Consider the following 53847-nt stretch of genomic DNA (forward strand, 5'->3'; position numbering starts at 1 on the left):
TTTAATCTTTCCGACCCGGTCACTTCGTGATGTTGTTCACGTTGTTCCCTGTCGATGGAGCGGCATTATAGGGAGTTGGATTTTAATGGCAAGCGAATAAATACAGTTTTATTTCGTTTGCCGTTTTTTTGTCCAGAAGCCGTTATTTCTGCCCTTTTGCTATAAAGGAAGGCAATGCAGCAAGGCTTTCCAGTACCGCATCCGCAGCACTTTCACTTTCCGGGGTTACGGGTTTGCCGGTACGAACTAAAATCTTATGCCCCACTCCTGCAGCAGCAGCTGCCTGCATATCTTCCAGTTTGTCGCCCACCATATAAGAAGAGGCCATATCAATGCCTAGTTCTTCTTTGGCTGTCAAAAACATCCCAGGTTGCGGCTTACGGCAATCACAGGCTTGTGTAAACTCTTTAACCAAGCCTTCAGGATGATGCGGACAAAAATAGATACCGTCGAGATCCACGCCACGATCGGCAAGCGACCAGTCCATCCACTCGGTCAGAGTCAGAAACTGATCTTCAGTAAATTTGCCGCGTGCTATACCGGACTGATTGGTGACCAGCACCAGTAAAAAGCCCATCTCTTTTAATTTAAGACAAGCATCGATTACACCGTCGATAAACTGGAAGTTATCGATTTCATGTACATAACCATGATCGACATTCAAAGTGCCATCACGGTCGAGAAAGATTGCTGAAACAGGTTGTGCCACGAATTTGCTCCTGATGGCTGATTAACGGCGCCAGTATCGCATGTTTTCAATGCTTGTGAGAATGCTAACCTGGTTGACTTAGACGTCTAGACGCCTTAGCATCCACGACATGCTACGGGGAAGACCTCCGCAGAATTAAATTCACCACGTCACGGCAAAAAGACAGAATAAAAAATAATATGATTAAACTTTCTAACATCACCAAGATTTTCCTGCAGGGTTCGCGCCAGATCGTCGCGCTCTCTGACGTGAGTCTTCACGTCCCTGCCGGACAAATTTATGGCGTAATCGGTTCTTCCGGCGCGGGGAAAAGTACCTTAATACGCTGCGTCAATTTGCTGGAGCGCCCGACTAAAGGCCAGGTGTTGGTCGATGGTCAGGATCTGATGTCCTTCTCAGAGAAAGCGCTGACCCGCGCACGCCGCCAGATTGGCATGATTTTCCAGCACTTTAACCTGCTGTCGTCACGCACCGTTTTTGGCAACGTTGCCCTGCCACTCGAACTCGACAATCTTTCTTCAGCCGATATTAAGAAACGAGTTTCCGAGCTGCTGAGCCTGGTCGGGCTGGAAGATAAGCATGATGCCTACCCGGCGAATCTTTCCGGTGGACAAAAACAACGCGTAGCCATTGCCCGTGCGCTGGCCAGTAATCCAAAAGTATTGCTGTGTGATGAAGCTACCAGTGCACTGGATCCAGCTACCACCCGCGCAATCCTGGAATTACTAAAAGATATCAACCGTCGTCTGGGTCTCACGATTCTGCTGATCACCCATGAGATGGACGTCGTAAAACGCATTTGCGATCAAGTTGCTGTGATCAGCGATGGCAAACTGATTGAGCAGGATAAAGTAAGCGAGATGTTCTCACATCCTAAGACTCCGCTTGCACAGCAATTTATTCAGTCAACGTTGCACCTGGATATTCCGGAAGATTACGCCGTGCGTCTGGTACCCCAGCCTGAAACGGGTCGCGTTCCTTTACTGCGCCTGGAATTTACCGGTCAGTCCGTTGATGCCCCGCTGCTTTCCGAAGCAGTCCGTCGCTTTGACATCAACAATAATATTATCAGTGCTCAGATGGATTATGCCGGCGGTGTAAAGTTCGGGATTATGCTGACAGAAATGCACGGTTCAGAAGAAAATACTCAGGCGGCAATTCAGTTCCTGCATGAGAATCAGGTGAAAGTAGAGGTGCTGGGTTATGTCTGAGGCAATGATGTGGTTAATGGGCCGCGGAATCTGGGAAACGGTCATCATGACGCTAACCTCTGGCTTCTTTGGTTTTGTGTTAGGTTTGCCTTTCGGCGTACTGCTGTACGTCACCCGTCCGGGTCAGATTGCAGAGAATAAAAATATCTATCGCGTGATGTCGGCGCTGGTTAACATTTTCCGTTCCATTCCTTTTATTATCTTGCTGGTATGGATGATTCCCTTCACGCGTATGATTGTCGGCACCTCAATCGGTTTGCAGGCAGCGATTGTCCCGCTGACTGTGGGTGCTGCGCCGTTTATTGCCCGCATGGTTGAGAATGCCCTGCTGGAAATTCCAAGCGGTCTGGTGGAAGCCGCCCGCGCAATGGGTGCAACACCGATGCAGATCATCCGAAAAATCTTATTGCCGGAAGCTCTGCCAGGTCTGGTCAATGCTGCCACCATCACGCTGATCACTCTTGTAGGCTATTCTGCTATGGGTGGCGCTGTCGGTGCCGGTGGTTTGGGACAAATCGGTTATCAGTACGGTTATATCGGTTACGACGCAACTGTCATGAATACTGTATTAGTCCTGCTAGTGGTTTTGGTGTATTTAATTCAATTTTGTGGCGACCGCATCGTAAAAGCAGTCACACATAAATAACGAAACAACAGCTGTAATAGCTACCTGTGAATGATTTATATCCGTTTATTGAGGAAAGGACATGTCTAACAAATTCAAATCCATTGCAGTTGTCGGCGCGCTTCTGGGATCGCTGGCTTTAGTGGGCTGCGGGCCAAAAGAACAAGATCCAAATCACATCAAAGTGGGTGTGATCGTAGGCTCTGAACAGCAGGTCGCTGAAGTTGCACAGAAAGTAGCTAAAGAGAAATACGGTCTTGATGTTGAGCTGGTGACTTTCAATGATTATGTATTGCCTAACGAAGCACTGAGCAAAGGTGACATCGATGTTAACGCCTTCCAGCATAAACCTTATCTTGATCAGCAGATCAAAGATCGCGGTTACAAACTGGTCCCGGTGGGTAACACGTTCGTTTACCCAATCGCCGGTTACTCTAAGAAAATCAAATCTATTGATGAGCTGAAAGATGGCGACCAGGTTGCGCTGCCAAACGACCCGACTAACCTAGGCCGTTCTCTGCTGCTGCTGCAAAAACAAGGTCTGATCAAACTGAAAGACGGTGTTGGTCTGTTACCGACAGTTCTGGATGTGACTGAGAACCCTAAAAATCTGAAACTGGTCGAACTCGAAGCACCACAACTGCCACGTTCACTGGATGATGCGAAAATCGCTCTGGCCGTAATCAACACCACTTACGCCAGCCAGATCAACCTGACGCCAGAGAAAGACGGTATCTTCGTAGAAGATAAAGAATCTCCATACGTGAACCTGATCGTTGCACGTGAAGATAACAAAGATGCTGAAAACGTGAAGAAATTCGTTCAGGCTTACCAGTCTGATGAAGTGAACGCTGCAGCGAATAAAATCTTCAACGGTGGCGCAGTGAAAGGTTGGTAATTGCCCGAAATCAGGAACCCTACATTTTTCCTGAGTATTCGTTTCTAAGATAGTAGACTCGCAAATACATCTTTTCATAAATAAATAACAAGGCGGGCTTATGCCCGCCTTGTTATTTTCTCAATACCTTGGTTCAATAACGCCACATTCTTTCCTGTAAACATATTAAAAAGCAGAGGATATACCATGCGTGCTTTACCTCTCTGTTTGTCGGCACTTTTGCTGGCGGGTTGTTCCCTGACTCAACACACACAGCCAACCCCCCCTGCGCCTGTTGTAAAAGAAGAACCAAAACCTGTCAAACCAAAGCCGGCACCAGTACGCCCCGCTCCTGTAAAGCTCTATAAAGATGCAGAAGCTTTAGTCGGAACTCCATTCCGTGATCTGGGCGAAGTCTCCGGCGAATCTTGCCAGAGCGCTCAAAATGATGCGCCACCGAGTCTGGCTACTGCACGGAAAAGAATGCTGACCCGTGCATCCTATATGAAGGCCAATGCCGTATTGTTACATCAGTGCCAGATTATCAGCGGCGTACCAGGCTGCTTCCAGCAGGCGATTTGTCAGGGTTCCGCCCTGAACGTCACGTTTAAATGACCTCATTTTCTTTTGAGCAAATAGGGATCATTCACTCGCCCTATAAAGAGAAGTTTGCTGTTCCGCGCCAGCCCGGATTGATCCAGGATGGTGGCGGCGAATTACATCTGCATCCGCCTTATAACCAGCCCGAAGCTGTTCGCGGGCTGGAAGACTTCAGCCATTTATGGGTGATGTTTATTTTCCATCAGACGATGGAAAGCGGCTGGCGTCCGACAGTTCGCCCACCACGTTTGGGCGGGAATGTGCGTACCGGTGTATTTGCCACCCGTTCAACCTTCCGGCCTAATCCGCTCGGGATGTCTCTGGTTGAACTGAAAGGGATTCGCTGTCAGGGTCAGAATGTCATTCTGCAGCTTGGCAGTCTGGATTTAGTGGATGGCACACCTGTTGTGGACATTAAGCCGTATCTTCCCTTTGCGGAAAGCCATCCTGATGCACACGCCGGTTTTGCTCAGCACGCACCTGATGCCGATATGCCGGTAGAATTTTTACCACAGGCTGAACAGCAGCTGGCTGAGCATGCGAGGCAATACCCGCATCTGCGCCGCTTCATCACGCAGGTTTTAGGACAGGATCCCCGTCCGGCTTATCGCAAAGGTGAAGCCACAGCGCGCGATTATGCCGTTCGTTTACTCGAGTTTAATGTCCGCTGGCGGGTCACAGGCTCTGTGAATCAGGTATTGTCCCTCGACAAAGACTAAATTTCCTCTGCCTCTCTTTTGACAATAGCAACTCGCTGGTAAACTAAGCCACTTTTCACGTTTTGGCTGCCCATGGCAGCCCGATTGCAATTTGCAGTGCTAACGGAACCAACACATCATGCGTACTACTCAATATCTGCTCTCTACACTGAAAGAGACGCCAGCCGACGCGGAAGTTATCAGCCACCAGCTGATGCTGCGCGCAGGGATGATCCGTAAACTGGCCTCAGGCCTGTATACCTGGCTGCCGACCGGCTTACGTGTTCTCAAGAAAGTTGAAAACATCGTACGCGAAGAAATGAACAACGCGAACGCCATTGAAGTGTCGATGCCGGTAGTCCAGCCCGCTGATTTGTGGCAGGAGAGCGGACGTTGGGAGCAATATGGTCCGGAATTGTTACGTTTCGTTGATCGTGGCGAGCGCCCGTTCGTACTGGGTCCAACCCATGAAGAAGTGATCACTGACCTGATCCGTAATGAAGTCAGCTCATACAAGCAGCTGCCACTGAATTTCTTCCAGATCCAAACTAAATTCCGTGACGAAGTTCGCCCGCGTTTTGGTGTAATGCGTTCCCGTGAATTCCTGATGAAAGATGCCTACTCATTCCATACGACGCAGGAATCTTTGCAGGAAACTTATGACGCGATGTACGCGGCCTACAGTCAGATTTTCAACCGTATGGGTCTGGATTTCCGTGCCGTGCTGGCGGATACCGGTTCTATCGGCGGCAGCGCCTCTCACGAATTCCAGGTGCTGGCACAGAGCGGTGAAGATGATGTCGTATTCTCTGATTCTTCGGATTTCGCCGCTAACATCGAATTCGCAGAAGCACTGGCACCCGCAACGCCACGTGCTGCAGCAACAGAAGAAATGCGGATTGTCGAAACGCCGGACGCAAAAACTATCGCTGAACTGACAGAACAGTTCCAGGTTCCGGTTGAGAAAACGGTGAAAACTCTGATGGTTCATGCAACAGCGGAAAGCGGTCATAAACTGGTTGGTTTGCTGGTTCGTGGTGATCATGAGCTGAACGAAATCAAAGCCGAGAAGCTGTCACAAGTTGCTGCACCACTAACATTTGCAACGGAAGCGGAGATTCGTGAAATCGTCGCGGCTGGCCCGGGTTCACTCGGTCCGGTTAATCTGCCAATGCCAATCGTCGCGGATCGTACTGTTGCTGCAATGAGCGATTTCAGCGCAGGCGCTAACATCGACGGTAAACACTATTTCGGAATTAACTGGGATCGCGATGCTGCGCTGCCAGAAGTAGCCGATATCCGTAATGTGGTAGCCGGTGATCCAAGCCCTGATGGTCAGGGAACGCTGGTCATTAAACGCGGTATCGAAGTCGGTCATATCTTCCAGCTGGGAACCAAATATTCCGAAGCGATGAATGCTACCGTTCAGGGCGAAGATGGCCGTAACCAGTTGATGACCATGGGTTGTTACGGTATTGGTGTGACTCGTGTGGTCGCTGCGGCGATTGAACAAAACCACGATGACCGCGGTATTATCTGGCCGGATGCTATCGCGCCGTTCCAGGTCGCTATCCTGCCAATGAACATGCACAAATCTTTCCGTGTGAAAGATGCGGCAGAAGCGCTGTATAAAGAACTGCGTTCACACGGTATCGATGTGATCCTCGACGATCGTAAAGAACGTCCGGGCGTCATGTTCGCGGACATGGAACTGATCGGTGTGCCGCATCAGGTGGTGATTGGTGATCGTAATCTGGATGCTGAAGAGCTGGAATACAAAAACCGTCGCACTGGCGAAAAACAGATGATCAAACAAAGCGATATCGTGGAATATCTGCTGAGCCAGATCCCGCGTTAAGATCCGCTGATGATCATTTGTCCATAAAAATGCCCGCGTAATGCGGGCATTTTTATTTGTGCTATTCCGCCTGAGCCTAATCGCTTTTACGGGCAGGACTTCGTTGCATCAAACCGTACGTTTTTATCTGCAACCACAGCCTTTCGCACCTGCCCTTCTTCCATTGACGGCTCTGTCATGAAATGCCCGTCCATAGAAAGGAAGACCAGCTGATTGGGGGTTTTACGCGAGGCAAGATACCCTTCTTCCAGCGATTTATTTGCCGACATCGGGAATATGTTGCCTGTCGCACAATCTTTAAAGGAAGCAGCATCGGCGCTGTATTGCATCATTCCGCTCAGTGCCATTGGCGTTTTCGGCAAATTCTGCTGCACCGGCGTCAACGTATAGTTGAATGTGGACGTAATCGGCTCACCGCTTTGATCCAACATTTCCAGATTTTCATCTTTCGGATGGAAATAACGTTTCTCGCCCTGGCTGTCCGTCAGCACCAGTTTATCCGCAGTGCGGGCCCAGCGTCCGTAGCTGGCAAACACCTGATCGCCCTCTTTGCCGCCCTGATATTCCTCCTGAAGGATGTAAGTCCCATCCTGATCCAGGAATAATGACGTCTTCAGGCCACTGCAATCTGCGCACGGCAACACGCCACTGTAACTCTGCTGCATAGCCTGCAACGGTTTTTCATGATTAAAGGCGGCGGTATGGCAACCGAAGAGTGACAGCGCCCCGAGCGCCAGCACTGCACTAATGATGATTTTTTTCACAGTTTCTCCCCTACTGCTTTTCTACAGTGCCGAGATAAAAATTGTCCTGCAGCACGAAGTTAGGGCTAACGTATTTTGCCCCGTAATGCTTTTGTCGCACCCTTGCGAACTTTACTTTCAACCCGACGAATTTTAGACCCACGAGTCGGCTTCGTCGCGCGGCGCGGTTTTTCTACTACCATCGCCTGTGAAATCAGTGCCCCCAACCGGGCCAGAGCGGCTTCTCGATTCATCTCCTGACTCCGGTATTCCTGGGCTTTGATAATGACCCAGCCGTCGGCAGTAACAGAATGATGATTAAAAGCCAGTAACCGCTCTTTGTAATATTCTGGCAAACTCGACGCTTTAATATCAAAGCGTAAATGGATAGCCGTTGATGTTTTATTGACGTTTTGACCGCCGTTGCCCTGAGCGCGGATCGCCGTTAATTCGATTTCGCTGTCAGGTATTTCCAGTTTTCCTGAAAGGATTAGCACGCTGATTACCTGGCTTCTTTTATGACAGACTCTTTCCATTCAGAAAAATGAATTTCCAAATTACTCTGAGCATCAGAAAGCCAAATAGTTCCGTCCTGCAATGTGGCCTGTAAGTTCATGGTACGGCTGCCAAAAGCAGTCAATTGATTCAGCAACTCATCTTCTAAATAACGGATACGCAGGTTCTCAAAACCTCTGACTTTCCCCTCGATTTGCGACCACCAGACTTTCGCAGCACGCTCACCATACGCATAAAGGACCACCTCACGCGATTGGTTACAGGCTTTTTTCAGACGCTTCTCATCAGGTAGTCCTAATTCGACCCATAATTCGATGCCGTTATGGTCGTTTTTACGCCAGATTTCCGGCTCATCTTCGGCGCTTAATCCGCGGGTAAAAGTCAGTCGTTCGTCGGCATGGTAAATCCATGCCAGCAGACGCAGCATCATGCGTTGTTCTGTTTCGGAAGGATGCTGTGCCAGAGTCAGGCTGGCGTCATGAAAGAAATTACGATCCATATCAGCGATATTGACCGCTGCTTTATAAATGGTTGCTTTTAACGCCATGGTAAACCCCTTGATAATAGACGCACAGTGTACTTGAAAGCATCCTGCTGCGGCCAGTTTTCCCCCGATGGTCATCCGCAATAAAGGCTTTACGCAAACGATTTACCTTTACAGGCCTGCTAATAACTCACACTCTCCTGTGCTATAGTCGTTAAATACTGAGAGCTTATCTTTCTGCGCTTTCCTCAGAGGGATACGCTTTTTAGGGAGAACTTATGCAACAATACTGTGAGTTGGTACGCCGTAGATATTCTGAAATTGCCAGCGGTGATCTCGGATATGTGCCCGATGCGTTGGGCTGTGTATTGAAAGCATTGGACGAAGTCGCAGCAAATGCTGAACTTCCGTCTTCCGTTAGGGACCAGGCGGCCTACGCCGCCGCTAACTTATTGGTGAGCGATTATGTCGATGAATGATGAGTACCAACCCATCAATTGTGATGACTACGATAATCTCGAGCTCGCCTGCCAGCATCACCTGGTTTTGACGCTGAAGATGCGTAGCGGAGAAGTCGTTGAGGCTAAAGCCAACGATTTGTTAATGCGTAAGAAAGTGGAATATCTGGTGGTTGAGGCGAACGGCGAACAACGAGATCTGCGTCTGGATCACATTGAAAGCTTTAGCCATCCGGAAATTGGCACCGTTGTCGTCAGTGCCGAATAGCGACAACCGACGTCAGTTACCTAACGGGCAATCTCAGGATTGCCCGTTTGCATTTCTGAGGCAATATCATTTCAACGACGTCAGACTGGCGTAATACGCTGCCAAATCACTGATATCCTGATCGGATAATGACGCACTAAAAGCCTGCATCACACCCGCCTGCCCGCCACTTCTCTCACCCTTCTTGTAAGCATGCAGTGAAAGCGCCAGATAATCTGCATTTTGCCCTGCCAGATTAGGATAAATCGAATTAATGGCTTTACCCGTTGCGCCGTGACATGCCGAGCAGCTGGCTGATTTAGACTGCCCGTCAGCCACATTTCCCCCCGCCAGAGCAGGCAAATTGATCAGCATCGATGCCACTATCCCTGCCAGTGTTCTTCCCATTACTTGCATCACAACTCCCCGGGCAAATAACATCCGCCTCAAATAAACCGTTCTTTCCGTTTATTACGCAGCCGACCAGATGATCCGCCATTGCGCTTCATTATTTTCAGCCCGGGACTGGCGCGTAATAAACCAACCCGGGGCTGCCATCAATTGATCATTGTAATAAACCAAAGGGATACGACCTCGTTCCCATGGCGGCACACCTAACTCAGACCACAATTTTTTCGCCTGGCGCGCACGATCCCGCCCGACTTTTTCGATATATCCCTGCACCTGAAAACGCACAGTGATCTTTTCGCCAGCACGTGGCTGGCGGATCAAACAGTCAGCCCCCTGCGCGATGAGAACATGATCGGCAATCAGACAGCCCAGACCGTCAGGTAGCGTTAATTTTTCAGCCGGATCCCAGCAGAGGATTTGATCTTTAAGCGACCGGCGTTCTGGCAATACATACAAACGCCCACGGAAACGCCGGACTACCATTTTCCCCAGCACTAACTGCGCCTGGGCATCTTCGCGGCTCAAAGCTACCTCATCCCATATTCTCTGCAGTTGTTCACGCGAAGGCATTCTTGCGCCACGCAATGCCAGCCAGCGACGTAATAGCGCAGAGCGTCTGACGGCTGAAAACGCCTTCAGCCTCTCAACCGACAGACTGCCCTGCTCATCGGTCAATGAAGTGAGAGACTCACTGAGCAACTCATCCAGCAGCGTCTCCTGTTCTGCGCAAAGTGATGCGCTGCGGGCTGTGGCTTGCGCAAAGTGCGGCCAGCGCTGGTAAAGTGCGGGAAAAATATCCAGTCGCAGAAAATTGCGATCAAAGCGGGCATCCCGGTTACTGTCATCTTCAATCCAGCAGAGCTTTAACTGCTTCGCGTATTCTTCAAGCTGCTCACGGCTGAGCTCCAGAAAAGGCCGTAACAAGCGATAACCGTGTGTTGAACTGTCCCCGCTCATCGCCGAGAGACCGGCAGGTCCGCTTCCACGTTTAAGCGCCAGCATGAAAGTTTCACATTGGTCATTCAGGTGTTGTGCTGTCAGTAACACTTCACCAGCAGTCAGACTTTCAGCAAATGCCTGATAACGTGCCGTTCGTGCCGCCGCTTCAATCCCACCTTCCTGCGCATCTACCTGCACTTTAGCGACGGAGAAAGGAATATCTCGCTGCTGACAAAACGTCTGGCAGTGTGCGACCCAGTCATCTGCAAACTGGCTTAGTCCATGGTGGATATGCAATGCACGCAGTTCGATATCCGGCAACGCTTTGTCGCGTAACTCAGCCAGTCCGGCCAGCAGTACGGAAGAATCCAGTCCGCCGCTGAACGCAACGCAAAGTCTTCGTGCATCACCGATTTTATTGAGCAGATGTTTTGAAAGAAATGTCACGGTCAGTTTTGAACTCATAGGATAATCAGGATTCGTACAGTTCCAGCGGCAAGCCATCCGGATCGTTGAAGAAAGTAAATTTTTTGCCGGTGTAAGGATCAATTCTTACCGGTTCGCAGACAATGCCGGCTTCAGTGAGGGCGGAAATGGACTGTGCGATATCTTCAACGCTGAACGCCAGATGGCGTAATCCGCACGCCTCAGGACGACTTGGCCGGGCTGGCGGTTGCGGAAAGCTGAATAATTCAATGGTGTAATGACCATTAAGCGCCAGGTCAGCTTTCCAGGAATCGCGTTCCTCACGGTAAAACTCCCCCAGTAACGTGAACCCGAGAATGTCACAGTAGAAGTGTTTGCTGGCCTGATAATCAGAGCCAATGATGGCGATATGGTGGATCTGGCGGAGATTAAGCATAGTCATGTCCTGTTGATTTCTGACCTGCACGTTACTCAGGGCGGCCAAACACGTCAATAAAAAGCCCTCTTAAAGAGGGCAGTTTGCTAACCCGCTTCCGGAAGTTTTAAGACCTTCACCAGATAGCGCCCGTCTTCTGTGAGCCGCGTTCCATGAATATCAGTTTCAAAACCAGGGTAACGCTCGCCTATTGAACAAAGCATAATCAGGAAATCGAGCACAGCCCGACTTTCTTCCGTGATCATCTCGCCCGGCATCACCACAGGTACACCCGGCGGATAAGGCAGGATCATGTTGGCTGACACTTTGCCGACCAGTTCATCAATGTCGCATTCATCAATATGTCCGCGTACCTGATGCTGGAACATTTCGTACGGCGTCATTTTCATTTCCGGCAGCACATCAAATGCTTCCAACATTAAACGCGGCAGGTCGTGACGAACGATCAGTTTGTGGATCCCCTGCGCCAGATCCTGAATCCGCATATTGCGATAAAAATCAGGATCTTCCGCATACAGATCAGGCAGCATATTCTTGACCCGCAAATTGAGATCATAACTGCGCTTAAAATCAGTCAGGCCGCGCATCAGACTCATGGATTTGGTTTTATCAATGCCGATACTGAACAGGAAAAGCAGATTGTACGGGCCGGTTTTTTCTACCACCACACCGCGCTCATCGAGGAATTTCGCCACTAACGCCGCCGGGATCCCCTGTTCTTCCAGCTTACCCGTTTCATCCATTCCGGGTGTCAGGATCGTCACTTTGATCGGATCAAGATACATATGATCGGTATCGGCGTTGGCAAAACCGTGCCAGTTTTGATCGGGATTCAGCGGCCAGCACTCGGCTTCATCAATATATTCAGGCTGCCAGATATCAAAGAACCAGCCCTCGGTTTCTTCCCGCAACCGCTGTATCTCCTTACGGAAATGCAGCGCGCGTTCAACCGAGCGGTTAATGAGACGCCGTCCGGGGTTACCGCGCAACATCGCCGCGGCAGTTTCTGCAGAAGCCACAATGCCGTAATTTGGCGATGTTGTGGTGTGCATCATATAGGCTTCATTAAAGGTACTTTCGTTGTAATCACCCTTAATGTGAATCATCGATGCCTGTGAGAAAGCTGCCAGTAGTTTGTGCGTTGATTGCGTTTCGTAAATGACTTTTCCGGGAATGCGCTCGCCGCTCATTCCGCTTTTACCGTCATAAATCGGATGGAAATTAGTGTATGGCACCCATGCAGAATCGAAATGAATCGACGGAACATCCAGTGTGTTTTTGATGTAATCCGTGTTGTACAGCAAGCCGTCGTAAGTCGAGTTAGTGATCACTGCGTGCACTGGCCAGGTGGCATTCTCTGTCTGTGCAATTTTCTCTTCGATGCTTTCGCGGGTGAATTCATGCTTAGGAATCCCGCCAAGAATGCCATACGCGTTGCGATTGGGACGCAAATAGACCGGCACAATATTGGTCATCATCATCAGATGGGCGAGCGATTTATGACAGTTGCGGTCAATCAGCACCGTACTCCCTGCCGGTGCCGCATACATTCCGACAATTTTATTGGCCGTCGAGGTGCCATTAGTGACGATATAACTTTGCTCGGCGCCGAAAGTACGGGCGATATATTCCTCCGCCTCTAGATGCGGACCAGTGTGATCCAACAGGGAACCAAGTTCTGTCACAGAAATCGACACATCGGCTTTCAACGTTTTGGCCCCGAAAAAATCATAGAACAACGTCCCTACCGGGCTTTTTAAAAACGCCGTACCGGCCATATGCCCCGGCGTACAGAAAGTGTACTTTCCTTCTTCTACGTAGGTGAACAACGCTTTAGTCAGCGGCGGTGTAATGGTATCGATGTATTCATCGGTGTACTGGCGGATGCGTTTGGCAATATCCTCCGCCGCACTCAGTGCGTATTCAAAGAAATAGAGCACCATGCGCATTTCATTAACGTCGACGTCCAGCGTCGAATGCGTATTGATGAAAGCGTAAAGCGGCAGATATTCATTCAGCTCATTAATGGCTGTACACAGCTCTTCGCTATGCTGATCCCAGTCGAAAATAGCGCCGCAAATGCGGGCATTATTTTCGATGAGTTTGAGCAGATCCGCGCGATCGCGCGGATAAATGACCTGAAATCCGAGAAGCGTCAGCGCGCTATCCAGTTCACGGATCGGCTCGTCTTTGTAGTAAGCCCCTTCCGGGCGCATGATAGCGATAATATTCATCTGACAAATCCTTCTGTTATTTATTTTCTAAGGTATTTATAGAAACACGGTTAGTGCCTGCTGGGTACCCTTTACCGTTGAGTTTAAAGTGAAATGGGGAAATTTAAGAATGCTGGAAAGATGGATAGATAAAAACGGACAATAAAAAAGGCCACGCAATGCGTGGCCTTTCGAAAATCACGTTCAGGATCAGCAGTAGCCGTAAGTCATCAGACGCTGATAACGACGGTTACGCAGCTCTTCCGTACTCAGCACATCCAGATCGCTCAGATCAGCTTCAAGTTGTGCACGCAGAGAAGCAGCCATCGCTTCTACGTTACGGTGAGCGCCACCCAAAGGCTCAGGGATCACAGAGTCGATCAGTTTCAGCTCTTTCAGACGCGGTGCAATGATGCCCATCGCTTCCGCGGCCAGAGGGGCTTTATCCGCACTCTTCCACAGAATTGATGCACAACCTTCCGGCGAAATAACCGAATAGGTGCTGTATTGCAGCATATTAACTTTATCACCCACACCAATCGCCAGTGCACCACCTGAACCACCTTCACCGATAACGGTGCAGATAACCGGGACATTCAGACGGGACATTTCGCGCAGGTTACGGGCGATCGCTTCAGACTGACCACGTTCTTCAGCGCCCACGCCCGGATAAGCGCCCGGTGTGTCGATGAAGGTGATGATTGGCAGTTTGAAACGCTCAGCCATTTCCATCAGACGTAGCGCTTTGCGATACCCTTCCGGGGCGGGCATGCCGAAGTTACGACGAATTTTCTCTTTCGTTTCACGGCCTTTCTGATGACCAATGATCATCACGGCACGTTCGCCCAAACGAGCAATACCGCCAACGATAGCTTTATCGTCTGCGAATGCACGATCACCCGCCAGTTCATCAAAATCGGTAAAGATATGTTTGATGTAATCAAGCGTATAAGGACGACGAGGATGGCGTGCCAGTTGGGCAATTTGCCAGGCACCCAGATCAGAGAAAATCTTACGGGTCAGTTCAACGCTTTTCTCGCGCAAGCGTGCAACTTCTTCGTCCAGATTAATATCTAATTTTTCGTCTTGACGGCTGACTGCAGTCAGCGAGTCAATTTTCGCTTCCAGTTCCGCAATCGGCTGTTCAAAATCAAGAAAATTCAGACTCATAGCATTCCTATTTTAGTCAAATTCCAGTTCCACCTGCTCAGTACCGACCAGGCCTCGCAAATCCAGCAACAGTTTGTCCGTTGGCGTAACACGCCATGACGCCCCGAATCGTAGCCGGGCTCTTGCGTTTTCTCGTTGGTAATACAGATGCACTGGTATCGTCCCCGATCGATGTGGTTCCAACGATTGGCGGAGACGGTTCAAAAGCTGGTCATCAATTTGCCTGTCAGTCAGCGAGATAGCAAGACCGCGAGCATATTTTTCCCGTGCTTCACTGATGTCCATTACATCGCGGGCCATCATTTTAAGCCCGCCACTGAAGTCATCAAAGCTGACCTGTCCTGTGGCGATAAGGATACGGTCTTTTTCCAATAAATGCTGGAATTTTTCCAACGCTTCGGTGAACAACATCACTTCCAGACGACCGGAACGGTCATCAAGTGTACAGATCCCAATGCGGTTACCCCGCTTGGTGACCATGACACGCGCAGCGAGGACCAGCCCCACTGCGACGGTCATTTTGCCCCGTTCCGTCGGATGCATATCTTTTAAACGCTGGCCGCCGCCATAACGTTCAATTTCTTTCAAATATTGTGTGATCGGATGGCCGGTCAGATACAAGCCGAGCGTCTCACGTTCGCCATCCAGAACAGTTTGTTCCGGCCATGGCATCACATTCGCGTAAGATTTCTCAACCTGCTCAGGTGCTTCTGCAAGCACACCAAACATATCAACCTGACCAATCGCCTCGGCTTTGGCATGTTGATCAGCGGCTTTCAATGCGTCGCTTAGGGAACTCATCAACGCGGCACGGTGTGGTCCCAGGCGGTCAAACGCCCCGGACATGATCAGCTTCTCGAGAATACGTTTGTTCAGTTTTTTGACGTCAGCACGCGCGCAGAGATCAAACAGTTCTTTGAAATAGCCGCCTTCGTTACGCGCTTCAATAATGGCTTCAATCGGACCTTCACCCACGCCTTTAATCGCGCCGATGCCGTAAACAATTTCGCCTTCATCATTCACGTGGAAATGATACAGACCGCTGTTGATATCAGGCGGTAAAATCTTCAGCCCCATACGCCAGCATTCATCCACCAGCCCGACCACTTTCTCGGTATTATCCATATCAGCCGTCATTACCGCCGCCATGAACTCCGCAGGATAGTGCGCTTTCAGCCACAGCGTCTGATACGAGACCAAAGCGTAAGCCGCCGAGTGAGATTTGTTAAAACCGTAACCGGCAAATTTCTCTACCAGGTCAAAGATTTTAATCGCCAGTTCGCCGTCAATACCCCGAGATTTGGCCCCCTCTTCAAAACCACCGCGCTGCTTGGCCATCTCCACCGGGTTTTTCTTACCCATTGCACGGCGGAGCATGTCTGCACCACCCAGCGAGTAACCGGCCAGAACCTGCGCAATCTGCATAACCTGTTCCTGATACAGGATGATGCCGTATGTCGGCTCCAGCACAGGTTTCAGGGATTCATGCTGCCACTGGATATCCGGATAAGAAATCTCTTCACGACCATGTTTACGGTCAATAAAGTTATCCACCATGCCGGACTGCAATGGCCCAGGGCGGAACAGCGCGACCAGTGCGATCATATCTTCGAAGCTGTCGGGCTTCAGACGTTTGATCAAATCTTTCATGCCGCGGGATTCAAGCTGGAATACCGCCGTGGTTTCCGAGCGTTGCAGCATGTCGAAGCTTTTTTTATCATCCAGCGGGATGGCCGCAATATCCAGCGGTGCCTCACCGGCTTTCGCGCGGCGGGCGTTGATCATCTCCAGCGCCCAATCGATGATGGTCAGCGTACGCAGACCGAGGAAGTCGAACTTCACCAGACCCGCGTATTCCACGTCATTTTTATCGAACTGCGTGACCGGGTGATTACCTTCTGCGTCACAATAAAGCGGCGCGAAATCAGTGATTTTGGTCGGCGCAATCACCACCCCACCGGCATGTTTACCGGCATTACGGGTTACACCTTCCAGCTGACGCGCCATATCGATCAGCGACTTAACTTCTTCGTCAGCCTCGTAAATCTCTGGCAACTGCGGCTCAGCGGCAAATGCTTTTTCAAGCGTCATCCCCGGATCAGGAGGCACCAGTTTGGAAATGCGGTCAACGAAACCGTAAGGATGGCCCAGAACACGCCCCACATCGCGGATCACCGCTTTGGCCGCCATGGTACCGAAGGTGATGATCTGCGAGACCGCTTCGCGGCCATACATTTCTGAAACGTGATCGATAACCCGGTCGCGTTTTTCCATGCAGAAGTCGACGTCAAAGTCGGGCATGGAAACACGTTCAGGGTTAAGGAAACGTTCGAACAGCAGGTCAAACTCGAGCGGATCCAGATCGGTGATTTTCAGGGCATACGCCACCAGAGAACCCGCACCGGAACCACGCCCCGGCCCGACAGGCACGCTGTTATCTTTCGACCACTGGATGAATTCCATTACGATCAGGAAGTAACCGGGGAAACCCATCTGGTTGATAACTTTAAGTTCGATGTCCAGACGCTCGTCATATTCAGGGCGTCTTTGTGCACGAACTTCCGGATCCGGGAATAAAAACTCAAGGCGCTCTTCCAGCCCGATTTTTGATTTTTCGACCAGAAAATCTTCAGTGGTCATGTCACCGGTAGGGAACTGCGGTAGAAAATATTCGCCCAGACGGATGGTGACATTACAGCGTTTGGCGATTTCCACGCTGTTTTGCAGAGCTTCAGGCAAATCCTCGAACAGCTCGCACATTTCATCTTCACTGCGCATATATTGCTGTGAAGTGTAATTGCGCGGACGTTTAGGATCATCCAGTGTAAAGCCATCGTGGATCGCAACACGAATCTCATGGGCATCAAAGTCGGCCGGCACCATAAAGCGCACGTCGTTGGTTGCCACCACCGGCAAACCGCGTTCTGTCGCCAGTGCGACCGCCGCATGCAGATAGTTTTCTTCTTCTGCCCGACCGGTACGGATCAATTCGAGATAATAGCGATCAGGGAAATACTGCTGGTAGAAATCCAGGCACTGACTGACTTGCAAATCATTTCCGCGGGTCAGAAACTTACCGACATCACCCATTCTCGCGCCGGAAAGCAGGATCAAACCTTCATTGAGTTCTGCCAGCCATTCGAGGTCGACGATCGGCCCGGCTGCGCCGTAACCGCGCTGATATGCTCTGGAAATCAATAATGTCAGGTTCTGGTAACCCTGATTATTCATCGCCAGAACAGTCAGTTGGGCCAGTTCATCACCCAGAATTTCGCTTTGGACATTCAGGTCTGCACCGATAATCGGTTTTACACCTGCGCCATGTGCCGCACCGTAAAATTTAACCAGTCCGCACAAGTTAGTGAAATCGGTAATCGCCAGAGCAGGCATGCCGAGTGACGCTGCGCATTTCACCAGCGGACCGACCTTCGCAAGCCCATCCACCATGGAATAGTCGCTATGTACACGCAGATGAATAAAACGAGGTTCGGCCATATCCAGAGTCCAGAAATGAGTGAATTAAAGGTTTGTGTGCCCGTCTTTTTTAGCAATAAAAACGGGCAGGAACAAATGACGCGTTATGCCAGTCCGAGCGCGCGTTTCACCGGTGAAAAACTTCGACGGTGGTGTGTAGTGGCTCCAAGACGGGCAAGACTTTCAAGATGCACCGGCGTCGGATAGCCTTTGTGCTTCGCAAAACCATATTCAGGGAACTGAAGATCCAGTTCAACCATTTCGCGGTCGCGGGTGACTTTAGCCAAAATTGAGGCTGCGCTAATTTCAGCGACTTTGCTGTCCCCTTTCACTATCGCCTGTGAAGCCATCGGAAGTTTAGGGCAGCGATTGCCGTCAATCAGCACCATATCAGGCGTAATACACAAACCGGCAACGGCTCTTTGCATTGCCAGCATGGTGGCATGCAAAATATTCAGTTCATCAATTTCATGTGGTTCAGCGCGCCCGAGACTCCAGGCCAGCGCTTTCTCTTTGATTTCGATGTATAACGCCTCACGGCGCTTTTCAGAGAGTTTCTTGGAATCTGCCAGCCCGGCAATCGGGTTAGCAGGATCAAGAATCACAGCAGCGGTGACGACTGCCCCCACTAAAGGACCACGCCCCACTTCATCCACGCCTGCAATACAGACAGCTTGTGGATAGATAAATACATCACTCATCGCTTTGCCAGCTCCATGACAGCCTGAGCAGCCTGTTCGTCTGCGTCACGGCGGATACTTTCATGCAGTTCCAGGAACGTCTCACGCAGTTCCCGGCTTTTCTCACCACCAGCCAATAAAGGCAGCAACGCAGCAGAAAGTTTGTCAGGTACACATTCGGTTTGCAGTAATTCGGTGACAATTTCCCGCCGTGCCAGCAGATTTGGCAATGAAACATACGGCGTTTTCACCAGACGTTCCGCCAGCCAGAAAGTGAAAGGCTTCATACGATAACCCACAACCATCGGGCATTTTGCCAGCATACATTCCAGCGCTGCCGTTCCCGATGCCAGTAAAGCGGCATCACTGGCGATCATCGCTTCCCGACCTTTCCCATCGAGCAAATGCGCAGGAAGATCAGGGGCTATTTCAGCCTTGATCCGTTCAAACTGCTCGCGACGTTTGGCATTCACCAGGGGCACAACGACATGTAAATCAGGATAAGTCTGTCGTAGCTGCAAAGCTGTTTTCAGAAAATCCGCGCTGAGCATTTCCACTTCAGCGTGACGACTTCCCGGCAGCAAAGCAAGGCAATGCACATCTTCAGGAATACCGAGTGACAAACGTGCAGCCTGTTTATCAGGATGCAGCGGCATCGCATCGGCCATCGTATGACCAATGAAACGACAGGGAACATTGAATTTGTCATAAAACGCTTTTTCGAAAGGCAGGAATGCCAAAACCAGATCCGTTGCCTTGCCGATTTTGAAAACACGTTTTTGACGCCAGGCCCAGACAGACGGGCTGACATAGTGAATAGTACGCAGACCGCGCTGCTTCAAACGACCTTCAAGCGTGATGTTGAAGTCAGGAGCATCAATGCCCACGAACACATCAGGCTTCAGTTCGCTAAAACGACGGGTCAGATCTTTGCGGATTTTCAACAAGCGTGGCAGCCGTTCAAGAACTTCCACCACGCCCATTACCGCCAGTTCTTCCATCTCGTACCAGGCTTCGCATCCTTCCGCCTGCATCAGCGGACCCGCGACACCCACAAAACGGGCATCAGGATGATGCTTCTTCAAGGCTCGAATCAGCCCGGCGCCAAGAATGTCACCGGACGTTTCACCGGCCACCAGGCCAATTGTCAGAACAGGCTTTTGCATTGTTTTCCGTAGCGCAGATCAGCGAATAATACCGCGCGTTGAGCGGTCAAAGAAATCACTGAAAGGTTTAGCTTTCGGGAATTCAGCCGCGATAGCAGCGATTTCCGGTTGTGCTTCTTCCAGCGTTTTACCGCTGCGGTACAGTAACTTATAAGCATTGCGAATAGCGTGCAGATCGGCTTTTTCGAAACCACGTCGCTTAAGCCCTTCGATATTGATGCCGAAAGGTGTCGCATGGTTACCTTGCGCAATGACAAACGGAGGAACATCCTGAGCAACCCCGGAACATCCACCCACCATCACATGCGCACCGATAATACAGAACTGATGCACTGCCGTCATGCCGCCAATGATCGCGAAATCATCAACCTCAACGTGACCACCGAGGGTCGCGTTGTTCGCCAGAATACAGCGATTCCCAATGACACAATCGTGGGCAATATGTGCGTTAACCATCAACAGGTTATCACTACCCACTTTTGTCAGACCACCGCCCTGAACGGTACCACGATGAATGGTAACGCTCTCACGAATATTGTTGCGATCGCCGACCTCAACGCGTGTTGGTTCACCGGCATATTTCAGATCCTGGTTAATTTCACCAATGGAAACGAACTGAAAGATGCGGTTATCGCGACCAATTTTGGTCACGCCATTAAGAACTACGTGTGATTTAAGCTCGGTGCCTTCACCAATTTCTACCTGGGAACCCACGTAGCAGAAAGGACCGATATGAACTCTGGCACCGATAACAGCACCGTCTTCAACAATAGCGCTTGGATGAATAAAGGCGGTTTTATCAATCATGTATTAAGACTCCCGGCGGCGGGCGCACATCATTGATGCCTCGCAAGCGATCTCGCCATCGACTTTCGCGACACCTTTGAAACGAGCAACGCCACGACGCTCTTTAATGAATTCAACTTCCAGAACCATCTGGTCACCCGGCAGGACCGGACGTTTAAAGCGTGCATCGTCGATTGCTGCAAAATAATACAATTCGCCAGGTTCCAGTTTTCCAACGCTTTTAAATGCCAGAATGCCGGTGGCCTGAGCCATTGCTTCCAGAATCAAAACGCCCGGGAAAATCGGTTTACCCGGGAAATGGCCCTGGAAGAACGGTTCGTTAAAAGAAACGTTTTTCACAGCGCGCAAAAATTTCCCTTTCTCAAAATCCAACACGCGATCAACCAGCAAGAACGGGTAACGGTGTGGCAGTAAATCCAGTATCTCTTCAATATGCAGAGTATGAGTGTCAGTAGTCAAAATACTCTTCCTGTCTATAAAAACTGATGGCATCAATAACACGGCCTGCCAGACCCCAAAAGAAGGTCATCAGGCAGGCCGCAAATAGGAACGTATGTCGCAGGTTCACTCAACGAAGGGAACACAAAGCAGCACCGTAGGTGGTAATTAATCTTTTTCGATTTTACGCTCGACAGCTTTGAGGCGTTTATTCATCTCGTCGATATTCATTACCAATGCAGCCGTCTTACGCCAAACTTTATTCGGTTGTAACGGGATACCGGAGGAGTATACCCCAGGTTCAGTGATTGGTCGCATTACCATTCCCATTCCCGTCACTACGGCCTGATCACAGATTTCCATGTGACCATTGATAACACTGGCTCCGCCGATCTGGCAGTAGCGTCCAATTTTCAGACTACCGGCCATAATAACACCGCCAGCGACCGCCGTATTGTCTCCAATCACGACGTTGTGTGCAATCTGACATTGGTTATCAATGATGACGCCATTGCTAATGATAGTGTCATCCAGTGCGCCACGGTCAATAGTGGTACAGGCACCGATTTCAACACGGTCACCGATAATGACAGTACCTAACTGTGGGATTTTAACCCAATTACCACGATCATTGGCATAACCAAAACCATCAGCGCCGATCACAGTACCTGACTGAATCAAGCACTGCTCGCCGATTTCAACGCGGTGATAAATAGAAACATTGGCCCACAACCGTGTGCCAGCGCCTATTTTTGCCTCTTTACCGATAAAACAGCCTGCACCGATGACAACATTGTCACCCAATACAACGCCTGATTCGATGACTGCATTTGCGCCAACCGAGACATTCTTACCTAATGTTGCACTGTCTGAAATCACCGCACTCGCCGCGATATCCACTGCCGGTGCTGGCGTGGTATCCAGCAATTGCGCCATCCGCGCATACGTCAGGTAAGGGTTTTTAACCACTAATGCCGCTGTAGGGCAAAATGGCAGATCCGCTTCGGTCAACACTACGGCGCCTGCATTGCAGGAAGCCAACTGTTCACGGTAACGGCTGTTTGATAAAAACGTGATTTGCTCAGAGTGTGCGGAATGCATTGAAGCAACGCCGGTGATGGCAATTTCGCCATCACCGTGCAATTGTGCATCCAACTGCTGTGCGAGATCAGCCAGTCGAATTGAAGACATGTTTATTTAACCTGTTTCAGCACATCAGCAGTAATGTCTTTGCTATTGTCAGCATATGCAATGGCATTAGCATCGATAACAACGTCATAACCTTCTTTACTTGCTACAGTTTTCACAGCGTCCTGAATACGGCTCAGGATTTTGTTGCGCTCTTCGCCCTGACGACGACGGTTGTCCTGGTCGAATTGCTGCGCTTTTGCAGAGAATGCTTCACGCTGAGCCATTACGTCTTTTTCAAGTTTAGAACGGTCGCTGGCTTTCATTGTAGAGCCATCGCGTTGCAGACGTTGCATTTTGGTTTGCAGATCACGTTCCTGAGATTGCAAATCTGTCGCACGGCTTTTGAACTCGTTTTCCAGCTGTTTTGCTACAGCTTCACGAGCAGGCATTTGTTGGAAAATACTTGCTACGTTAACGATAGCAATTTTATCAGCAGCCTGAACGCTAGCTGAAGAAGCCATAACTAAACCGAGGCCTGCGGCATATAACCACTTTTTCACTATAAACTCCTTCCATCACCCGTTGTGCCATATGGCACATTAAATTACACAAAACACCTGACATGAAAACAATACACGGGCCGAAACCCGTGTATGAGATTTATCATCAGGCCATTGCGATTCTGCTGGACAACTTCTGCCCGGACAGAACGTTACCAGGTTTTACCAATGTTAAACTGGAACTGTTCTGCCTTATCGCCTTCATATTTCTTGACCGGTTGTGCGTAGGAGAAGACCAATGGTCCAAGTGGAGACATCCACTGCAACGCAAGACCCGAAGAAACACGAATGTTACCTGGTTTACTGTAATCAGGAACGCCTGCCGCAATAGTCTGCGGGGTGTTTTCCCAACCTGTATCCCAAACAGTACCGCTGTCCACGAACAGGGAAGTACGCAATGAGTTAGCGTATTTCTCGCTAACAAATGGAGTCGGAACAATCAGTTCAGCACTCAATACTGCCATTGCGTTACCGCCAACTGCGTCGTTTGAGTTATCAATCGGACAGCCGCTGTAAGATGTGTTAGCCGTAGTACATTTGTAGTATGCCGCTTTTGGACCAATGGTGTTCGACTGGAAACCACGAACACTGCTTGAACCACCGGCATAGAAGTTGTCGTAGAACGGCACTTCTTTACCGCCAAGACCGTCTGCGTAACCTGCACGCGCACGGCCCATCAGCACCCAGTCACGATCCTGATTTAGCGGCATATAACTGGTTGAATCAAATGTAATTTTATAATATTCGTTATCAGAACCCGGAACGGTTACTTTACCGTTCAGACTGGCTTTCGTCCCAGATGTCGGGAAGTAGCCACGGTCGAGATTGTTATAACCCCAGCCGAGGTTGGCGAAGAAATCATTCGCACTAAAGTCAGCATCAGCATTGTCACTGGTGGTCACCGGCGGTTTCAGCCCAACAGAGTTCAGATAACGGAACATAGCGATCTGTGGTTCCATATTGGACAGATCGTTGTGTACGTAATCCAGACCCAGGCGCAATGAGTTATTTTCATTGATTGGGAAACCAAGATTACCGCCAATACCATAACTTCTGTTGGTATAGCTGGACAGGTCCGCATCATCAGCTTTGAAGTCGTTATAGAAGATACGACCACCCAGACTTACGCCATCAACGGTGAAGTAAGGGTCAGTGATAGTGAATTCTGCATATGTCTGGTAATCGTTTTTAGTACCGCTGATGCCAACAGAATTACCCGTACCCAGCCAGTTATCCTGCTGGACACCCACCTGGAAGCTGACACCACTCTCAGTACCGTAACCCACACCAAAGTTGAAGCTACCGGTGTTACGTTCTTTCACTTTGTAGACAACATCAACCTGATCAGGCGAACCTGGAACACGCTGCGTATCAACATCAACCGTTTCGAAATAACCCAGACGGTTCAGACGCTCTTTACCTTTATCGACCAGATCGTTGCCCAACCAGGCACCTTCCATCTGACGCATTTCACGGCGCAGTACGCTGTCCTTACTGGTGTCATTACCTTCAAAACGGATATGACGTACATAGAAACGGTTCCCCGCATCAACGTTGATATGCAGTTTGACGGTCTTGTCTGCATCATTAATTTCTGGCTGTGTAGTCACACGCGGATAGGCATAGCCATAACGACCCAGCATCTGCTTGATGTCGTTTTCCATTTTGGTGACTTTGGCGCCGTTATACAGCTCGCCTTTATCAATTTTAGTCAGGCTTTGAACTTCTGCTGAGTGACCCGCCATGCTGCCAGTCACTTCAACGCCAGAAAGTTTGTATTGCTCACCTTCTGTGATGTTCAGCGTAATGTAGATGCCTTTTTTGTCCGGCGTCAGGCTGACCTGAGTCGAATCAATGTTGAAACGGGCATAACCGCGATCCAGATAGAAACTACGCAGGGTTTCAAGGTCACCCGCGAGTTTTTGTTTCTGATATTTACGGTCACCGACCACGTTCCACCATGGCACTTCATCACGCAGCTGGAAGCGTGAAATCAGATCATCGGTCGTAAAGGCATGGTTACCAACAATGTTGATCTGCTGAATTTTGGCAGAAACACCTTCGGTGAAGACCAGCTTCAGATCAACACGGTTACGTGGCAAAGGGGTCACAACCGCTTTTACCGATGCACTGTATTTACCGACGCTGTAATAGAAGTCTTCGAGACCTTTCTCGATGCTGCCGATGGTTGTACGGTCAAGGGCTTCGCCAACACGGACGCCAGAGGCCTCCAGGTTTTGCTTCAGCATGTCATCTTTCACCGATTTGTTACCGGAGAAAGTAATGCTGGCAATAGTTGGACGTTCTTTGACCTGAACAATCAGAGAATTTCCATCGCGCAGGACACGAACATCCTCGAAGTTGCCAGTGGCAAACAATGCACGAATGGTATTACTGATATCATCGTCAGTCACCGTATCACCGACGCGAACCGGCATATTGAGTAACGCCGCACCGACGGCAACTCGCTGCAGGCCTTCGAAATGAATATCTTTCACTACGAAACCGTCTGCACCGTATACGGTGGCGCTGCCAAACAGCAGCGACGCTATGAGCAACTTTTTGATCGCCATCGTTGTTATGCGTTCTTCCTAACCTAATCTCCGGCCTTAAAGACGGGAGAAATCATTGAAAAGTGCAAGCCCCATCAACAACACCAGCAAAACTGAACCAATGCGGTAACTGAAGTCCTGAACTCGCTCGGAAACTGGCCCACCTTTAAGCTTTTCTATTGCGAGAAACAGCAGGTGTCCACCATCTAATACCGGTAATGGGAAGAGGTTGATGATCCCCAGATTGACACTAATGAGTGCCAAAAACGTGAGGTAAGACACCAAACCATATTCAGCTGACATTCCTGCGCCCTGTGCGATGGATATTGGGCCACTCAGATTGTTCAGCTTCACATCTCCGGTAATTAACTTACCCAGCATGCTCACTGTGAGTTTCATCAGTTGCCAGGTTTTATCCCCGGCCTCATAAAACGCCACAAACGGGCCATACTGACGGATTGTTTTATATTCATCAGGCAGCGGTATCACTTTCGGTACCACACCAGCAAAACCCTGTATCTTGCCTTTACCTGCGGACTTCGTGTCCGGCGTCAGTGTTAACGCGACGGGATTCCCCGCCCGCTCAACTTCCAGTGCAATTGGTTTACCCGGATTGTCACGTACCTGTATGACAAACGACTGCCAGCTTTCCAGAATCTGACCATCGACTTTAACGATCCTGTCCCCGGCTTGCAAACCCGCCTTTTGCGCGGCTGAATCTGGCTGCACCTCCTGCAGAACAGATTCTATCTGCGGCCCTCTGGGAATCATACCCAGAGACACCACCGGATCCTGCTTTTCAGGATCAAACTGCCATTGACGCAAATCCAGAGTTTTCTCAACGACCTGGGACGAGCCAAATTGCGCCACATCAACCGTCGTTTGATCATCACCAATTTCGCCGACTAACGCCATACGAACTGAATCCCAATCAGGCGTTTCGATACCCGCAACAGATTTTAGTTCCATTCCGGGTGAAATATTGGATTGTGCGGCAATTGAATTTGCAGTGACATTTGCCACGACAGGACGCACGCTCGGCACGCCGATGACGAAGATCAGCCAGTAAGCAAAAACAGCAAAAATGAAATTGGCGATCGGCCCGGCGCTGATGATAGCAGCGCGCTGCCAGATTTTTTTGTTATTGAAAGATTGGTGGCGGAATTCAGGCGCTACAGCCTCGACGCGCTCGTCGAGCATCTTAACGTAGCCTCCGAGAGGAATGATGGCCAGAACATACTCTGTTCCCTGACGGTCAGTCCGGCGCCATAGCGCGCGTCCAAAACCGACAGAAAAACGTTCGACACGCACACCACAACGACGAGCAACCCAGAAATGGCCGAACTCGTGCACGGTGATAAGCACCCCCAATGCGACGATAAAGGCGGCCAGGCTCCAGAGTATGTTCATCATATGTCTAACTATTCCTTAGGAAACTTCACCGTCACAGACGGATTAATACACTAACAGCATCAGACAGGCGAATACAGGCACCGCAGCCGTCAGGCTGTCGATACGATCCAGTATTCCGCCGTGACCAGGGATCATATGACCACTGTCTTTGATCCCTGCCTCGCGTTTAAACATACTTTCCGTCAGGTCGCCCAGCACAGAAGCCAGCGCGGCAACAACGGAACAAATCAATAAGGTCGACGGTACCACATCAAGTGGTGCATAGCGGCCAAATAGCCAGGCTATGAGGGCTGAAGTCAGAAGACCGCCAGCAAACCCTTCCCAGGTTTTCCCCGGGGATACTTTAGGCGCCAGTTTATGCTTACCAAATAATTTACCAAACAGGTAAGCGCCGGAGTCTGCCCCCCAGACCAGTAGCATCACATATAACAACCACCATGCGCCAGTATGATGATTTTCTGCATAACCGTATTGGCGCAGTGCGACCATACCCCAGAAAAACGGCACAATAGTCAGTATGCCAAAGACTAAGCGCAGCACACGGGAATGGCGCCAGAAGGCTGCCGAAGCAGGATATCCAACCACCAGCACCAATGCCAGACACCACCACGCAAGCGCAGCCCATAATGAGCCTCCGACTTGCAACAGATGCACGCTTTGCTGGTAAGCAGGTATGCTCAGCATCATCGCTGCCAGCAGGAAACCACATAATATAGCCAGCCAGATGCGCTGATTACGGCTTGCAAAACCGGCCAGTTGCCCCCACTCCCACGCTGCCAGCATGCACACAACTAACGTCACGATGGCAAAACCGACAGGCGGTAATAAAAAGAGTGCTGCAATAACAATCGGTATTAAAATCAGAGCTGTGATAATGCGATACTTCAGCAAATGTTCTCCCTAGGACGCATTGGCGCCGATAGGTGTAGTCCCCCCGAAGCGGCGCTCGCGTTGTGCAAAAGCAGTCAGCGCACCTTCAAAGGTATTTTCATCAAAATCAGGCCAGAGGACATCGGTAAAGTAGAGCTCCGCGTAGGCAATTTGCCACAGCAAAAAGTTACTGATCCTATGTTCCCCACCGGTTCTGATCACCAAATCGACGGGTGCCAGTTCGCTCATACAGACCGCTGAATTCAGCAATTCTTCTGTAATCTGTTCTGCCCGAAGCGTGCCGGCTTCAACCTGACCCGCCAGAGTCTTAACGCCTTGAATAATATCCCATCGGCCACCGTAATTCGCGGCAATGTTCAGGGTAAGACCGTCGTTATTTTGAGTCATTGTTTCTGAACGACGAATGCGTTCCTGCAGACGAGCACTAAAGCGACTGACGTCGCCAATGACCCGAAGCCTGACATTATGTTTATGCAAGCTTTTGACTTCACTGTCTAATGCACGGACGAACAACTCCATCAATGCGGAGACTTCCTGGGCCGGACGATTCCAGTTTTCACTACTAAAGGCATAAAGCGTGAGTGCATCAAGGTGATGACTGGCAGCAAAACTTACCGCTTTGCGCACCGACTTCACTCCCGCTTTATGACCGAATACCCTCATTTTACCCTGACGTTTTGCCCAGCGTCCGTTACCGTCCATGATAATGGCAACATGGCGAGGTTGAGAGCAATACATATCAGACATCTGTTGATTTTCGAGGGACATAACGCGTACTCATTTCCTTTTATCAGAACACAGCGGCTTTCTGGCTGGCATAACATTCTTCTGGCTGACGACGCCACAACAGTTAGCTGGCGGCACACCTTTCTGTCGCTGGTGCGACTACACGCGCAAAAAAGCCGTGTCCCCCTTGCAGGCACGGCTTACACTGACAGATCACCGATTCCACCTTTAACACTCAGGCCCTGAAAAGCCAAATCTACTGTCAGTGTGGCGCAGACTATACCATTTCAATGTGATGCTAACAAACTGCTGCATAAGTACAAAAACAGCCTTATAGCGCAAATGTATGAAGTTTCTCACGTGCACTGGCTCTCGCCTGCGCGTCGATCTCCAACACTTCCTCAACAGAATCAGGTTCAGCGCTCACTAACTGCTCCATCACCTGACGATTCAGGCCAGCAATGTCAGTAAAACGAATCTCACCATTGAGGAACGCGGCCACCGAAATTTCATTCGCGGCATTCAGTGCCGTCGTCGCTGCCTGCCCGGTGTTGCTGGCTTCGATAGCCAATTGCAAACAAGGATAACGTGCGTAATCCGGTGCACTGAAAGTCATCGCACCCATTTTACAAAAATCCAACGCTTCGACGTCAGTTCTGACTCTGTGCGGATATGCCATGGCATGCGCAATTGGGGTACGCATATCCGGCGAGCCAAGTTGAGCCAGCACGCTGCCATCGCAATAACGCACCATGGAATGGATCACGGATTGCGGATGGATAATCACTTCCATCTCAGCAGCAGAGGCATTAAACAACCAGCGGGCTTCAATATACTCCAGCCCTTTATTCATCATGGTTGCCGAGTCGACGGAAATTTTACGCCCCATCGACCAGTTGGGATGCGCGCAAGCCTGATCAGGAGTGACATCGCGAAATTTATCCAACGGCAGTTCGCGGAACGGGCCACCGGATCCGGTTAAAATAATGCGGGAGATCCCGTGGCTTTCGAGGGAAGCATATCCCAGCTGTTTTTGAATGGATTCAGGCAAACTCTGGAAAATAGCGTTATGTTCACTGTCGATAGGCAATAGCTGAGACTGACTATGGCGGACAGCGTCCATAAAAATGCGCCCGCAGGTCACCAGCGATTCTTTGTTAGCCAGAAGTACCTGTTTACCTGCGCGGACAGCAGCAAGTGTCGGTAACAAGCCCGCAGCCCCCACGATAGCCGACATCACCTGATCCACATCATCAAGAGCGGCCAGTTCAGTCGCCGCATCGGGTCCGGAAAGCACCTCGGTACGGCTTCCCTGTTCAGCCAGAATGGCTCTCAGCGCACGGGCAGAAGATTCATCCGCCATCGAAGCATAGGCAGGGTGAAACTCAAGACACTGCTGCGCCATAACGTCAACATTGCGCCCTGCAACCAGTGCTTTAACGGAGAAATCGTCAGGGTTAGACCGGACAACGGAAAGCGTGCTGGTGCCGACAGACCCTGTCGAACCAAGAATAGTCATTTGTTTCATGAAAATGCCCGGGATAGCGCTCGTAAATTCGGAAAGTGCACAGTCTGAAACCTCTTATCTGGCTTGTCCATGAGATTGTTCGAACAGGTAAAAAATTTAAAGCCCGATAAAAGACAAAGCGCCGCAATTGCGGCGCTTTGGAAGAAATTCAAGCCGGATTAGAACTCCATTAACTCGGCTTCTTTCTCGCTCAGAGCAACGTCGATTTTCTTGATGAAAATATCAGTCAGTTTCTGAATATCGTCCTGGGAACGGCGATCTTCGTCTTCGCTGATTTCTTTATCTTTCAACAGTGCTTTGGTTTTATCGTTCGCATCGCGGCGGACGTTACGGACAGAGACACGGCCCTGCTCTGCTTCGCCACGCACCACTTTGATCAAGTCTTTACGACGTTCTTCGGTCAGCGCTGGCAATGGAACACGAATTGTCGCGCCTGCAGAAGACGGGTTCAGACCCAAATCAGAGGTCATGATCGCTTTTTCAACAGCAGCGCTGATAGAGCGGTCAAAAACAGAGATTGCCAGAGTACGGGAATCTTCCACCGTCACCTGTGCCAGCTGACGCAGAGGCGTTGCTGAACCGTAGTATTCCACCATGATGCCATCCAGGATGCCCGGAGATGCACGGCCGGTACGGATTTTGCTGATATGCGTTTTGAATGATTCAACGCATTTTTCCATGCGAATTTCAGCGTCTTTTTTGATTTCGTTAATCACGTTGTGAACCTTTGAAAGCTGATTACCTGGCAGACCATAACATCAGTATAGTCCGTGAATACTCATGCCAGCAGAGGCTGGCTGAACGTAATGTTCAATTGTGAAGGATCACTCCGCTTTAGAAATCAGCGTTCCTTCATTTTCACCCATCACCACGCGACGCAGTGCACCAGGCTTATTCATGTTGAAAACGCGAATTGGCAGATTGTGATCGCGGGCCAGCGTGAAGGCCGCCAGATCCATCACTTTCAATTCCTGTTCCAACACTTCCTGATAGGTCAGTGTTTCGTAGAGTGTCGCTTCCGGATTTTTCACCGGGTCGGCAGAATATACGCCGTCAACTTTGGTCGCTTTTAATACCACATCAGCTTCGATTTCGATCCCGCGCAGACACGCTGCTGAGTCAGTGGTAAAGAAAGGATTGCCGGTACCGGCGGAGAAAATCACCACACGGTTATGACGCAGCAAGCTGATGGCTTCTGCCCAGCTGTAATTATCACAAACACCGTTCAAAGGGATTGCAGACATCAGGCGTGCGTTAACATAGGCGCGGTGTAATGCATCACGCATTGCCAGGCCATTCATGACAGTCGCCAGCATACCCATATGGTCGCCTACAACACGATTCATGCCCGCCTGTGCCAGACCCGCGCCACGGAACAAGTTACCGCCGCCGATCACAACACCTACCTGAATGCCGAGTTCGACCAGCTCTTTTACTTCCTGAGCCATGCGATCTAATACACTCGCGTCGATACCAAAACCTTCACTACCCTGCAGGGCTTCGCCACTGAGTTTGAGCAGGATACGTTGATAAACGGGTTTCGCATTGGTAGCCATGGTGTCTGTCCTAGAAGCAATGTGTCTTAATGGATAGTCAGTCTTTACATCATAGCGCTGTCTGAATGACATTCACGCACAATGTAATAGGAATTTGGGGCTGGATAAAACGGAACCGCCCTTTCGCAGCGGTTCCATTTTAGGGTGTATCAGATACTGATTAAGACTGTTTAGTCATTGCTGCAACTTCAGCAGCAAAGTCAGTCTCAACTTTCTCGATACCTTCGCCCACTTCGAAGCGGATGAAGTTAGTCACGTCAGCGCTATGTTCTTTCAGAACCTGACCCACAGTTTTGCTTGGGTCGATAACGAAAGGCTGACCAGTCAGAGAAACTTCGCCGGTGAATTTCTTCATGCGGCCTTCAACCATTTTCTCTGCAATCTCTTTTGGCTTGCCAGACTGCATCGCGATGTCCAGCTGAACCTGGTACTCTTTTTCTACCACTTCGGCAGACACATCTTCAGGCTTAACGAATTCTGGTTTGCTTGCTGCAACGTGCATAGCAATTTGCTTAACCAGTTCTTCATCAGCGCCTTTAGCAGCAATCAGAACGCCGATACGAGCGCCGTGCAGGTAGCTGCCCAACACGTCGCCTTCAAGGATTTGAACGCGGCGAATGTTGATGTTCTCACCGATTTTAGCAACCAGCTGAATACGTTCTTCTTCGAACTGAGCTTTCAGGACTTCAACGTCAGTCACTTTGCCTGCAACAGCAGCGTCCAGTACTTTGTCAGCGAAAGCCTGGAAACCAGCATCTTTAGCCACGAAGTCAGTCTGGCAGTTAACTTCCAGAATCACGCCGAAGTTACCTTCGATTTTGGTTTTGATCACGCCGTCAGCAGCTACGTTGCCTGCTTTTTTCGCCGCTTTGATCGCGCCAGATTTACGCATGTTTTCAATTGCCAGCTCGATGTCGCCGTTAGCTTCAACCAGAGCTTTCTTACAATCCATCATGCCAGCGCCAGTACGTTCGCGCAGTTCTTTTACCAGGGCAGCGGTAATATCAGCCATTGTATTTTCCTCGATTATCTCAGTGCAAAAAGGGTTTTTGCGGTGAGATATTTCTCGCATTTAAGATAAGCAAAGGGGGCCAATAAAGGCCCCCTAACCAACATATTTCAATACCTGGTTAATAAGGGCTCTGCTGAGCTTGCCTTATTATTCAGCTTCTACGAAGCTTTCTTCTGCCTGAACAGCCAGATCTTGCGAACGGCCTTCACGAACAGTGGCAGCAACAGCGCTCAGGTACAGATTTACTGCACGGATTGCGTCATCGTTACCTGGGATAACAAAGTCAACGCCATCCGGATCGGAGTTGGTATCAACAATGGAGAATACCGGGATACCCAGGTTGTTAGCTTCTTTGATTGCAATGTGTTCGTGATCAGCATCGATAACGAACAGAGCATCAGGAAGACCACCCATATCCTTGATACCACCCAGGCTGTTTTCCAGCTTAGCCAGTTCACGAGTACGCATCAGCGCCTCTTTCTTGGTCAGCTTCTCGAAGGTGCCGTCCTGAGACTGAATTTCCAGATCTTTCAAACGTTTGATGGACTGACGAACTGTTTTCCAGTTAGTCAGCATGCCGCCCAACCAGCGATGGTTCACGAAGAACTGGTCGCAGTTGTGTGCAGCTTCTTTTACCGCTTCGCTTGCTGCGCGTTTAGTACCAACGAACAGGATCTTACCTTTACGGGAGGAGATCTTCTGCAACTCAGCCAGAGCTTCGTTGAACATTGGAACAGTTTTCTCAAGGTTGATGATGTGAACCTTGTTACGAGCGCCGAAGATGAATGGCTTCATTTTCGGGTTCCAGTAACGGGTTTGGTGACCGAAGTGAACACCGGCCTTGAGCATGTCGCGCATGGAAACAGTTGCCATGATAAAACCTCTATTAAGTAGTTGGGGTTATGCCTCCACGTATCCCATACAACCGACCCTGCAGAACGAATTCCCAAGGCACCCCGGCGTATGTGTCGATACGTGTGTGTTATTACTTACGTTAATAAGTACACAATGAGTGATTTTGGCTTTAATCCCTCAGAGTCGTAAGACCCAGAGCGGATTGCCGGCGCGCTTTATACCATAAATAACGGCCCGGCAGCAACTTTTGTTCACCGGATTGCTTCCCGGGAAATGATAGTTTGGCAGCAAATATCAGGGCTGATACCATAAGCCACAGCTAATTATTGACGACATCGGTGTAGAAATAAAGCACACCTGATGCACAGAACCCGCAGGACAACACATGGCTATTTCAATCAAAACCCCTGAAGACATCGAAAAAATGCGCGTTGCTGGCCGTCTGGCCGCGGAAGTGCTGGAAATCATTGAGCCTTTCGTTAAACCGGGCGTCAGCACCGGCGAGCTGGATCGCATTTGTGCCGATCACATCGTGAACAAGCAACAGGCGGTTTCTGCCTGCCTGGATTACCACGGCTTCCCGAAATCTGTCTGTATTTCCGTTAACGAAGTGGTGTGCCACGGTATTCCGAGCGAAGACAAAATTTTGAAAGATGGCGACATCGTCAACATTGATGTCACGGTCATTAAGGATGGTTTCCATGGTGACACCTCCAAAATGTTCATCGCGGGTAAACCGACGATTCTGGGTGAGCGTCTTTGCCGTATCACGCAGGAAAGCCTGTATATCGCACTGCGCCTGATCAAGCCAGGTATCCGCCTGCGCACGTTGGGTAAAGAGATCCAGAAGTTCGTTGAAGCCGAGAAATTCTCTGTGGTACGCGAATATTGCGGTCACGGCATCGGTGAGGGTTTCCACGAGGAGCCTCAGGTACTGCATTACGATGCGGATGACGGCGGTGTTGTGCTTCAGGCGGGTATGGCGTTTACCGTTGAACCGATGGTCAACGCAGGCGATTACCGTATCCGCACCATGAAAGACGGCTGGACAGTAAAAACTAAAGATCGCAGCTTGTCGGCTCAGTACGAGCATACTATTGTGGTGACAGATAACGGTTGTGAAATTATGACGCTGCGTAAGGATGACACCATTCCGGCTATCCTGACGCACGACTAAACAGTCACCCGCTCTGCGGAGAGGGTATAAATCTGTGAATCAAGCCGGCGAAAGCCGGTTTTTTTTATCTTTCACGTTTATTGGTCTCTCACGTGTAGGGCTGCGCACCCATGATTGAAAACTTCCCGGCTGAAAAGAGCGTACTACTGCAAACCACGCAGGATCTCGCCCGTACTTTTCCGCTACAACCGGCCTCCCCTTCTGTCTATCCGGACGACGATTTAAACCGTCAGAGCCTGAAACAGCATATGGAACAGTTTCAGGCATGGCTGGCGGATGCCTTCAATGCCGGGCAACAGGCTGAAGAACTGGTAGACGCACGGACGCATTACATCGATCAGCTGTTACAGCGTCTGTGGACCTTCTACGGCTTCGACAATATTCCGGAAACCGCGATGGTGGCCGTAGGCGGCTACGGGCGCGGCGAATTGCATCCTTTATCGGATATCGATGTTCTGGTGCTCAGCCAGAAACGGCTTAACGATGAACAGGCATTGCGCATCGGTGAACTGATTACCTTGCTGTGGGACGTTAAGCTGGAAGTCGGACACAGCGTGCGTACGCTGGAAGAATGTCTGCTGGAAGGATTGGCTGATTTAACCGTAGCCACCAACCTGATCGAATCCCGCCTGATCTGCGGCGATGTCGCGCTGTTTCTCAGTATGCAGAAACACATTTTCAGCGACGGATTCTGGCCTTCGCCAAACTTCTTCCGCGCCAAAATTGATGAACAAAATGAACGCCATCTGCGTTATCACGGCACCAGTTATAACCTTGAGCCAGATATCAAAAGCAGCCCCGGCGGCCTGCGCGACATTCACACCATTTTATGGGTAGCCCGTCGTCATTTTGGCGCCACATCGCTGGACGAAATGGTGGCCTTTGGTTTTCTGACCAAAGCTGAGCGCAACGAACTGCTGGAATGTCAGAGTTTCCTGTGGCGAATCCGTTTTGCCCTGCATTTGCTGCTGCCCCGCTACGACAACCGTCTGCTGTTCGACCGCCAGCAAAGTGTGGCGCAATTGCTGCAATATCAGGGCGAAGGCAATCAGCCCGTCGAACGCATGATGAAAGATTTCTACCGCATGACCCGCCGGGTCGGCGAGCTGAATCAGATGTTATTGCAGTTGTTCGATGAAGCGATTCTGGCCATCGGCCCGAATGAAAAACCACGGCCGCTCGATGAAGATTTCCAACTGCGTGGCGATCTGATTGATCTGCGGGACAGCACGCTCTTTGACCGCCGTCCGGAAACTATCATCAGCATGTTCCACCTGATGGTGCGCCATCGCGAAATCAAAGGGATTTACTCCACCACCGTCCGCCTGCTGCGCCATGCCCGTCGACATCTCAAAGAGCCGCTATGCATGATCCCGCAGGCGCGCGAAATGTTTATGTCGATCCTGCGCCATCCGGGCGCCGTGTCACGCGCGCTGGTGCCTATGCACCGCCACAGCGTGCTGTGGGCATATATGCCGCAATGGGGGCAGATCGTCGGGCAGATGCAATTCGACTTGTTCCACGCGTACACAGTCGATGAACATACCATTCGCGTGCTGCAAAAACTTGAAAGCTTTGCTCACGAAGAAACCCGGCCGAAACATCCACTCTGTGTGGAGCTGTATCCGCGGCTGCCACAGCCTGAACTGTTGCTGATGGCCGCCCTGTTCCACGATATTGCCAAAGGCCGCGGTGGTGATCACTCGATTCTCGGCGCGCAGGATGTGCTGGAATTTGCCGAACTGCACGGGCTGAATTCCCGTGAAACCCAGTTGGTCTCGTGGCTGGTTCGCTGTCACTTGCTGATGTCAGTGACGGCACAGCGCCGCGATATTCAGGATCCTAATGAAATCCAGCAGTTCGCCGCAGAAATGCAGACCGAAGTTCGCCTGCGCTATCTGGTCAGCCTGACCCTGGCGGATATCTGTGCTACCAACGAAACCCTGTGGAACAGCTGGAAACAAAGCCTGATACGCGAACTGTATTTTGCCACCGAAAAGCAATTGCGCCGCGTCATGCAAAACACGCCGGATCTTCGCGAGCGCGTGCGTCATCACCGCCTTCAGGCGCTGGCATTGCTGCGTATGGATAATATTGATGAAGAAGCGCTGCACCGTATCTGGAGCCGCTGCCGGGCAGATTATTTCCTGCGCCATTCACCCAATCAACTGGCATGGCACGCAAGACACCTGCTGGAACATGACTCCACCAAACCGCTGGTGCTGGTCAGCCGTCAGGCAACGCGCGGCGGGACCGAGATATTTATCTGGAGCCCTGACCGACCGTATCTGTTTGCCACCGTCGCCGGTGAGCTGGACAGGCGTAACCTGAGCATTCATGACGCGCAGATTTTCACCAATCGCGACGGCATGGCGATGGATACTTTCATTGTACTGGAACCGGACGGCAGCCCGCTAGCACAAGACCGGCATGAAGCCATTCGTTACGCGCTGGAACAGTCGATGACGCAGGCTTATCAGCCGCCGCGTGCGCGACGTCCTTCGCCGAAACTGCGTCATTTCAGCGTGCAGACCGAAGTCAGTTTCCTGCCGACGCATACCGACCGCCGGACGTATATGGAACTGGTGTCGCTGGATCAACCCGGTCTGCTGGCACGCGTCGGGGAAGTCTTCTCTGATCTCGGCCTGTCGCTGCACGGTGCGCGCATCTCGACCATCGGCGAACGCGTAGAGGACTTATTTATTCTGGCAAATGGCGAGCGTCGTGCGCTGGATAAGCAAACTCGCCAGGAAATCACACGCCGGTTAACTGAGGCACTCAACCCTGGCGATAAAATGTGATACAAGTACCACTATCTTTTAAAACCAATTCAGGAAAGAGAACAGGATGCAGCAACTACAAACCGTTATTGAACAAGCCTTCGAGCGCCGTGCAGACATTACTCCGGCTAACGTTGACAGCGTAACGCGCGACGCTATCACTGAAGTTATCAGCAAAATCGACAGCGGCGAATTGCGCGTTGCTGAGAAGATTGATGGCGAATGGGTGACGCATCAGTGGCTGAAGAAAGCGGTACTGCTCTCGTTCAGAATCAATGACAACCAGGTGATGGAAGGCGGTGAGAGCCGTTACTTCGATAAAGTGCCCATGAAATTCGCTGACTACGATGAAGCGCGTTTCCAGCGTGAAGGTTTCCGCGTGGTGCCACCTGCTGCCGTGCGTAAAGGCGCATTCATTGCACGCAACACCGTGCTGATGCCTTCTTATGTCAACATCGGCGCTTACGTTGATGAAGGCACCATGGTTGATACCTGGGCGACTGTCGGTTCTTGTGCGCAGATCGGTAAAAACGTTCATCTGTCCGGTGGCGTAGGTATCGGCGGCGTTCTGGAGCCACTTCAGGCGAACCCGACTATCATCGAAGACAATTGCTTCATCGGCGCGCGTTCAGAAATCGTTGAAGGCGTGATCGTGGAAGAAGGCTCGGTGATTTCCATGGGTGTTTACATCGGCCAGAGCACCAAAATCTATGACCGTGAAACTGGTGAAGTGCATTACGGCCGCGTACCAGCGGGCTCCGTAGTGGTTTCCGGCAACCTGCCTTCTAAAGACGGTAAATACAGCCTGTACTGCGCTGTCATCGTCAAGAAAGTAGATGCGAAAACTCTGGGCAAAACCGGCCTGAATGAGTTATTGCGCACAATCGACTAAACTTAAAAATAGCGGGTATTGTTTTAAAAAATAACCCGCTATTTTTTTATCTTCTAAACGGCAAACTGTGCAATTAATCAATGATTAAAGCCGCCGTTCAGTTCATCATGACACTCTGATTTTCTCCTAAACGAAGGTGGCGCTATGTATGACAATCTGAAAAGCCTGGGCATTAATAATCCCGACGATATTGATCGTTACAGCCTGCGTCAGGAGGCCAATAACGATATTCTGAAGATCTATTTCCGCAGAGATAAAGGCGAGTTTTTTGCTAAAAGCGTGAAGTTTAAATACCCGCGCCAGCGTAAAACCATCGTTGCCGATAATGCCGGTCAGGGTTATAAAGAAATTCATGAGATCAGCCCAAATCTGCGCTATGTGATTGATGAGCTGGATCAAATCTGTCAGCGTGATCAGGTAGAAGTGGATCTGAAACGTAAAATTCTGGATGACTTACGCCATCTTGAATCTGTCGTGGCGAATAAAATTTCTGAGATTGAATCTGATCTGGAAAAACTCACCAACGGCCGCTGATAAATTCCGGTCAGAAGATGTGAATACAAAAAAGGTCAGGCGTTTGCCTGACCTTTTTATTTCTTGCGCGCAGAACGGCAAAGGGTGTGACGTTATTTAAGCAACTGTCCCCATTTTTCCACCCACGGAATCGCAACGGTTTCCGGTTCGGCAGTTTCCATGGCGTCAATTTCCAGCATTTCGCCAATGCGCGATGCGCCTTGTTCCTGCAATAAATCATCCAGCTTATGGCCGCCGCCACAGAAATGATCGTAGCTGATATCACCCAGCGCAATCATGCCGTAACGCAACTCCGGCTGATAGCCCACGGTGTCACGGATGGCGACATACAAAGGCGCGATGCTGTCCGGCAAATCCCCCTGACCGGTAGTCGACGTCACAATCAGCACAAAGTGATGACGGTAATATTGCCAGGCTTCAAGCGTGCCTTCTTCAAACAGTTTCACGTCATGACCCTGGCCTTTCAGCACGGTTTCCGCTTCCTCTGCCACCAGTAACGCATTGCCGTATACCGTACCGACAAAAATTCCGACTTCTGCCATGGGTTTCACTCCTGTGTGATGCCAATATTTCAATCAAAGGGACTAAATTTGTGCACTATCCTGACGGCAAGTTTCTGCAAACTCAACCCTTTCAAGCTCAGGGATTTTTCCCTGCCAGCCAAACTGTGTCACCACATTTTGCCAGCGATGATCCCAGCGCGCCTGAATCGACAACGGCTCACCCGTAACCGGATGAGGCAATTGCATATGACTGGCGTGCAGCATCAGCCCGGAACAGCCGAAATGCTGCGTCATACCCCGGTTTTGCTTTAAATCACCGTGCGCGCTGTCTCCGATTATCGGGTGACGCAGATGCGACATATGCCTGCGCAGCTGATGTTTACGACCGGTTTCTGGTTTCAGTTCTACCAGGCTATAACGGGCCGTATCATAACGACCAACAGCCACGGGCATCTCGACCTGAGCCACCACGCGATAATGCGTGACCGCAGGCTGTGGCGCTTTATCCGGACTGGCAAACTTATCGGCGATTTTATCAAGCTCTTCCGTCAGCGCGTAATCGAGGGTACCGTCTTGCGGCACATACCCGCGAACCACGGCATGATACACCTTGCTCATCTGGTTATTTTCAAACTGCTGCGACAGCAAACGCGCCACTTCGCTGGACAGCGCCAGCAGCAAAACGCCCGACGTCGGCTTATCCAGCCGGTGAACCGTAAACACATGCTGACCAATCTGATCACGCAATGTTTGCATCACAAACACCGTTTCATGGCGGTCCAGCCAGCTGCGATGAACCAGCATACCCGCAGGTTTATTTACTGCGATCAGATGTTCGTCCTGATACAAAATTTCCAGCATGTCAGTCTTCTATGTTCAGCAAATCGTCGAGGCGTTGCAGCTGAGTCAGCAAACGGAGTGCTTCAGGCATCGCCACTTCAAAATAGGGGGTGATAGCAAAACGGGTTGGCATTGGTGCCTGGGCCTCCAGCAACGCGTACATACGGGGAACCAGCACCCATTGGAGCCATTGTTCAGCAGACAGGGTATCCACTGAAAACGGCTCTTTGCTTTCAAAGGCTTCCGCTTCCGGCGGCGTGGCGTGCCACAATTTTTCATCACGCATGACCTGCTCGATATCTTCTAAAATCTGGCGAACCTGGTTTTCTATATTCATCAATGACTCTCTTCGTTCATGGCCCCGGGCAGCCTCCGCCGGGGGGCGCAAAGCATAACATTGAAGGACTGATGCCCCAACTTTCTGCATCCTATCCAATTTATCTATCCAACCATAAGTTTTTCGTGGTAGCGATAAACGCCCGTTACGGGCAAACTACCGCCACTTTTTTCTTTACAGATCTGTCCACATGTCCGCACAACACATTCAAAAAGCACACGCAACACCGGCAAAAGCCATGCTGGCCTCCGTCACCGGCTACGCCATGGACGGATTTGATTTATTGATCCTCGGTTTCATGCTCCCGGCTATTACCAGCGAATTTGGTTTGTCTTCCTCACAAAGTGGTTCGCTGGTGACCTGGACCCTGATTGGTGCCGTACTGGGCGGCGTCATTTTCGGACCTATCAGCGATCGTTTCGGCCGCATCCGGGTACTGACCTTCACCATTCTGATGTTCTCCCTCTTCACCGGTTTATGCGCTTTCGCACAAGGGTACTGGGATTTACTGATCTATCGCACTCTGGCTGGTGTCGGCCTGGGCGGTGAATTTGGTATCGGCATGGCGCTGATTGCAGAAGCGTGGCCGGCGGAAAAACGTAACCGCGCCTCGGCCTATGTCGGCATGGGCTGGCAGCTCGGCGTGCTAATGGCCGCCTTCCTGACACCGATGCTGTTGGGCATTATCGGCTGGCGCGGCATGTTCCTGGTCGGACTGTTACCGGCGCTGGCCTCTTTCCTTATCCGCCGCACAATGGGCGAACCGGAAGCCTTCGTAAAACACACTGCCAGCAATAATGATGGCTCACTGTTTAGCCGCATTAAGTTACTGTTCCGCGATAAAGTCACGACCAAAGCCAGTATCGGCATTCTGATCCTGTGCTCTGTTCAGAACTTTGGTTATTACGGGCTGATGATCTGGATGCCGAGTTATCTGTCGAAAAACTTTGGCTTCTCACTGACCAAATCTGGCCTGTGGACCGCCGTGACGGTTGTCGGTATGACCTTCGGCATCTGGCTGTTCGGCATGTTGTCGGATCGTTTCCCGCGCTGGAAAATCTTCCTGATTTATCAGATTGGCGCTGTCGTGATGGTGGTGTGTTACGCGCAGTTGTCTGACCCGACGCTGATGTTGTTCGCAGGCGCGCTGATGGGGATGTTCGTGAATGGCATGATTGGCGGTTACGGCGGCCTGATTTCCGATCTCTATCCGGTACGTGTCCGGGCGACGGCCCAGAATCTGTTATTTAATCTCGGACGTGGCGTCGGTGGTTTTGGCCCGCTGGTGATTGGAATGCTGGTGGCACAGGTGTCATTTACCGCAGCAATTACCTTGCTGGCCGCGATTTATCTGCTGGATATTTTTGCCACTTTATTCCTGTTGCCGAAAAAGCAGGGGCAGGATGATGTCTTGGGGGCGATCGGCTGAGGAATGGCTGGCGCTTTGGGCTGGAAGGAAGATTTTACAGAAGTAATTTTTATAGACATAAAAGTTGGGGGCACTGTTTTCACAGTGCCCCCGGTTCGTTTTATAGCAATCCAGCTACCTGAGTGCTCCCTGCTCAATCCCTGAAAACTTTTCCTGCGGTTATCCTAACCGGCTGTCCTTTGCATCGTCCAACTTTCATCCTGACGGTCTGTCCTAAGTCATCCTGACTGATGTCCCTTGGTCATCTGTGACCCGCTCAGCTTCCTTTGTGAGCTCTCTTCTCCGTCCTGGAGGTGTCCCTGGTTTCGTCCTGAAACATCCTGGCATAATCCGATGCCGTCCTGACTCTTCCTGAGCCGTCCCCTTTTTTATGAATCAGCCATCATCCTGATGTTCTGCTTCATGCTTCCTTAGTGCCTGACTAGAATCGTTGATTTCGGCCTTGGGAGCAAGGCAGGCTGTAAGCCAACCTCAGCGGGCGTAAGCCGTCTCACAACCAATAAATCAACCAACTAATTGATTTTATTTATGAAAATTATTTTAACCAGGAAGTAATTAAGTCAAATTAGCGAGATCTCTTACAGCCTTTGTGAGAGATCTCTCACACGCTTGTGAGCCATTTGTGCTCTGCGGGATGGGTCGTTCAGATGATGTTGCTCAGGCGGGACAAACAGCGGTCAGCATTGTAAGGAATTCTGATAACGATGGCGAGAGTATAGTTCGTTTTTTACTGCCGAACTGTTCCAGCACGACATTACCGGTCACATTGCATAACGAAACCAGATCCAGCTCGGAATCTGTGGTCGCCAGAAAAAGGGTAGGTGTCAGCTTCAGCCTCTTTTGCGTGACCAGATGCCCGATCAGATTTTCCTGCAAACGGGTGAAATCTTCCTGGCTCCAGACCTGCAACAACGTCAGCGGATTTCCCTGCCAGCTGGCGGTCATGTCCCCTGCATACTGTGTCGTGTAAAACTCATGCGCCTCAGGACGCAACTGTAATTCCAGCGCCCGTTCTACATTTTGCAAGGTCGCATCAGGGGTAAACGTCTGTGTTAGCCAGAAGACCTTGTCTTCATCTGTTTTGACCACGCACGGCGAATCCACACCAAAAAGGGCTTCACTGGCGGGCGGCATGCCGGTTTCCTGTTGCCAGAGATCGACATAACGTTGAGTAAATTCACGCAATGCTACAGAAACTTCAGACTCCATAATTCTCTCATCTTCCGGTAAGGCTGGGGTAAACTAGGGATTATTCTCTATTGTACCTATTTCGTAAGGTGACAGCATGTCCTCATATCAGGATAACCCCGCCCTGGCGCAACTGACGCTGGGTAAAAGTACGGCTTATGTCGATCAATACGACGCGTCTTTATTGCAGGCCGTTCCGCGCAGCATGAACCGTGAACCGCTGGGTTTATATCCGGACAACTTACCGTTTCATGGCGCAGATATCTGGACGCTGTATGAACTGTCGTGGCTCAATGCCAAAGGCCTGCCGCAGGTTGCCGTGGGTGAAATCAGTCTGAATGCCAACAGCCAGAATCTGATCGAATCCAAAAGCTTCAAGCTCTATCTGAACAGCTTCAACCAGACCGTTTTCGCGGACTGGCAGGCGGTCAAGGAAACATTAACCCGTGATTTAAGCGCCTGCGCGCAAGGCGAAGTCACGGTGAGCGTCAGCCGTCTGTCTGAGATTGAAGGTTCAGCGGTTGGGCATTTTGACGGTGTTTGCATCGATGAGCAGGATATTGAGATCGACAGTTACGAGTTCAGCACGGATTATCTGGCCAATGCTAAAGGTGCTGAGATCGTTGAAGAGTCGCTGGTCAGTCATCTGCTGAAATCCAACTGCCTGATCACCCATCAGCCAGACTGGGGTTCCGTTCAGGTCCAATATCGCGGCCCGAAAATCGACCATGAAGCGCTGCTGCGTTACCTGGTTTCTTTCCGCCATCACAATGAATTCCACGAACAATGCGTTGAACGCATCTTTAATGATTTGCTGCGTTTCTGCCAGCCGGAAAAGCTTGCCGTTTATGCGCGCTATACACGCCGCGGTGGTCTGGACATCAATCCATGGAGATCCAACTTCCCGTTTGAACCTGCAACCGCGCGACTTGTCAGACAATAATGCGAGACGTTGCTCAAGAACTGAGCTAACGCTCTGTCAGCATTGGTAAAAGCCTGATGACGGGGTTACTGTTAAATCGCGTACGGCGCAAAAAATATGATCCGAAAAATCATGCGCCGCAATCAGGTAGCAGAAAGAATCACTGCACCCGTTGGTGTCAAGGAGCAACTTTGATTACACATATCAGCCCGTTAGGCTCAATGGATTTGTTGTCGCAGCTGGAAGTCGACATGCTCAAACGTACTGCGAGCAGCGACCTCTATCGTCTTTTCCGAAATTGTTCACTGGCCGTGCTTAACAGCGGCAGCCAGACTGACAGCAGTAAAGAGCTTCTCGACCGTTACGAAAGCTTTGATATCAATGTGCTGCGCAGAGAGCGTGGCGTGAAACTGGAACTGGTAAACCCACCGGAAGACGCATTTGTGGATGGCCGGATTATCCGCTCATTACAGGCCAACCTGTTTGCTGTACTGCGCGATATTCTGTTCGTGAGCGGGCAAATTGACAACGCCGGTCGTTTTCAGCACCTGAATACCAAAAACTCAGCGCATCTGACCAATCTGGTGTTCTCTATCTTACGCAATGCCCGCGCCCTGCATCTGGATGAAGATCCGAACATGGTGGTTTGCTGGGGCGGACATTCAATTAATGAAATTGAATATCAGTATGCCCGTAACGTCGGCAGTCAGCTGGGTCTGCGTGAACTGAACATTTGTACCGGCTGTGGCCCGGGCGCAATGGAAGCCCCGATGAAAGGCGCCGCCGTCGGCCACGCGCAACAGCGCTACAAAGCCGGCCGCTTTATCGGCATGACAGAACCGTCGATTATTGCTGCTGAGCCGCCTAATCCACTGGTCAACGAACTGATCATCATGCCAGATATCGAAAAACGGCTTGAGGCGTTCGTGCGCATTGCGCACGGGATCATTATCTTCCCTGGCGGTGTAGGTACCGCAGAAGAATTACTGTATCTGCTGGGCATTCTGATGGATCCGGAAAACAGCGATCAGGTTTTACCGCTGATCCTCACCGGCCCGAAAGAAAGCGCGGATTACTTCCACGTTCTTGATGCCTTCATTAAAGAAACGCTGGGTGAAGAAGCCTGTAAGTTCTACACCATCATCATCGACGATCCGACAGAAGTCGCCCGTCAGATGAAACGCGCCATGCCGCTGGTGAAAGAAAACCGTCGTAACAGCGGAGATGCCTACAGTTTCAACTGGTCGATTCGCATTGCGCCCGATTTGCAGCACCCGTTCGAACCGAATCATGAAAACATGGCGAACCTGAATCTTTATCCTAACCAGCCACCGCAGGAACTGGCCGCCGCACTGCGCCGCGCCTTCTCCGGTATTGTGGCCGGTAACGTGAAAGAATTTGGGATCCACGCCATCGAAAAACATGGTCGCTTCAAGCTGCACGGCGATCCGGCTTTAATGAAAAAAATGGACAGCCTGCTGCAAGGTTTCGTCGCCCAGCACCGTATGAAATTGCCGGGCAGCGCATATATTCCTTGCTATGAGATTTGTGCCTGACCGACCGATCACACGGCAAGTCACACTTCTAAAGCAGATCTAAGGGCGACGCGAGTCGCCTTTATTATGGAGATTAACATGGCAATACATCTGCTGATTATTGATGCCCTGAACCTGATCCGCCGTATCCATGCGGTTCAGGGTTCGCCTTGTCTGATTACCTGCCAGAACGCCATAGGTCAGCTGATTCAGCATACTCAGCCCACACATGCCGTTGCCGTATTTGACGAAGATGACCGGGCAGACAGTTGGCGTCATCAGTGTCTGCCCGACTACAAAGCCGGGCGCTCACCAATGCCAGATAATCTGGTTGCGGAAATGCCCAGCCTGAAAGCCGGTTTTGAAGGGCTAGGCATTGCCTGCTGGCATTCTGCAGGTAATGAAGCAGACGACCTGGCGGCAACACTGGCCGCGAAAGTGTCATCCGGCGGCCATCAGGTCACCATCGTTTCAACCGATAAAGGGTACTGTCAGTTACTGGCACCCAATATTCAGATCCGCGATTACTTCCAGAAACGCTGGCTGGATATGCCGTTTGTTCAGGAAACGTTTGGCGTATTGCCACAGCAACTCACCGATTACTGGGGTCTGGCCGGGATCAGCAGCAGTAAAATCCCGGGAGTGCCGGGAATAGGCCCGAAGACGGCGGTCACGTTACTGACGCAGACCGGATCGCTGGATGAGCTTTACGACAATCTGGAAGGCGTGCCGGAAAAATGGCGTAAAAAACTCGAAGAGCACCGTGAACTGGCGTATGCCTGCAAACGTGTATCAACGCTGCAAACCGACGTCGCGCTGGATGGCAATTTGCAGCAACTGCGTTTGCCATAAAAAAGCACTTCTCAAACGCAAGTGTTCAGGAAGGATACTCTGAATAATTTGAATTGCAGGCAGGTGGCAAGTAAGTGATTCGGGCGAACGCACGCAGCCCACGCCCCTGCAGTTCAAAGTATGACGAGTATCAGCGATCACGCTCGTCGCGGCGTCCGCCAATAGCCGACCAGAAACGGCGGATATGCACGGTGACTTCTTCGCGATCGTGATAAAGCTGCTTCGCGAAGATCTCGGCATTCACGCCATTTTCTTTCAGACGTTCGTCGATGCGTTCAAGAATATTAGAGACTTCTTCGTAACGCTTTTTCATCGGCAACTTCAGGTTAAAGATCGCCTCACGGCACCAGCCGTTGACCAGCCAGTCACACATCAGCGCAGCCACTTTAGCCGGTTTTTCGACCATGTCACACACCAGCCAGTAGTTCTTAGTGCTGGTGGATTTGTAACGGAAGCCGTCTTCACGCAGATGAATCACCTGACCGGTTTCCATCAGGCTGGGTGCCATCGGACCGTTGTCGACAGCCGTGACCATCATGCTGCGTTGTGTCAGCTGGTACGTCCAGCCGCCAGGACACGCGCCTAAATCCACCGCGTACATGCCACTTGCCAGACGTTCATCCCACTCATCAGCCGGAATAAAGACATGGAAAGCTTCTTCCAGTTTCAGCGTTGAACGGCTTGGCGCTTCGGAAGGAAACTTGAGGCGCGGAATACCCATATAGAACGGTGAATTGTTATTGCTGTAGGAATACCCCACATAGCAGCAACCCGGCGCGATAAAGAACACATGCACTACCGGACGCAGCGCATTCTCTTTCTTGCCCAGCACTTTGCATTCGCGCATCGCGGAACGCAGCGGCACAGTCAGTTTGCGGCAGAACTTGGTCAGCTCTTTGCTTTCATTGGTATCAGGCACTTCAACGCGAAGCTCACCACCGTTGGTAATCACGTTCTGAACCATGCCGACAATCGGAGAAACACGATCTTCCGGCGGCAAATCTTTCAGCAACTCTCCCACCACGATCAACTGACGGGCAAAAATCAGCTCGCGGAAGGGCAGTTCTTTGGCGATACGGTCAGCATCATCTGGTTGATAGCATTCAAACAGCACATAACCGCTGTTTTCTTTCACGCGGGCAAAACCGAAGATTTCCATCTTCGCAGCTTTGTCAGTAATTTCTGCTGCGCATTCTTTTTCAAAACCCTGACGGCAGTAGAGAGCAAGTTTATTCATGGCGTTCGGCCTTTTTCTTCAGGCGCAATGCGCCGATCAACAACAAAATCCAACCGACCAGGAACAAGGTACCGCCAATCGGAGTGACAAAAACGAACAAACGGAGATGTGACAGCGCCAGACAATAAAGGCTGCCGCTGAATAAAACGGTTCCCAGCGCTAAAAAGGCGCTGCTCCAGTAGAACCACACATTGCGCTGGCGCTGCATCGCAACACCCAGAATCATCACTACCAGCGTATGAATGCTTTGATAAGTTAACCCGGTATGGATCCATGCCATTTCCGCTTCGCCGAGCGACTGGCTCAACACATGTGCGCCAAAAGCACCGAAAGCGACGTAGATAAAACCGCTGATAGCGGCGAAAATCAACATTGAACGACTGGTCATTATGCGTTACCTGTTATCGTTATTTGCTGATGAAAAACCTGATTAATCAATCTCATCAGCAGACTCAGGACTTTCTATCCCCAGGAATCAGGCCTCACGCCTGATCGAAACGAAAGCGCAGTTTTTCCTGCTCGCTGGCTGCACGGGCGAGGATCCACTGACGAAAGGCGGCTATTTTACCCAGTTCTGCCTGACTGTCATGACAAACCAGATAAAAAGCATTTTTACTAATTAAAACTTCACTGAACGGACACACCAGACGTCCGGCCTCAATCTCAGTCTGTGCCATGACATTATTCACCAGCGCAATACCCTGCCCGTGAACGGCGGCCTGAACCACCATCGCACTGTGGCTGAAAATAGGCCCCTGCTGCACATTCACCTGCTGCAACCCAAGCTGTTTGGTGTACGCCAGCCAGTCCCGACGGGAAGCATCGTGCAGCAGTGTGTGATGACTTAAATCGGCGGGTTCCTTCAGCGGATTATCCCCCATCAGCAACGAAGGAGAACAAACCGGCAGTAAATACTCCGCATACAATCGCTCTGCCCGTAGCCCCGGCCAGTTACCCCGACCATGGAATATGGCGACGTCGACATCGTCGGCCAATTTATCTTCTTCACGGTCTACCGCCTGGATGCGTACATCGATGCCCGGATAAGCTGAGTTAAAGCCAGACAATCTTGGCACCAGCCATTGAATCGCAAAACTGGGCGGTAAACTGACGGTCAGCGCGCCTTTGGCACTGCGTGCCTGAAGTTTACGTGTGGCCTCATTCAGAGCAGAGAATATCTCTTTGATATCCAGATAATAGCTCTGCCCTTCTTCGCTCAGTAACAAAGAGCGATTGCGGCGGCGAAACAGTTTTAACCCTAAAAAGTCCTCAAGTGACTTAATCTGGTGGCTAACAGCGGCCTGCGTGACGAACAGTTCCTCGGCAGCCTTAGTAAAACTAAGGTGACGCGCTGCGGCATCAAACACCCGCAGAGAATTCAAAGGCGGTAAACGTTTTGACATAGAATGGATACTTCTTATTCGCCGGTTAGCGGAACGCCTGTCCGTGGGTTTAGGTATTAGTTTTTTTAATCCGAGACATTATAATTTGTCCGTTGAGGATGTACAGGCAAAAACCTATAGTGGCGCCACTTCCTGAGCCGGAACGAAAAGTAGATTGGTATGAGGATGCTGAAATACTTTTGGCTTGTGGTTGTGATGTTGTGTTTGCAATTGTCTGGCAATCCAGACGCGTAGCTTGAATGCTACAAACTTTTCACTTCCTGTACATTACCCTGTCTGTCCAAAGTGATTTTTTAGCACCGCAATTTGCGGTGCTTTTTTTTTGCTTTTTTTGCTGCATAAAGGACGCAAAGGAAACACCAGGCAGCAGAATGACGAGCGCATAATGTGACAAAACCGGCTTCCTCGCAAGAGGAGCCGGTTTTGTCACAAAGCAAAATGTGAGGTTACCTGAGCGACTGACTCAAGGTGTTCACGTCAGGAATCAGTTCCCTTCTGCCATTTCTTTGATTTCAGATTTATTGATCTGCTGCTTATTGCCATACGCATCGGTATAACTGATCATACCGGTATCACTGTCGGTGCTAGGTTTGCCTTCAGCAACAATGGTGCGGCCATCGTTGGTGTGCATCACGTAGTTGCTCGAACAGGCGGCAAGTGTTGTCGTCAGCAGTGCAGCTGAAATTACGGCGGCGATCTTCTTCATCATAGACTCCTTGCAGATTAATATGCTTCAAATTCCTGGTTAGACTCCAGGCTAATGCTTCTAGTCTTCGTAATTCAGCATAACAAACCTCTGATGAATTTCCAGGTAACCATTCCTAAAATGAATAAGCGGCTTGTGTTACAGATAAACCTGTATTTTTAACTCAGGCCGAAGGATCTGATTTCGTATGACTGATTTTAACCCCGCAGATTTTCGTCAACAGTTTCCTGCGTTGTCTCAGGGGCAATGTTATCTCGACAGTGCCGCCACCGCCCTGAAGCCGCAGGCGGTGATCGAGGCCACTGTAAATTTCTACTCTCAGGAAGGAGCCACCGTGCACCGCAGCCAGTATCATGCGGCGCAAGCCCTGACAGATGACTACGAGCAGGCCAGAAGGCTGGTGGCGCAGTGGATCAACGCGCCGCATTCCGCAGATATCGTCTGGACGCGGGGAACCACGGAGTCCATAAATCTGGTGGCACAAAGCTGGCTACGCCCTCGACTGCAACCGGGTGATGAGATTATTGTCAGTCAGGCGGAACATCACGCTAACCTCATTCCGTGGCTGATGGTCGCACAACAATGTCAGGCGCAGGTGATCACGCTGCCAGTGGATGAGTGCGGCATTCCTGATATCACCGCCCTTTCCGTCCTGCTGAACAACAAAACCCGCTTGCTGGCACTGACGCAAATGTCGAATGTTACCGGCGGAATACCCGATATAGCCCGTGCCGTTGAACTGGCACACGCTAACGACACGCCCGTTCTGATCGATGGCGCACAAGGCGTTGTTCATTGTTCGCCAGACGTTCAACAACTCGATATCGACTTTTATGCCTTCTCCGGCCATAAGCTTTACGGGCCGACAGGCATCGGCGTGCTGTATGGCAAAACTAAATTGCTCGAGAATATGGCACCGTGGCAGGGCGGCGGGAAAATGCTGACCCAGGCTTCCATGACCGGTTTTACACCGCAGGCCGTGCCCCACCGCTTCGAAGCGGGTACGCCTAACATTGCCGGTGTGATCGGGATGTCAGCAGCGCTGAAATGGTTAAAAACCGTAGATCTGCAAGCGGCAGAGAAATATACACAAAATCTGGCGAGTCTGGCTGAAGAGCAGCTTACGCAGATTGAGGGTTTCCGCAGTTTCCGCTGTCAGAATGCCTCACTTCTGGCATTCGATATCGCCGGTGTGCATCACAGTGACCTTGTGACATTGCTGGCTGAACAAGGCATTGCCTTGCGCGCCGGACAGCATTGCGCCCAGCCATTGATGGATGCTCTGGGCATCAGCGGAACATTACGGGCTTCATTTGCGCCGTATAATAATGAACAGGACGTTATACGGCTGGTCAGGGCAGTAAAATATGCTTTCGATCTGTTAGCCGACTAATTCATTCTTTGGGGAATACCATGTTAGCGCCACATCCTTTCGGCCATGAGATCACTGAATCCTCACTGACCGAAAAATTCGCGTCATTCCGTCAGTGGGAAGACCGCTACCGTCAGTTAATCCTGCTGGCGAAATCTTTGCCGCCGCTGGATACGACGCTGAAAACGCCGGAAAATGAGCTGTCTGGTTGTGAAAACCGAGTATGGCTAGGCGCGGAAAAAGCGGTGAATGGAACAATGCATTTCTATGGTGACAGCGAAGGAAGGATCGTTAAAGGTTTGCTGGCAGTGCTACTGACCGCCGTGGAAGGCAAAACGCCAGACGAGATTTTAATGCGGGATCCGCTGGCGCTGTTTGATGTATTGGGGTTGCGTGAGCAACTGAGTACCAGCCGCTCCAGCGGGCTTCATGCGCTGGCAGAAGGCGTAATCGCCCTGGCTCGTCAGGCTGCCTGAGCCTGACGCTGTGCCTTAGCCATCATCTTCTTCAGTACGTGGGATACCGCGACAAAACCAAACGTCGCGGTAACCATCGTTGCAGCCCCAAAACCAGACGCGCAATCCATGCGTTTAGGGCCTTCTGCGCTTGCCTTTGCAGCACATACCGAGCCATCAGCCTGCGGATACATCAACGGCTCGCTGGAAAACACACAGTCAATTCCGAGCTTACCTTTGCTGTTTTTCACCACGTTGAAATCATTTTTCAGACGTTCACGCAGTTTTGCCGCCAGCGGATCCTGAATGGTTTTCGCCAGATCCACGACAGCAATTTGGGTCGGATCAATCTGACCACCCGCACCGCCCGTCGTCACCACCGGAATTTTATAACGACGGCAATAGGCCAGCAGCGCGGCTTTAGGCCGGACGCTGTCGATAGCATCAATGACATAGCTGAACCCTTGATCGAGCATCTCCGCCACGTTATCCGGCGTAATAAAATCATCAATGCAGGTGACTTTGCACTCCGGATTAATCGCCAGAATGCGCTGCGCCATAATTTCCGTTTTTGCCTGCCCGACGTTTTCACGTAACGCATGGATTTGACGGTTGGTGTTGGTCACACACACATCATCCATATCAATCAGCGTGATCGCGCCAATACCGGTGCGGGCCAGTGCTTCCGCAGCCCATGACCCCACTCCGCCAATACCAATCACACAGATATGCGCCTGCGAGAACAGCTCCAGCGATTGCTGACCATAAAGCCGGGCAGTTCCGCCAAAACGTTGCTGATAAGCGTCGGAGTAAGTCGCTGTCATGAAAAGATAAACCTCAGTGCGTTCGAAGACTTTGTCGTTTGAAATCTAGTTGGATGGCGCGTATGCCGTGAACAACGGCTTGCCGTTCTGCGCTGATTTTAACACCCAGACGCGTCCGTAGTGATTATAAAATCCTGCAGAGTGGCCAGCGTCAGGACCAATCCCCTGATACATATCGAAATGTTGTCCTTTAATCGCACCACCAACATCCAGTGCGACCATCAGACGCATATGATATTTACCGGTAAACTTGCCTTTATCGTTAAGCTCCGGCACTTCCGCCAGCAATGTCGTACCCGCCGGGATCAGCGAACGGTCAGAAGCTACAGAGGCTTTGGCAATCAGCGGCACACCGCTGGCACCGCGAACTGGCGCGAAAGGTTCAGGCTTGAAGAAAACGAATGACGGATTCTGTTCCAGCAATTCACGCACTTCTGCCGGGCTGTGAGTATCTGCCCACTGGCGGATCGCCTGCATAGACATATTCTCACGCGCCACTTCACCGCGGTCGATCAGCACTTTGCCGATACTGCGGTAAGCGTGACCATTCTTGCCCGCATAACCGAAGAACATGAACGGGCGACCATCGCCGTAATCGACATAACCGCTGCCCTGTACTTCCATCATAAAGTTATCCATCAGGGAGTTGGTCCAGGCCACCACATAGTTATCACTCAGGGCACCGGAGTAAATCGAAGCACGATCGGGCAGACGACCGCGTTTAGGCGGCATACGGTACAGCGGATACTGGAATTCGCCCTGACGGGTGTAGCGCGCCTGCACAACTGGCGTGTAATAGCCGGTCAGTTGCACGTTACCAAAATTGTCAGCACCTTCCATCTGATAGGCGCTGATGCCGTACTGGCTAAGATTGCGGGTATCAGCCCCGGAGCGCAGCCATTGTTCAACAGCCTGGAATGTCGTGTTATTACGGCCATATAAAGAAGAAGAGGCAATTTGTACCGCAGCGACCTGATTAGAGTAATCCAGCGCGTTTACCGGCTTGCCTGTAGCATTCGGCTCATTCACATATTCAAGCGCATTATCCAGACGGCCATCTTTATACTGCTGGCCCCGGTCAGTCGGTCGCGAAGAACACCCCGCCAGCACCGCTAACACCAGACCACCCAGCAGATATTTATTCCAACGTCCTTTCATTATTGCCGCGCTCTCTTACTTTCAGGGAAATGACTGGCGAAACGATAACAAACGCCCTATCAGAAAGGAATTGCCACAGCCGAAAAAAGTGTACTGAGCCAAATTGAACACCAAACGGCGATTTTGTGCATAAAAAGCCAGCAACTAAGTGCTTTATTTGAATAAATTCAAAAAAGGGTTGCACGAAATCTCATGGGGAGTATAGTTCGCCTCCATCGGACGCGGGGTGGAGCAGCCTGGTAGCTCGTCGGGCTCATAACCCGAAGGTCGTCGGTTCAAATCCGGCCCCCGCA

The 53847-nt window shown here is 50.7% G+C and carries 53 protein-coding genes and 1 tRNA gene; 19 read left to right on the forward strand and 35 right to left on the reverse strand.

Translation table 11 applies throughout. The features are described from left to right. Positions 1 to 142: 142 nt before the first annotated feature. Positions 143 to 709 carry a D-glycero-beta-D-manno-heptose 1,7-bisphosphate 7-phosphatase gene (gene gmhB, locus HGO41_RS20930; RefSeq protein ID WP_013574225.1) on the reverse strand — a complete coding sequence of 189 codons (567 nt, stop codon included), beginning with the start codon at positions 707 to 709 and terminating at the stop codon, positions 143 to 145. Between the two features lie 179 nt (positions 710 to 888). Here gmhB and metN point away from each other — a divergent pair, with 179 nt between their 5' ends. The 6 genes from metN to proS all read left to right on the forward strand — a co-directional run bounded on the left by metN (position 889) and on the right by proS (position 6578). Beyond that, the gene (gene metN / locus HGO41_RS20935) at positions 889 to 1920 is read left to right on the forward strand and encodes a methionine ABC transporter ATP-binding protein MetN (RefSeq protein WP_013574224.1); all 1032 of its coding nucleotides are present in this window, start codon (positions 889 to 891) and stop codon (positions 1918 to 1920) included. Next, positions 1913 to 2566, forward strand: a complete 654-nt coding sequence (locus HGO41_RS20940; protein ID WP_013574223.1) for a methionine ABC transporter permease MetI — start codon at positions 1913 to 1915, stop codon at positions 2564 to 2566. The genes metN and HGO41_RS20940 overlap by 8 nt, the downstream gene beginning before the upstream one ends. Before the next feature lie 61 nt (positions 2567 to 2627). Continuing rightward, positions 2628 to 3443 (forward strand): MetQ/NlpA family lipoprotein, encoded by an 816-nt coding sequence (locus HGO41_RS20945; RefSeq protein ID WP_013574222.1) that lies wholly within the window; start codon positions 2628 to 2630, stop codon positions 3441 to 3443. Positions 3444 to 3629: 186 nt separating this feature from the next. After that, entirely contained in the window at positions 3630 to 4037 is a 408-nt protein-coding gene (gene rcsF / locus HGO41_RS20950) for an envelope stress sensor lipoprotein RcsF (RefSeq protein WP_112197849.1), read from the forward strand. Beyond that, on the forward strand, positions 4034 to 4741 hold the full coding sequence (gene tsaA, locus HGO41_RS20955) for a tRNA (N6-threonylcarbamoyladenosine(37)-N6)-methyltransferase TrmO (protein ID WP_013574220.1): 708 nt from the start codon (positions 4034 to 4036) through the stop codon (positions 4739 to 4741). Before rcsF ends, tsaA begins: the two co-directional genes overlap by 4 nt. 118 nt (positions 4742 to 4859) lie before the next feature. Beyond that, positions 4860 to 6578 carry a proline--tRNA ligase gene (proS, locus tag HGO41_RS20960; protein WP_126124640.1) on the forward strand — a complete coding sequence of 573 codons (1719 nt, stop codon included), beginning with the start codon at positions 4860 to 4862 and terminating at the stop codon, positions 6576 to 6578. Positions 6579 to 6664: 86 nt separating this feature from the next. On the opposite strand, the gene nlpE is transcribed toward proS, so the two are convergent. The 3 genes from nlpE to HGO41_RS20975 all read right to left on the reverse strand — a co-directional run bounded on the left by nlpE (position 6665) and on the right by HGO41_RS20975 (position 8384). After that, the gene (gene nlpE, locus HGO41_RS20965) at positions 6665 to 7342 is read right to left on the reverse strand and encodes an envelope stress response activation lipoprotein NlpE (protein WP_013574218.1); all 678 of its coding nucleotides are present in this window, start codon (positions 7340 to 7342) and stop codon (positions 6665 to 6667) included. A 65-nt stretch (positions 7343 to 7407) separates the two neighbouring features. After that, positions 7408 to 7857 carry an alternative ribosome rescue aminoacyl-tRNA hydrolase ArfB gene (gene arfB / locus HGO41_RS20970; protein WP_153376608.1) on the reverse strand — a complete coding sequence of 150 codons (450 nt, stop codon included), beginning with the start codon at positions 7855 to 7857 and terminating at the stop codon, positions 7408 to 7410. Beyond that, entirely contained in the window at positions 7824 to 8384 is a 561-nt protein-coding gene (locus HGO41_RS20975) for a YaeQ family protein (protein ID WP_013574216.1), read from the reverse strand. The genes arfB and HGO41_RS20975 overlap by 34 nt, the downstream gene beginning before the upstream one ends. Positions 8385 to 8599: 215 nt before the next feature. Between HGO41_RS20975 and HGO41_RS20980 the strand changes: the two genes are divergently transcribed. Both HGO41_RS20980 and rof read left to right on the forward strand, forming a co-directional pair. Further along, positions 8600 to 8800, forward strand: coding sequence for a YaeP family protein (locus HGO41_RS20980; protein ID WP_013574215.1), 201 nt, complete (start codon positions 8600 to 8602; stop codon positions 8798 to 8800). Next, on the forward strand, positions 8787 to 9047 hold the full coding sequence (gene rof / locus HGO41_RS20985; protein WP_013574214.1) for a Rho-binding antiterminator: 261 nt from the start codon (positions 8787 to 8789) through the stop codon (positions 9045 to 9047). The genes HGO41_RS20980 and rof overlap by 14 nt, the downstream gene beginning before the upstream one ends. Positions 9048 to 9113: 66 nt before the next feature. Here the strand turns inward: rof and HGO41_RS20990 are convergent, their stop codons facing one another. From HGO41_RS20990 to rpsB, 21 genes are all read right to left on the reverse strand, one after another. Next, positions 9114 to 9443, reverse strand: a complete 330-nt coding sequence (locus HGO41_RS20990) for a c-type cytochrome (RefSeq protein WP_013574213.1) — start codon at positions 9441 to 9443, stop codon at positions 9114 to 9116. 54 nt (positions 9444 to 9497) lie between these two features. Then, positions 9498 to 10841 (reverse strand): tRNA lysidine(34) synthetase TilS, encoded by a 1344-nt coding sequence (gene tilS, locus HGO41_RS20995; RefSeq protein WP_013574212.1) that lies wholly within the window; start codon positions 10839 to 10841, stop codon positions 9498 to 9500. Positions 10842 to 10848: 7 nt separating this feature from the next. Then, the gene (locus HGO41_RS21000) at positions 10849 to 11238 is read right to left on the reverse strand and encodes a VOC family protein (protein ID WP_015689431.1); all 390 of its coding nucleotides are present in this window, start codon (positions 11236 to 11238) and stop codon (positions 10849 to 10851) included. 86 nt (positions 11239 to 11324) lie between these two features. Next, on the reverse strand, positions 11325 to 13472 hold the full coding sequence (locus tag HGO41_RS21005; protein WP_015689430.1) for a lysine decarboxylase LdcC: 2148 nt from the start codon (positions 13470 to 13472) through the stop codon (positions 11325 to 11327). Between the two features lie 189 nt (positions 13473 to 13661). After that, on the reverse strand, positions 13662 to 14621 hold the full coding sequence (accA, locus tag HGO41_RS21010; RefSeq protein WP_013574209.1) for an acetyl-CoA carboxylase carboxyl transferase subunit alpha: 960 nt from the start codon (positions 14619 to 14621) through the stop codon (positions 13662 to 13664). A gap of 12 nt (positions 14622 to 14633) precedes the next feature. Next, positions 14634 to 18116, reverse strand: a complete 3483-nt coding sequence (dnaE, locus tag HGO41_RS21015; protein WP_153376606.1) for a DNA polymerase III subunit alpha — start codon at positions 18114 to 18116, stop codon at positions 14634 to 14636. Between the two features lie 83 nt (positions 18117 to 18199). Beyond that, positions 18200 to 18796, reverse strand: coding sequence for a ribonuclease HII (rnhB, locus tag HGO41_RS21020; protein ID WP_037035141.1), 597 nt, complete (start codon positions 18794 to 18796; stop codon positions 18200 to 18202). Beyond that, positions 18793 to 19941: a lipid-A-disaccharide synthase gene (gene lpxB, locus HGO41_RS21025; protein WP_037035142.1), complete on the reverse strand. Its 1149-nt coding sequence runs from the start codon at positions 19939 to 19941 to the stop codon at positions 18793 to 18795. Before lpxB ends, rnhB begins: the two co-directional genes overlap by 4 nt. Positions 19942 to 19959: 18 nt before the next feature. Continuing rightward, positions 19960 to 20748: an acyl-ACP--UDP-N-acetylglucosamine O-acyltransferase gene (lpxA, locus tag HGO41_RS21030; RefSeq protein ID WP_013574205.1), complete on the reverse strand. Its 789-nt coding sequence runs from the start codon at positions 20746 to 20748 to the stop codon at positions 19960 to 19962. 3 nt (positions 20749 to 20751) lie between these two features. Next, positions 20752 to 21207 carry a 3-hydroxyacyl-ACP dehydratase FabZ gene (gene fabZ, locus HGO41_RS21035; protein WP_013574204.1) on the reverse strand — a complete coding sequence of 152 codons (456 nt, stop codon included), beginning with the start codon at positions 21205 to 21207 and terminating at the stop codon, positions 20752 to 20754. Between the two features lie 147 nt (positions 21208 to 21354). Continuing rightward, on the reverse strand, positions 21355 to 22377 hold the full coding sequence (gene lpxD / locus HGO41_RS21040; protein WP_013574203.1) for a UDP-3-O-(3-hydroxymyristoyl)glucosamine N-acyltransferase: 1023 nt from the start codon (positions 22375 to 22377) through the stop codon (positions 21355 to 21357). A gap of 2 nt (positions 22378 to 22379) precedes the next feature. Further along, on the reverse strand, positions 22380 to 22877 hold the full coding sequence (gene skp / locus HGO41_RS21045) for a molecular chaperone Skp (protein WP_013574202.1): 498 nt from the start codon (positions 22875 to 22877) through the stop codon (positions 22380 to 22382). Between the two features lie 152 nt (positions 22878 to 23029). Further along, on the reverse strand, positions 23030 to 25450 hold the full coding sequence (bamA, locus tag HGO41_RS21050) for an outer membrane protein assembly factor BamA (RefSeq protein WP_013574201.1): 2421 nt from the start codon (positions 25448 to 25450) through the stop codon (positions 23030 to 23032). Positions 25451 to 25486: 36 nt separating this feature from the next. Next, complete coding sequence (gene rseP, locus HGO41_RS21055) at positions 25487 to 26842, reverse strand: sigma E protease regulator RseP (RefSeq protein WP_013574200.1); 1356 nt, start codon at positions 26840 to 26842, stop codon at positions 25487 to 25489. Between the two features lie 42 nt (positions 26843 to 26884). Next, positions 26885 to 27733: a phosphatidate cytidylyltransferase gene (gene cdsA / locus HGO41_RS21060; RefSeq protein ID WP_013574199.1), complete on the reverse strand. Its 849-nt coding sequence runs from the start codon at positions 27731 to 27733 to the stop codon at positions 26885 to 26887. A gap of 9 nt (positions 27734 to 27742) precedes the next feature. Next, on the reverse strand, positions 27743 to 28501 hold the full coding sequence (ispU, locus tag HGO41_RS21065) for a (2E,6E)-farnesyl-diphosphate-specific ditrans,polycis-undecaprenyl-diphosphate synthase (protein ID WP_013574198.1): 759 nt from the start codon (positions 28499 to 28501) through the stop codon (positions 27743 to 27745). Between the two features lie 289 nt (positions 28502 to 28790). After that, positions 28791 to 29987: a 1-deoxy-D-xylulose-5-phosphate reductoisomerase gene (ispC, locus tag HGO41_RS21070; protein WP_112152492.1), complete on the reverse strand. Its 1197-nt coding sequence runs from the start codon at positions 29985 to 29987 to the stop codon at positions 28791 to 28793. 158 nt (positions 29988 to 30145) lie between these two features. Further along, positions 30146 to 30703, reverse strand: coding sequence for a ribosome recycling factor (frr, locus tag HGO41_RS21075; protein ID WP_013574196.1), 558 nt, complete (start codon positions 30701 to 30703; stop codon positions 30146 to 30148). A gap of 108 nt (positions 30704 to 30811) precedes the next feature. Then, positions 30812 to 31543, reverse strand: a complete 732-nt coding sequence (pyrH, locus tag HGO41_RS21080) for a UMP kinase (protein WP_013574195.1) — start codon at positions 31541 to 31543, stop codon at positions 30812 to 30814. A 160-nt stretch (positions 31544 to 31703) separates the two neighbouring features. Beyond that, entirely contained in the window at positions 31704 to 32555 is an 852-nt protein-coding gene (gene tsf, locus HGO41_RS21085; RefSeq protein ID WP_013574194.1) for a translation elongation factor Ts, read from the reverse strand. A gap of 147 nt (positions 32556 to 32702) precedes the next feature. Continuing rightward, positions 32703 to 33428: a 30S ribosomal protein S2 gene (gene rpsB / locus HGO41_RS21090; protein WP_013574193.1), complete on the reverse strand. Its 726-nt coding sequence runs from the start codon at positions 33426 to 33428 to the stop codon at positions 32703 to 32705. A gap of 367 nt (positions 33429 to 33795) precedes the next feature. Between rpsB and map the strand changes: the two genes are divergently transcribed. From map to HGO41_RS21110, 4 genes are all read left to right on the forward strand, one after another. Then, positions 33796 to 34587 carry a type I methionyl aminopeptidase gene (map, locus tag HGO41_RS21095; protein ID WP_013574192.1) on the forward strand — a complete coding sequence of 264 codons (792 nt, stop codon included), beginning with the start codon at positions 33796 to 33798 and terminating at the stop codon, positions 34585 to 34587. 110 nt (positions 34588 to 34697) lie between these two features. Then, positions 34698 to 37388, forward strand: coding sequence for a bifunctional uridylyltransferase/uridylyl-removing protein GlnD (gene glnD / locus HGO41_RS21100; protein ID WP_250981366.1), 2691 nt, complete (start codon positions 34698 to 34700; stop codon positions 37386 to 37388). Positions 37389 to 37434: 46 nt separating this feature from the next. Continuing rightward, on the forward strand, positions 37435 to 38259 hold the full coding sequence (gene dapD / locus HGO41_RS21105; protein ID WP_013574190.1) for a 2,3,4,5-tetrahydropyridine-2,6-dicarboxylate N-succinyltransferase: 825 nt from the start codon (positions 37435 to 37437) through the stop codon (positions 38257 to 38259). Between the two features lie 144 nt (positions 38260 to 38403). Continuing rightward, on the forward strand, positions 38404 to 38793 hold the full coding sequence (locus tag HGO41_RS21110; protein ID WP_013574189.1) for a DUF3461 family protein: 390 nt from the start codon (positions 38404 to 38406) through the stop codon (positions 38791 to 38793). 92 nt (positions 38794 to 38885) lie between these two features. Here the strand turns inward: HGO41_RS21110 and HGO41_RS21115 are convergent, their stop codons facing one another. From HGO41_RS21115 to HGO41_RS21125, 3 genes are read right to left on the reverse strand one after another with little or no spacing between them, the layout of a single operon-like run. Then, a complete protein-coding gene (locus tag HGO41_RS21115) occupies positions 38886 to 39335 on the reverse strand; it encodes a flavodoxin (RefSeq protein ID WP_013574188.1) in 450 nt (149 codons plus the stop codon). A 42-nt stretch (positions 39336 to 39377) separates the two neighbouring features. Beyond that, positions 39378 to 40157: a tRNA pseudouridine(65) synthase TruC gene (truC, locus tag HGO41_RS21120; RefSeq protein ID WP_166861385.1), complete on the reverse strand. Its 780-nt coding sequence runs from the start codon at positions 40155 to 40157 to the stop codon at positions 39378 to 39380. Position 40158: 1 nt separating this feature from the next. Then, positions 40159 to 40473 carry a YqcC family protein gene (locus HGO41_RS21125; RefSeq protein ID WP_013574186.1) on the reverse strand — a complete coding sequence of 105 codons (315 nt, stop codon included), beginning with the start codon at positions 40471 to 40473 and terminating at the stop codon, positions 40159 to 40161. 190 nt (positions 40474 to 40663) lie between these two features. Here HGO41_RS21125 and HGO41_RS21130 point away from each other — a divergent pair, with 190 nt between their 5' ends. Beyond that, entirely contained in the window at positions 40664 to 41902 is a 1239-nt protein-coding gene (locus HGO41_RS21130) for an MFS transporter (RefSeq protein ID WP_013574185.1), read from the forward strand. Between the two features lie 657 nt (positions 41903 to 42559). Here HGO41_RS21130 and syd read toward each other — a convergent pair. Beyond that, positions 42560 to 43111, reverse strand: a complete 552-nt coding sequence (gene syd / locus HGO41_RS21135; protein WP_013574184.1) for a SecY-interacting protein — start codon at positions 43109 to 43111, stop codon at positions 42560 to 42562. A 76-nt stretch (positions 43112 to 43187) separates the two neighbouring features. Between syd and queF the strand changes: the two genes are divergently transcribed. The 3 genes from queF to xni all read left to right on the forward strand — a co-directional run bounded on the left by queF (position 43188) and on the right by xni (position 46399). Continuing rightward, positions 43188 to 44033, forward strand: a complete 846-nt coding sequence (gene queF, locus HGO41_RS21140) for an NADPH-dependent 7-cyano-7-deazaguanine reductase QueF (RefSeq protein WP_112152495.1) — start codon at positions 43188 to 43190, stop codon at positions 44031 to 44033. A 170-nt stretch (positions 44034 to 44203) separates the two neighbouring features. Beyond that, positions 44204 to 45568: a nucleotide 5'-monophosphate nucleosidase PpnN gene (ppnN, locus tag HGO41_RS21145; protein WP_013574182.1), complete on the forward strand. Its 1365-nt coding sequence runs from the start codon at positions 44204 to 44206 to the stop codon at positions 45566 to 45568. A gap of 78 nt (positions 45569 to 45646) precedes the next feature. Further along, positions 45647 to 46399: a flap endonuclease Xni gene (gene xni, locus HGO41_RS21150; protein ID WP_013574181.1), complete on the forward strand. Its 753-nt coding sequence runs from the start codon at positions 45647 to 45649 to the stop codon at positions 46397 to 46399. Between the two features lie 130 nt (positions 46400 to 46529). Here the strand turns inward: xni and rlmM are convergent, their stop codons facing one another. From rlmM to HGO41_RS21170, 4 genes are all read right to left on the reverse strand, one after another. Next, positions 46530 to 47636 (reverse strand): 23S rRNA (cytidine(2498)-2'-O)-methyltransferase RlmM, encoded by a 1107-nt coding sequence (gene rlmM, locus HGO41_RS21155; RefSeq protein WP_013574180.1) that lies wholly within the window; start codon positions 47634 to 47636, stop codon positions 46530 to 46532. After that, complete coding sequence (locus HGO41_RS21160; protein WP_013574179.1) at positions 47629 to 48024, reverse strand: DUF423 domain-containing protein; 396 nt, start codon at positions 48022 to 48024, stop codon at positions 47629 to 47631. The genes rlmM and HGO41_RS21160 overlap by 8 nt, the downstream gene beginning before the upstream one ends. Before the next feature lie 94 nt (positions 48025 to 48118). Continuing rightward, positions 48119 to 49039 (reverse strand): transcriptional regulator GcvA, encoded by a 921-nt coding sequence (locus HGO41_RS21165; protein WP_013574178.1) that lies wholly within the window; start codon positions 49037 to 49039, stop codon positions 48119 to 48121. A gap of 484 nt (positions 49040 to 49523) precedes the next feature. Beyond that, complete coding sequence (locus HGO41_RS21170; RefSeq protein ID WP_013574177.1) at positions 49524 to 49745, reverse strand: YgdI/YgdR family lipoprotein; 222 nt, start codon at positions 49743 to 49745, stop codon at positions 49524 to 49526. A 187-nt stretch (positions 49746 to 49932) separates the two neighbouring features. On the opposite strand from HGO41_RS21170, the gene csdA reads away from it, so the two are divergent. Together csdA and csdE are read left to right on the forward strand one after the other, a co-directional pair. After that, positions 49933 to 51138 (forward strand): cysteine desulfurase CsdA, encoded by a 1206-nt coding sequence (csdA, locus tag HGO41_RS21175; protein WP_223510391.1) that lies wholly within the window; start codon positions 49933 to 49935, stop codon positions 51136 to 51138. A 20-nt stretch (positions 51139 to 51158) separates the two neighbouring features. Continuing rightward, entirely contained in the window at positions 51159 to 51593 is a 435-nt protein-coding gene (gene csdE / locus HGO41_RS21180; RefSeq protein ID WP_037035153.1) for a cysteine desulfurase sulfur acceptor subunit CsdE, read from the forward strand. On the opposite strand, the gene tcdA is transcribed toward csdE, so the two are convergent. Continuing rightward, a complete protein-coding gene (gene tcdA / locus HGO41_RS21185; RefSeq protein WP_013574174.1) occupies positions 51581 to 52396 on the reverse strand; it encodes a tRNA cyclic N6-threonylcarbamoyladenosine(37) synthase TcdA in 816 nt (271 codons plus the stop codon). The two genes, csdE and tcdA, sit on opposite strands and share 13 nt — an antisense overlap. A gap of 45 nt (positions 52397 to 52441) precedes the next feature. Further along, positions 52442 to 53554 (reverse strand): murein transglycosylase A, encoded by a 1113-nt coding sequence (gene mltA / locus HGO41_RS21190; protein WP_112152498.1) that lies wholly within the window; start codon positions 53552 to 53554, stop codon positions 52442 to 52444. Between the two features lie 220 nt (positions 53555 to 53774). Between mltA and HGO41_RS21195 the strand changes: the two genes are divergently transcribed. Continuing rightward, positions 53775 to 53847, forward strand: a tRNA-Met gene (locus HGO41_RS21195).

Source organism: Rahnella sp. CG8, from assembly GCF_023701875.1.
Classification (GTDB): Bacteria; Pseudomonadota; Gammaproteobacteria; order Enterobacterales; family Enterobacteriaceae; genus Rahnella; species Rahnella aceris.

What these genes read in the sequence shown, in the direction of transcription:
- syd (WP_013574184.1), bottom strand. Translation starts at nt 43,111, where the DNA reads ATGGAGTCTGAAGTTTCTGTAGCATTGCGTGAATTTACTCAACGTTAT.
- HGO41_RS21110 (WP_013574189.1), top strand. Translation starts at nt 38,404, where the DNA reads ATGTATGACAATCTGAAAAGCCTGGGCATTAATAATCCCGACGATATT.
- rcsF (WP_112197849.1), top strand. Translation starts at nt 3,630, where the DNA reads ATGCGTGCTTTACCTCTCTGTTTGTCGGCACTTTTGCTGGCGGGTTGT.
- arfB (WP_153376608.1), bottom strand. Translation starts at nt 7,857, where the DNA reads ATGGAAAGAGTCTGTCATAAAAGAAGCCAGGTAATCAGCGTGCTAATC.
- tcdA (WP_013574174.1), bottom strand. Translation starts at nt 52,396, where the DNA reads ATGACAGCGACTTACTCCGACGCTTATCAGCAACGTTTTGGCGGAACT.
- rseP (WP_013574200.1), bottom strand. Translation starts at nt 26,842, where the DNA reads ATGATGAACATACTCTGGAGCCTGGCCGCCTTTATCGTCGCATTGGGG.
- xni (WP_013574181.1), top strand. Translation starts at nt 45,647, where the DNA reads ATGGCAATACATCTGCTGATTATTGATGCCCTGAACCTGATCCGCCGT.
- lpxD (WP_013574203.1), bottom strand. Translation starts at nt 22,377, where the DNA reads ATGTCTTCAATTCGACTGGCTGATCTCGCACAGCAGTTGGATGCACAA.
- HGO41_RS21115 (WP_013574188.1), bottom strand. Translation starts at nt 39,335, where the DNA reads ATGGCAGAAGTCGGAATTTTTGTCGGTACGGTATACGGCAATGCGTTA.
- csdA (WP_223510391.1), top strand. Translation starts at nt 49,933, where the DNA reads ATGACTGATTTTAACCCCGCAGATTTTCGTCAACAGTTTCCTGCGTTG.
- HGO41_RS21005 (WP_015689430.1), bottom strand. Translation starts at nt 13,472, where the DNA reads ATGAATATTATCGCTATCATGCGCCCGGAAGGGGCTTACTACAAAGAC.
- HGO41_RS21125 (WP_013574186.1), bottom strand. Translation starts at nt 40,473, where the DNA reads ATGAATATAGAAAACCAGGTTCGCCAGATTTTAGAAGATATCGAGCAG.
- proS (WP_126124640.1), top strand. Translation starts at nt 4,860, where the DNA reads ATGCGTACTACTCAATATCTGCTCTCTACACTGAAAGAGACGCCAGCC.
- HGO41_RS20945 (WP_013574222.1), top strand. Translation starts at nt 2,628, where the DNA reads ATGTCTAACAAATTCAAATCCATTGCAGTTGTCGGCGCGCTTCTGGGA.
- queF (WP_112152495.1), top strand. Translation starts at nt 43,188, where the DNA reads ATGTCCTCATATCAGGATAACCCCGCCCTGGCGCAACTGACGCTGGGT.
- rpsB (WP_013574193.1), bottom strand. Translation starts at nt 33,428, where the DNA reads ATGGCAACTGTTTCCATGCGCGACATGCTCAAGGCCGGTGTTCACTTC.
- HGO41_RS21000 (WP_015689431.1), bottom strand. Translation starts at nt 11,238, where the DNA reads ATGCTTAATCTCCGCCAGATCCACCATATCGCCATCATTGGCTCTGAT.
- lpxA (WP_013574205.1), bottom strand. Translation starts at nt 20,748, where the DNA reads ATGATTGATAAAACCGCCTTTATTCATCCAAGCGCTATTGTTGAAGAC.
- ispU (WP_013574198.1), bottom strand. Translation starts at nt 28,501, where the DNA reads ATGTCCCTCGAAAATCAACAGATGTCTGATATGTATTGCTCTCAACCT.
- pyrH (WP_013574195.1), bottom strand. Translation starts at nt 31,543, where the DNA reads ATGGCTACCAATGCGAAACCCGTTTATCAACGTATCCTGCTCAAACTC.
- metN (WP_013574224.1), top strand. Translation starts at nt 889, where the DNA reads ATGATTAAACTTTCTAACATCACCAAGATTTTCCTGCAGGGTTCGCGC.
- HGO41_RS21160 (WP_013574179.1), bottom strand. Translation starts at nt 48,024, where the DNA reads ATGACCAGTCGTTCAATGTTGATTTTCGCCGCTATCAGCGGTTTTATC.
- rnhB (WP_037035141.1), bottom strand. Translation starts at nt 18,796, where the DNA reads ATGAGTGATGTATTTATCTATCCACAAGCTGTCTGTATTGCAGGCGTG.
- dnaE (WP_153376606.1), bottom strand. Translation starts at nt 18,116, where the DNA reads ATGGCCGAACCTCGTTTTATTCATCTGCGTGTACATAGCGACTATTCC.
- lpxB (WP_037035142.1), bottom strand. Translation starts at nt 19,941, where the DNA reads ATGCAAAAGCCTGTTCTGACAATTGGCCTGGTGGCCGGTGAAACGTCC.
- dapD (WP_013574190.1), top strand. Translation starts at nt 37,435, where the DNA reads ATGCAGCAACTACAAACCGTTATTGAACAAGCCTTCGAGCGCCGTGCA.
- glnD (WP_250981366.1), top strand. Translation starts at nt 34,698, where the DNA reads ATGATTGAAAACTTCCCGGCTGAAAAGAGCGTACTACTGCAAACCACG.
- HGO41_RS20990 (WP_013574213.1), bottom strand. Translation starts at nt 9,443, where the DNA reads ATGCAAGTAATGGGAAGAACACTGGCAGGGATAGTGGCATCGATGCTG.
- tilS (WP_013574212.1), bottom strand. Translation starts at nt 10,841, where the DNA reads ATGAGTTCAAAACTGACCGTGACATTTCTTTCAAAACATCTGCTCAAT.
- rlmM (WP_013574180.1), bottom strand. Translation starts at nt 47,636, where the DNA reads ATGAATAAACTTGCTCTCTACTGCCGTCAGGGTTTTGAAAAAGAATGC.
- ispC (WP_112152492.1), bottom strand. Translation starts at nt 29,987, where the DNA reads ATGAAACAAATGACTATTCTTGGTTCGACAGGGTCTGTCGGCACCAGC.
- HGO41_RS21170 (WP_013574177.1), bottom strand. Translation starts at nt 49,745, where the DNA reads ATGAAGAAGATCGCCGCCGTAATTTCAGCTGCACTGCTGACGACAACA.
- HGO41_RS20940 (WP_013574223.1), top strand. Translation starts at nt 1,913, where the DNA reads ATGTCTGAGGCAATGATGTGGTTAATGGGCCGCGGAATCTGGGAAACG.
- mltA (WP_112152498.1), bottom strand. Translation starts at nt 53,554, where the DNA reads ATGAAAGGACGTTGGAATAAATATCTGCTGGGTGGTCTGGTGTTAGCG.
- map (WP_013574192.1), top strand. Translation starts at nt 33,796, where the DNA reads ATGGCTATTTCAATCAAAACCCCTGAAGACATCGAAAAAATGCGCGTT.
- rof (WP_013574214.1), top strand. Translation starts at nt 8,787, where the DNA reads ATGTCGATGAATGATGAGTACCAACCCATCAATTGTGATGACTACGAT.
- accA (WP_013574209.1), bottom strand. Translation starts at nt 14,621, where the DNA reads ATGAGTCTGAATTTTCTTGATTTTGAACAGCCGATTGCGGAACTGGAA.
- tsaA (WP_013574220.1), top strand. Translation starts at nt 4,034, where the DNA reads ATGACCTCATTTTCTTTTGAGCAAATAGGGATCATTCACTCGCCCTAT.
- truC (WP_166861385.1), bottom strand. Translation starts at nt 40,157, where the DNA reads ATGCTGGAAATTTTGTATCAGGACGAACATCTGATCGCAGTAAATAAA.
- csdE (WP_037035153.1), top strand. Translation starts at nt 51,159, where the DNA reads ATGTTAGCGCCACATCCTTTCGGCCATGAGATCACTGAATCCTCACTG.
- HGO41_RS21165 (WP_013574178.1), bottom strand. Translation starts at nt 49,039, where the DNA reads ATGTCAAAACGTTTACCGCCTTTGAATTCTCTGCGGGTGTTTGATGCC.
- tsf (WP_013574194.1), bottom strand. Translation starts at nt 32,555, where the DNA reads ATGGCTGATATTACCGCTGCCCTGGTAAAAGAACTGCGCGAACGTACT.
- HGO41_RS21130 (WP_013574185.1), top strand. Translation starts at nt 40,664, where the DNA reads ATGTCCGCACAACACATTCAAAAAGCACACGCAACACCGGCAAAAGCC.
- HGO41_RS20980 (WP_013574215.1), top strand. Translation starts at nt 8,600, where the DNA reads ATGCAACAATACTGTGAGTTGGTACGCCGTAGATATTCTGAAATTGCC.
- HGO41_RS20975 (WP_013574216.1), bottom strand. Translation starts at nt 8,384, where the DNA reads ATGGCGTTAAAAGCAACCATTTATAAAGCAGCGGTCAATATCGCTGAT.
- bamA (WP_013574201.1), bottom strand. Translation starts at nt 25,450, where the DNA reads ATGGCGATCAAAAAGTTGCTCATAGCGTCGCTGCTGTTTGGCAGCGCC.